Genomic DNA, 56,295 nt, shown 5'->3' on the forward strand with positions numbered 1-56,295 from the left:
TCGATCGAGAAGTCGTCGCGCGAGGCGAAGCCACCCGTGCCCGGGATGTACCAGCGGGAGGCCATGTTGACCTTGCCGGTGTTCGGGTCGGTGTAGGCGCCCTGGTAGCCCAGCCGCCGCTTGGTACCGTTGCTCGCGATGACCTCACCGAACGGGTTGTACGCGGTCGAGTCCACCAGCGCGTCGCCGGTGAAAGTGGCCACGACGTCGTCGTGCTGGTCGCTGAGCACGCCCAGCTGGACGCCGTTCTCCGCCAGGCTCACCAGCCTCCCGTCGGGGTCGCGGCCGAAGCGGGCCTTGACCGTGCCGGCCGGGTCGGTGACGGCGGCGATGTCGTTCTCGATGCCGGTGTAGACGAAGCGCTCCTCCTGCCCGCCCTGGGTGCGCGAGGCGAGGCGGCCGAGGCCGTCGTAGGTGTAGGTGGCGTCCCCGTCGGAGACCAGGTTGTCGAAGGCGTCGAACTTGAGCTGCTTGGTGACGCCGTTCGTGGTCTCGGTGGCGAGGGTGCCGCGCGGCGTGTACGTGTACTCCGTCCCGCCGCCCGACAGCAGCCGGTTGCGCTCGTCGTAGACGAAGGGCGTGTCCCCGACCTTGACCCGGTTGCCGGAGTCGTCCCACTCGTAGGTGGTCGTGGTGCCGTCGGGGGCCGTCCAGGAGGTCATCCGGTCGGCCTGGTCGTAGGTGTAGGTGTTGGTGCCCGCACCGGCCGTGCCCGCGGTGACCTTGGAGGTGAGGTTGTCGTTCTTGTCCCAGCCGTAGGTGATCTTCGCCAGCTGGCTGCCACTCGCGTTGCGCAGGGTGTGGCTGGTGATGCGGTCGAGGTCGTCGTAGCCGAACTCCTGCTTACCTCCGGGGCTGGCGGAGGTGAGCGTCCTGAGCCGGTCGGCGGCGTCGTAGTCATAGGTCAATGACCGACCACTGACCGCGTCGCTGAAGGTCTTCAGCCGATCGGCGGCGTCGTAACCGTACGTCGTGGCGCCGTTGACGTCCTGCTTCTTGGTCGCGTTGCCGTAGGCGTCGTAGGTGAAGGCCGCCGTCTGCGTGCCGCCCTTGGCGACCCTGGTGAGCAGCCCCCGGTCGTTGTAGTCGAGGGTGTAGTCACCGACGACGGTGTTGCGGCCTGCCGCGTCGTAGTCGAACGTCCACCGCGGCGTGTCCACCTCCGCGCCCGTGCCGCTCTGCTCGGTGAGGCGGCCGAGCGCGTCGTAGGCGTGGTCGACGCGCACCCCGCCGGGGTACCGCGCCGAGATCATGTTGCCGCCGGCGTCGTAGACGTAGGTCCACGTCCTGTCCGCCTCTTCCGGGTGCGCGGTGGTGGCCGGCTCGATCGTGCGCTCGGCCAGGCCGAGGCTGTTGTACGTCGTCCAGAACGCGTTGCCGCGACCATCGGTGGCCCTGGTCGGCGAGCCGGCGATGTCGTAGCCGTACGTGGTGGTGATCGACTTGTCGGCCGAGACCGGCTCGACCAGCTTGGTCAGCAGGTCCGTCGCGTCGTACGTGCTCCGGACCGTGTGGCCTTCCGGCGTGGTCTCCGAGATCTCGTTGCCCGCCGCGTCGTAGCCGTAGCTCGTCGTCCGCAGGACCTTGCCGGTGCTGTCTGCTTCCTTCAGCGCGGTGAGCCGGCCCGCGAGGTCGTACTCGCTGATCGCGGAGTTGCCCAGCGCGTCGGTGACCTTGGTGGCCCGCCCGGAGGGGTCGTAGGCGTAGGAGGTGGCGTTGCCCGCCGGGTCGGTCTCCTTGGTGATCTCGCCGGCCGCGTTCACCTGCCACGAGGTGGTCCGGTTGAGCGGGCCGACCTCCTTGGTACGGGCGCCGACGTCGTTGTAGGCCAGCTGCGTGGTGAACGCCTCGGTCGCGGGCTTGCGCTCCAGGACCGTCGTCCGCCACATGCGGCCGAGGTCGTCGTAGTCGCTCTCGACACGTGCCCCGGTCGGGTCGACGGCGGCGCGCAGCTCTCCGGCGAGGTCGTACTCGTACACCCACTGCCCGGCGGCCCGGCCTTCGACGGACGGCTCCGTCACACGCACCCGGTTGCCGAGCGCGTCGTACTCGGTCACCCAGGTCGAGCCGCGCGGGTCGGTGTAGCGCGTCACCTGGCCCGCCGGGTTGTAGGCGAAGGTCTCCTTCGGCGTCAGCGCCGGGCCGCCCGGCTGCTGGTACGGGAACCCGGTGATCGACACCAGGCGTCCCAGCCGGTCGTAGGCGGAGGTGGTGACGGCGCCGGCCTCGTCCACCTCGTGCGTACGCCGCCCGGCGCCGTCGTAGCCGAACTTCATGCTCGGCCGCGCCCGCCTGGGCTCGGCGCCGTACTCCTCCACCGCGACCTCGGGCGCCTTGACCTCGACGAGCCGGCCCGCCGCGTCGTGGCGGTAGTGGGTGGTGAAGCCGGCCTCGTCGGCGCCCGAGGCGTTGCCGCGCGGGTCGACCGACTCGACGATCAGGCCGCGCTCGTCGACCTTCCAGCGCGTGGTGACGTCCTCGTCGCCGTTCTCGACGGTACGCCGGACGAGCACGTCGTCGTCGTTGTAGGCGAACTCGACCGACTCGGCGCGGCTGGTGCCCGCGCCGGTCCTGGTCATCTTCGTGACGTTGCCGTTGGCGTCGTAGACGTAGGCGGTCTTGCGAGCCAGGTCCGCCGGGTCGAAGGTCTCGGACGTCACCCGCCCGGCCGCGTCGACCGTGTAGCTGATCTCCTCGATACGGCTCGCGCTCTGCGTGGGGGTGCCGCCGGCGGCCACGTGGACGAGGTTGCCGGCCGCGTCATAGGTGTTCTCCTCCACCACGACGTCGCGGGTGCTGGTCGAGCCGTTCAGCTTGGCTCCCTTGGCGACCACCCGGTGCAGCAGGTTGTCGCCGTGGTAGACGTACTCGGTCTTGCGGCCCTCTGGCAGCGAACGCAGGCTCAGGCGCCCGCCCGGGTCGTACGACAGCTCCTCCAGCACCACGTCCTTGGCCGGCTGGGGCGACACCGGGCTGCCGGTGTAGCCCTTGAGCGTCGTGCTGTGCAGCTCACCGCGCTGCGTGTAGGTGTACTCGAAGCGGTTGCCCAGCTCGTCCACCATGTGCGTCTGGTTGCCCATGGCGTCGTGGCCGTAGGAGACCGTGCCGCCCTCGGGGCCCGTCACCGTCGCCACCCGGCCGTAGTCGTCGTAGGTGTAGGTGATGGCGCGCTGCGGGTCACCGCCGGTGAGGTCGGAGGCGGTCTCGGTGAGCGCGTTGCCGTCCGGGTCGTAGGTGTAGGTCACCTCGGAGGTGTGGGTGGCGTCCGTGACCTCGTTCTTGATGCCGGGCCCCCGGGTGGACAGCAGCCGGCCGACGGCGTCGTAGGTGTACGTCGTCCGCACCCCGTCCGGATGCTCCTCCGTCACCTCCGTCTTTGAGGTCATCCGGCCCAGGGCGTCGTGGGTGTACCTGGTCACCAGCCCGGCGGGCAGCCGAACCTCGGCGTGGTCGCCCGCCGCCGTGTAGGCGTGGGTGGTCGTCTTGCCCCGGTAGTCCGTCTCCGTCTTCACCAGACCGGCGGGCGTGGTGCCGCCGCCGACGGCCGGCTCGGTGCCGTCGGTGTAGGTCACGGTGCGGGAGCGGCCGTTCGGGAAGTCCGACGTGGCCGGGGTCGTCTGCTTGACCTGCTCGCCGTACTCGTTGTAGTCGATCTTGGTGAGGTAGCGGTCGTCCGTCTCGCTCGACGAGCGGGCGTCCCGTACGTGGGTCAGCAGGTTGTTGCGCGGGTCGAGCGGCTTGTCCTTGTCCCACCAGTAGTCGCGGTAGACGTACTGGCAGTCGCCGGCCTTGCGGCAGGTCTTGATCCTGATGGCGTTGCCGCGCTTGTCGTGCCACTGCTGCGACACGGTGCCGTTGGGGTCGATCTGCTTGACGGCGAAGCCGCCGGTGTCGTAGTCGTACGTGGTCTTCCCGCCGGCCTGGTCGACCGTGTACGCCAGCCGCTTGTTGCGCAGCGAGTCGTAGGCGTACTGCAGGGTCTCGCCGCGCGGATCGGTGAGCGTGACCTTGTAGAGCCCTTCGAGCCAGTCGATCTCGAAGTCGCCGATCCGCCAGGTGCCGCCGTCGCCGTCGGTGTGCGTCTGGAGCGCGTCGCTCGACGGGTGGTAGGTGTTGCTGGCCCAGACCCGGCCGGAGGGCAGCGTGGTCTTGACGAGCTTGTGGCTGGCCTTGGCGCGGGCCGCGAAGTGCGCCTGCACCTCGGCCTCGGTGAGCGGCTTGCCGTACACGGCGAACTCGTCGATCGAGCCCTTGAACGCGAACGCGCCCGACGTGGTCTGGCCACCGGGGATGTCCCGCCAGGAGGTGGCGCGGTCGCCGCTGCCCAGGTAGGCGTCCGCGAGGTAATCGTCGTAGCGCGTGCCGGTCAGCTCCCCGACGAGCTGCCCGTCCAGGTACAGCTTCTGCTTTTCCCCGTCCACGGTGAGCACCACGTGGTGCCACTGGTCGTCGTTGACGGCGCCGGCGGAGGTGATCGGCGTGTAGCTGCCGTCGACGTAGCCGAGCTGGCCGCGCAGCTTGCCGTCTGTGCCCACGTACACCACGGGCTCGGTCGCGCCGAACTCGTAGCCGAACTCGCCGGCGGACAGGACGATGCCGTTCTGCGAGGTCTTGATCCAGCCCTCGATGGACACCGAGTTCTGGACCTTGTCCAGCATGTTCCAGGGCAGCATCATCGTGGACTTGGTGAACCCGGCCGCCGTGTCGGCGGTGCCCTCCAGGGCTCCCGGCTGCCCGACGGTGACGTTGTTGTAGATGCCCGCGCCGCCCTCGCTGCCCAGGTTCGCGGCCGGCTCGTTCCGGGCGTCGCCCAGCCGCCAGTACCCGAGCGGCTCGGCGTCGAGCACCAGGCCCTTGTACCGGGAGCCGTCGCCATAGGTGTAGGTGGTGCAGTTCGGCGCGGCGGCCGGTGAGCACACCGAGGTGAGGTTGCCGCCGGTGTAGGAGTAGGTCCAGGTCTGCGCCGTGCCGTCCACCGGGTCGGTGGAGACCGTGGCCACGCGGTGGCCGTCCCAGGTGAAGTGCAGAGCCCGGCCGCCGGGGCCGCTCACCGTGTCGAAGGTGCCGTCGGCATTGTAGGTGAGCGTCTGCGCCCGCCCGCGGTTGTCCTCGATCTTGGTCAGCCGGCCGTTCTCGTTGAAGACGTACGTCGTCGCGTACGTGTCCATGAGCCGCCAGCCGCCGCCCTCGACGTCGGCGAGCGTGTCCTTCCTGCCCGGCGGGGCCTGGTAGGTGCCGTCGCCCTTCGGCGCGAAGCGGACCCGGCGGCCGCTGGCGTACGTGACCAGCAGCCCGGTGATCGTCGAGCCCGAGCGCTCGGCCACGATGTTCATGTCCCAGGTGGCCGACCAGCCGGGGCCGAACATGCCGTCGGTCCGCGAGTCCAGACTGTTGTACGTGCGCACCACGGCCAGGTCGGGCCCCGCCACCTGCACCTGCGCGTCCACCACCGTGGTGGTGTAGTTGCCGGAGGCGAGCGAGAACTCCTTGCCGTCGCCGAGCTGCTCACCCAGGTGCGGGCTGTTGAACGGCTGGGGCGACTGCGTGCCGATGAGCTGCTTCTCGGACGTGGCCGTCGCACGGCTCTCCGGGTCCGTGACGCGGACCCACCACTCGTACTGCTTGCCCCATTCCAGCCAGCCGGCGGTCACCTTCCAGGTGTCGGCGCCCAGCATGTCCGAGGAGTTCCAGCAGGGCGGGTCGGGCGGCGGAGGGAAGACGACCTCGTCGGTCTCCTCCGGCTTCTCGCAGATGCTGTAGCGATAGCGCATCTCGATCCAGGGGCCGCCCAGCCGCGAGGCACGCACGGTGAGCAGCGGTGTCGTGCTGCCGACCAGCGAGCCCGCCACCGGGTAGACCGCGTCGATGAAGGGGAATGTGTCGGCCGCGGTCGCGACGTCCCGCTGTTCCGCGCGCTTGATCGCGGGAGGCAGCTCAGCTTCGGGTTCCTTGTCCGGTTTCAGCGCCGTACGCGGCCATCCGCCGGCGTCGCGGGGCAGGGCGCCCGGCACGTACGGGTCCTGCGTGTCGTCCGAGGCGGTCGCCGCGGTGGGCCGGCCCGTCATCTCGGGCAGGGCCTCGGCGCCGCGTAACGGTGCCTGCCGCGTCACGAAGCCGGTCTGCTGGACGCCCACCTCGGCGGCGACGGGCATGGCCGGTAACTGCAGCAACCCCGGCAGCCCGGCGACCAGGACGAGGGCCGCCGTCCGGGAGAAGAAGGCATGCGACAAGAATCTGCGCACGGCGCGTCACACTCCGAACCACAACGAGGGACGCCCCTGACCAGGGCGTCGGACGTCGCTCCACCCCACCGGCAGGCGCGTGCCTGACTCGTGCGGCTCTGGAGCTCTGACAGAACCGGGCAAAGCGTAACCAGAAGCCTGTCAGCGGGACAAGATCGACTTTGCTGTCGCATATGCACGGAATGTCACGTTCCGCATGGACCCCGGCGGGGGGTGAACCGGGGCCGGGGTCAGATCACGCGCTGATCAGCTCCGCCATCGTGAGGTCACGGAAGGCCGTGGCCGGCACGTCCTCCGACGGGCGCTCGAAGAGCGCGCCCGACGACCGGTGCGGCAGGTCCACCGTGCGGACGTGGCGGAAGCCGCGGCTGCGGTAGTAGTCCTGCAGCTGCGGGTTGCTCTTGGCGCAGTCGAGCCGCAGCCAGGGCAGGCCGGACGCGTACGCCATGGAGCAGGCCCAGTCCAGCAGGGCGTCACCGAGGCCGGAGCCGGCCCAGGGACGGGCGACGGCCAGCTTGTGGATGTAGAGCGCGGCCCCCGGGTCGTCGGCGGGTTGCCAGAACTCGGGGTCGGCGTGGTCGTCAAGGGCTATGGTGGCGACAGGCGGGGCCGATTCGTCGGGGTAGAGATACCTGAGCTCGTCATCGAGCAGGAAGAGCACGCGTTCGGCGATGAGCGGCTCGATCCGCTCGGGGCCGAACCCTCCCCGCGGCCACTGCCGCACTCCCCGCATATAGAGCCACTCGGCGGTGTCGGCGAGCAGCGTGAGTACGCCGGGAAGGTCCGCGGGTTCCGCTCTGCGCAGGGAGAGCGGGTGCAGGAGGGTGGTGGTGTGCATAGTACAAGCCCTTCGATGCCGTGGGTGTCCGCAGCGGCACGATGCGTGATGGCGCAATGGTGCGCTGGGGCGAAATGTGGCCATATACCCGACGTATATGGATAAATGGCGATTTAGGGGAGTATGCACGACTCCCCATGGCCAGCGAGGCGGCTAATTCTCGCTGCGCCCGGCCGGCGGGATCACCCCTTCACCCACGAGCTCTCAGCGGCGATCAAGCTCGTATCTGATCAGATGTTTGTCGGCTGGCAAAACCGACACGGCGACACGCACAGGCATGTCAGCCCGGTCGTACCCCACTCTGACGTACACCATGACCGGTGTACCGAGTTCGAGCTGGAGACGCTCTGCCTCCTCCTGGTTAGGCATGCGCGCCCAGATGTCGTCGACGACGCGCACCTGCGCATGGCCCAGCTCCTCCAGCACCCGGTTCGCCCCTCGCGCGATGTCACCGGGCCTGGCGATCTCGGAATCTGCGACTAGATCACGGGGAAAGTAGGAGTCGTTGGTGTTGTACGGCTGCCCGTCCACGAACCGCAGACGGCGTCTCACCACCGCCAGCTCCCCATCGGCCAGCTCGAGCCTGCTGGCGATCTCCTCGACCGGAGACACCGTCAGGACCTCGATGTACTGGCTGGGCGCCCGGCCTTCCTGCGCGACGGCGTAGGCGAAGGCCTCGCGAAGTTCCCCGCTGGGTTGTGGCTCCAGCTCCCGTTGCGGATAGATCAGTAACGGGCGCCGGTCTCGGACCACCGTGCCGCGCCGCGGCGTGCGCGTGACGAGCCCCTCGTTGACGAGTTCGCCGAGGGCCAGTCGCACGGTGTTCCTGCTCACCCCATGGTCTTCCATGAGCTGCGCCTCGGTCGGCAGCTGTGCCCCGGGGCCGAGGACACCCGAGTAGATGGCTCGACGCAACTCCGAAGCCACCTGCTGATACAGCACCGACCTTGCCACTTTCACCCCTTTTGTTCCAACAATTTAGACGATCTGGTTCTAGCAGGCCACAACCCCTTGACCGAACCCCCTTGACCGGCCCATCATCCATTCGTTGGTACAAATCCATCTAAAGGCCGGTGAGGGGGTGAAGGCCAGTGTTGCCGGTCCGCGCGGGTACGCCATACCTGCCCTGGCAGGACCCTCGCGAAGCAACGCGTTCACTGCGTTACGCGTCGCTCCGCCTGCGGTCAACCCACACCTACCAGAGCATGGGCGGCGGCACGCCCGCGCACACGGTGTCGGCTGAGCTGACCGCGAGATGCGCCGACGGATCCTTAGTCCGCAACGAGGAGGTTGGCGCCCCCGTCGCGCATTCCATCGATGACCCGGTCGGAGCAGCTCGACACATCGCACGTATCCGGCAGCTGGAGCCTTCGCGCTCCCCCATCGACTCCGTGTGCGGATCAACGGTTTAGGACTCCATCCCTCGCCGGAGTCCTGGGTCGTCGCACACGGGGCAGGAAGCGCGTCCTGGCGGGTCCCCCACGCCCGCCAGGGCGCGCTTTCCTCCGAGGGGACCGGCAGAACCGACGCCTCCATCTCCCGATGGGGGCCTTTCCATGTGCGGGGGGGCGGTGCGCGGGCGGGCATGCGAGCACCGCGTGACCTCCTCGCGGTCACGCGAGCCTTCGCGTACGCAACGCTCACGTCTGCCCCAAGTCCGCGCCGTCCGCGTCGACGACGCCTACTGCCTCATCATCAACCCTCAGGGCCGAACGTGGGGACACCTTTCGTGACGGTGGGACTGGTGGGATTTACGGGTACCAATCCAATTTCCGGCTCAAAGTCAGAAACCGGGAGGATTTACGGCGCCGTCCCCGCATCGGCACCCGCCCCTGGCCCGCTCCCGTCGCCGGCCGGCGCCCAGTTCAGCAGCGTCACCCCCGCCGCGACCTCGACATATTCTCCCGTCACCGGCTCCCAGGGCACGGGTGGCCGCGGCGCCCGCCAGTTCCCGTACACCAGGCAGCCCGGCACCGCCGCCAGCCGGACCATTACCACTAGGTATGGATCGCGTCTTCCCGGCACGAAGGGTTGACGGCTGACGATCCAGCTCTCCACCGTCCCCTCGGGCGCCACCTCCCGCCACTGCCACTCCTCCGTACGGCAGGCCGCGCAGAACGCGCGCGGCGGGAACCGGAGCGCGCCGCAGGAGCAGCACTCCTGCACCGCGAACCGCCCGTCCGCCAGCCGCTCCCACCAGGGCGCCGAGTCGCGGTCGGGCTGGGGCAGGTAGCCGGTCATCGGTCGCTCCTCCGCAGGTGACCGGTCAGCGAAGACTCCTCGCGAAAGCCGGTCAGCGAAGGCTCCTCGCGAAAGCCGGTCATCGGTCGCTCCTCAGGATCAGGGCGGAGGTGGCGGGCAGGACGTAGCCGGGCTGCGCCGTCGAGAGCGCCACCTCGGCCCCCGCCACCTGCCGCTCCCCCGCCTCGCCGCGCAGCTGGGAGACCGCCTCGGCGATGTGGTTGATGCCGTGCACGTATCCCTCCGACAGGAAGCCGCCGTGCGTGTTGACCGGCAGCGGGCCGCCGAGCGCGGTGGCGCCGGAGGCCACGTACGGGCCGCCCTCGCCCTTGGGGCAGAAGCCGTAGTCCTCCAGTTGCACGATCACCGAGTACGTGAAGCAGTCGTACAGCTCGGCCACGTCGATGTCGGCGGGCCCGAGGCCGGCCTGGGCGTACAGGCGGGGCGCCAGCTCGGCGGCGGCCGTCACCGTGGGGTCGGCGGCGCCGCCCGACAGGTGCGAGGTGCCGCCGCCCCAGGCCGCCGCCGAGATGAGGACGGGCGGGCGGCGCAGCGCGCGGGCGCGTTCGGCCGTGGTGACGACGACGGCGCACGCCCCGTCGGTCTCCAGGCAGCAGTCCAGCAGCCGGAACGGCTCGGCGATCCACCGGCCGGCCAGGTAGTCGTCCAGGGTGATGGGGGTGCGCATGAGGGCGCGCGGGTTCGCGGCGGCGTGGGCGCGCTGGGTGACGGCCAGGTGGCCGAAGTGCTCGGCCGTGGTGCCGTAGCGGATCATGTGGGCGCGGGCGTACATGGCGTACTGCTGGGGCGGGGCGACATAGCCGTACGGGGCCTGGTACTGCACCTCGGGGCTGACCGGCAGGGCGCGTCCTGTGCCGCCCATGCGGAACTCGGAGCGGGCGTTGATGGCGCGGTAGCAGACGACGGTCTCGGCCATCCCGGTCGCGACGGCCAGCGCGGCCTGGCCCACGACGGCGTGCGAGACGCTGCCGCCGCCGAACTGGTCGAGGTGCCAGGTGACGCCGGTCAGGCCGAGCGCCGGCGCGACGAGCGTGGGCGGGGCGGAGTCACCGACGCGGTGGGTGGCCAGGCCGTCCACGGAGTCGGGCGGCAGCCCGGCGTCCTCCAGGGCGGCGAGCACGGCGCGGCAGGCCAGAGTGAGCGTGCTGACTCCCGAGTCCTTGGAGAAGGGGGTCCAGCCGATGCCCGCGACGGCGGTGCGGTCGCGGAATTCAAGCAAGCGCTTGGGCACAATGGCACCGTAGGCAGCCGCTCTCGCCGCTGTCAACGCAGGTCGGAGGGCACGACTTGACAGCCGTTTCGGCTTCCCCCTAGCGTCCAAGCAAGCGCTTGGTAAGATTGAGCGCACAGGCGGACGAGGAGGCCCACCATGAGCACACACGCTGCCCGGCTCATCGCACCGGACGGCTGCCGCGGCCTTCCCACGCCCCATCAGCGCAGGATTCGCAACGGAGCCGCCATGGCCACGGGCCCAGCCCAGCCTGTCCAAAGCGGTCAGAACGGCCAGAGCAGCCGGCTGGACAGCCGCCGCTTCCGGCAGGTGCTGGGCAGGTTCGCGACCGGGGTGGTGGCGATCACCGCCGTCGATCCGGTGGACGGCCGGCCGTACGGGCTGGCCGCCAACTCCTTCACCTCTGTCTCGCTCGACCCGCCCCTCATCGCCTTCTGCGTGGCCCACACCAGCTCGAGCTGGCCCAAGGTGCGCGGAGCCAAGGTCGTCACCGTCAACGTGCTGGCCGAGACCCAGCAGGCCGTCTGCGTGCAGATGGCGGCCAAGGGCGGCGACAAGTTCGCCGGGCTGGCCTGGACCGGCTCCCCCGGCGGCAACCCCGTGCTCGACGGCGCGCTGGCCTGGCTGGACTGCGCGGTCGAGGCCGAACATCCGGCCGGCGACCACGTGATCGTGGTGGCGCGGGTGCTCCAGCTCGACACGCACGCCGACGGCGGCCCGCTGGTGTTCTTCCGCGGCGGCTACGGCGGATTCGCCGGGGGGTTCGTTGAGCCTGCGTGAGGAGGCGCGGGCCTTTCTGGAGGAGAGCCTGAGCGGCCCGTTCGCCCACGCGCGCGGGCTCGGCGGTCCCGGGCGCGAGCACGAGGGCCACGAGCTGCGCCAGGCGTGGGAACGCCACCTCGGCAAGCACGGCTGGACGTGCCTGGCCTGGCCCGAGCGGTACGGCGGCCGCGCCGCCTCGCTGGAGGACCAGGTCGCCTTCCACGAGGAGTACGCCAGGGCCGACGCCCCCGCCCGGGTCGGCCACATCGGCGAGGGCCTGATCGGGCCGACCATCCTGGAGTTCGGCACCGAGGAGCAGAAGGAGCGCTTCCTGCCGCCGATCCAGCGCGGCGACGAGCTGTGGTGCCAGGGCTACTCCGAGCCCGACGCCGGCTCCGACCTGGCGAACATCCGCACCAGGGCCCGCCTCGAAGGCGGTGAGTGGGTGATCACCGGGCAGAAGGTCTGGACGTCGCTGGCGCACGTGGCCGACTGGTGCTTCGTGCTGTGCAGGACGGAGGAGGGGTCGCAGCGGCATCGCGGGCTGTCGTACCTGCTGGTCCCCATGAAGCGGCCGGAAGTCGAGGTACGGCCGATCGTGCAGCTCACCGGCACCTCGGAGTTCAACGAAGTGTTCTTCGACGGCGCCCGCACGGCGGCGGGGAACATGCTCGGCGCCCCCGGCGACGGCTGGCGGGTGGCGATGGCCACGCTCGGCCACGAGCGCGGCGCCTCCACCCTCGGCCAGCAGATCGGCTTCCGCCGGGAGCTGCGGCGGGTCATCGAGACGGCGAAGCGCACCGGGGCGGCCGGCGACCCCGTGCTGCGCGACCGGCTCGTCCGGTCGTGGCTGGAGCTGGAGATCATGCGGCTCAACGCGCTCAGGATGCTGCGCTCCGACCGGCCGGGCCCCGAGGCGTCGATCGCCAAGCTCTACTGGTCGGAGTGGCACCGCAGGCTGGGCGAGCTGGCGCAGGCCGTACAGGGCCGGGCGGGGCTGGTAGGAGAGCTCGACGCGCTGCAGCGCCTCTACCTGTTCAGCAGGGCCGACACGATCTATGCCGGTTCGAGCGAGATCCAGCGCACCATCATCGCCGAGCGCACGCTGGGACTCCCCCGCTGAACGGAGCCGCATCCATGCCCACGTCCTACCCCAGAGCGCACGGCCTGCTCGACGGCCGGGTCACGCTGGTCACCGCCGCCGCGGGCGCGGGCATCGGCTACGCCACGGCCCGGCGCTGCGCGGAGGAGGGCGCCACGATCGTGCTCTCGGACCGGCACGAGCGCCGCCTGGCCGCCGCCGCCGAGGCGCTGACCGAGCTGACCGGCGTCAAGCCGCTGGCCGTGCCGTGCGACGTGACCTCGGAGGCGCAGGTGCTCGCGCTGTTCGACGCGGTGGTGGAGGCGCATGGGCGGCTGGACGTGGTGGTCAACAACGCCGGACTCGGCGGTACGGCCCCGCTCGCCGAGATGACCGACGAGCAGTGGCACGCCGTCATCGACGTCACCCTGACCGGCACCATGCGCTGCACCAGGGCGGCCCTGCGGCACATGATCCCGCAGGGCGGCGGCGTCATCGTCAACAACGCCTCCGTGATCGGCTGGCGGGCCCAGCGCGGGCAGGCGCACTACGCGGCGGCCAAGGCCGGGGTCATGGCGCTGACCAGGTGCGTCGCTCTGGAGGCCGCCGAGCACGGGATCCGGGTCAACGCCGTGGCGCCGTCGCTGGCGGTGCACCCGTTCCTCGCGAAGGTGACGAGTGAGGAGCTGCTGGCGGAGCTGGCGGCCAAGGAGGCGTTCGGGCGGTCGGCGGAGCCGTGGGAGGTCGCGAACGTGATCGTCTTCCTGGCCAGCGACTATTCCTCGTACATGACGGGCGAGGTGGTCTCGGTCTCCTCGCAGCATCCCTGACCGGCGCGACGCCTGGCGACCGACCAGTTGGTATGGCATGCTCCCAGAACATGACTCTGTTCTCCGTTGAAGGCAAGACCGTCGTCGTCACGGGCGGCTCGCGCGGCATCGGGCGCATGATCGCGGCCGGGTTCGTGGCCGCCGGCGCGGACGTGTACATCTCCGCCCGCAAGACGGCCGAGGTCGAGAAGACGGCCGCCGAGCTGGGCTGCCGGGCGGTGCCCGCCGACCTGTCCACGCCCGACGGGATCGACCGGCTGGTGTCGGCCGTGGAGGGGCCGCTGCACGTGCTGGTGAACAACGCCGGCGCCACCTGGGGCGCGCCGCTGGAGGAGTTCCCCGAGCACGCCTTCGACAAGCTCTGGAACATCAACGTCAAGGGCGTCTTCTACCTGACGCAGAAGTTCCTGCCGCAGCTGCGGCAGGCGGCCGGCGCCGACGATCCCGCGCGGGTGATCAACGTGGGCTCGGTGGACGGCATCAGGGTGCCGGCGCTGGAGAGCTACGCCTACTCCTCGACCAAGTCGGCCGTCCACATGCTGACCCGCCACCTCGCCCAGCGCCTGGCCAAGGAGCACATCACGGTGAACGCCATCGCCCCCGGGCCCTTCGACTCGAAGATGATGGCGTTCGCGCTCGACGACCCCGGCACCCGCGAGGCCATCGCGCAGAGCGTGCCGCTCGGGCGCATCGGCCGGCCCGACGACATGGCGGGCGCGGCCATCTACCTGTCGTCGCGGGCGGGGGCGTACCTCACAGGGGCGGTCATCCCCGTGGACGGCGGCATCACCTGCTAGCCCAGCAGCTCGCGCAGCGCCGCCGCGAACCGCGCCGGAGCGGCGGGGTCGAGGTCGAGGAAGAAGTACGGCTCGGTCAGCTCCAGCTCGATCAGCACCGGCTCGCCGCCGGGTAGCCGGACCAGGTCGATCCTGGCATAGAGAAGGTCATGGGGTACGGCGGTGAGCACCTTCTCGGCGAGTTCGACCTGGTCCGGGGCTGGTGTGCGCAGCTCAGCCCGCTCGTTGTCCTCGGTGGTGGCACCGGGGGCGAGCATGGGGCTGCGGCGTACGGCGTGGCTGAAGCGGCGGTTGAAGTAGAGCAGGGAGGTCTCGCCCTCCGACTCGACCATGTCGAGGTAGGGCTGGACCATCGGCGTGCGCCCCGCGGCCTCCAGCGCCGCGGCCAGCCGGGCGGCCTCGGCGCGGTCGGTGGTCCTGGTGGTGTCGCGGGCGCCGGCGGAGACGGCCGGCTTGACGACGTATTCCGGCCAGTGGGGCAGCTCTCGCGACGACCAGTGCGTGGGCACGATCGGCACGCCCAGCTCGCGCAGGTAGGTCTTGTCGGTGTTGGCGTCGATCACGGGGTACGGGTTGAGCAGCCGCGTGACCGAGGCCACGCGCCGCGCCCACCCGAGGAACTCCGCGCGCCTGTCCACGTAGTCCCAGACGCTGCGGACCACCACGGCGTCGTAGGCGCTCCAGTCGGCGTCAGGGTCGTCCCAGCGCTCGGCGCGCCCCTCGATGCCGGCCTCCCGCCAGGCCGCCAGCACTGGGGCGAGCTCGTCATCGGGCCCGTCAAACGTGGCATAAGCACAGATAGTCACGCAGGGATGCTAATACGCCGCGAGCCGGGCCATTTCCGGCCCGGCTCGCCGCGGTCGGGCCACGCCGCGGTCCGGCGGTCGCGCGGCGCGGCCCTGGCTGTGCTAGTCGACCACGTCGTCCACGACGACGTCGCTGCCGTTGGTGCCCGTCACGGCGTTGCCGTTGACGTTGTTGAAGCTGGTGGCGCCACGACCGCCGCTGACGTTGGCGTTGTAGACGTTGCCGAAGTTGTTGCCCGACTGCGAGGAGTTGGCGTTACGGCTGGAGTTGCCCGCGTTGGTGTCGGCGTAGGCGGGGGCCGACAGCAGGGTGACGCCGGCGGCGGTGGCGGCGATGACACCGGTCACGCAGAGCTTCTTCATCATGATGTGTCCTTTCGAGGTGCTGTTTTCTCGGACGTCAGCCGGTCAGTAGAAGATGTAGGTCACCGTGATCCCGCCGTTGGTCGCGGTCGGGGCGATGCCGTTGATGTTGTTGACGTTGGTCGAGAGCCCGTCGCCGTCGTTGCCGGCGAGGACGTCTCCGAAGGCGTTCCCCGACTGGGCCGAGTCGGTGTTGGCACTCCGGTTGACGGCCCAGTTGCCACCCGCCCAGGGGGCCGCCCACCGGGCCCAGTCGTCGTCAGCGTGAGCGGGGGTTGCGAGTAGCGCTCCGCCGACGGCCGTTGCGAGCACGGCCGCGACGGTCCACACCCTTCTGATCACATCTGCTCCTTCGCCATCCGAGGGGGAAGCCCGCCGGGGACGGCGGCCACCGGGCCCGATGGGCGCCGCCGGCCCCATTGGGGCTTCCTTGACCTCAGGGGATCAAGGTCAGTGCGAGCATATAACCATGCGTGGTCGAATGGTAGCGAGGAGTTATCAGAACATTGTTCGGAGCTTACGCTGACAAGGGGTGTCAGTGACCCGGGCTTACCGTCCGCGCATGATCTACGAACTGCGGCGCTACCGCATGCGCCCGGGACGGCGCGACACCCTGATCTCGCTGTTCGAGCGGGAGTTCGTCGAAGGACAGGAGACGGCGGGCATGCGGGTGCCCGGCTCCTTCCGCGAGGCCGGGGAGCCGGACACGTTCCCCTGGTTGCGGGCCTTTCCCTCCATGGAGGAGCGGCGCGCCTCGCTCGAGTCCTTCTACGGCGGGCCGGTGTGGCAGGCCCACCGCGACGCCGCCAACGCCACCCTCGACGACTCCGACGACGTGCTGCTGCTGCGGCCCGTCGGGCCCGAGCCGCCCCTGTCCGAGCGCCCGCCCGCCGGCGCCACCGACCTGCCGCCCGCCCTGTACGTCGCCACCGTCCACCACGTCGGGGCCGGCTTCGCCGGGTTCTTCGCTCGCGAGGTCGCGCCCGTGCTGGCCGAGGCGGGGGTGCCCGTGGTGGCGTGCTTCGAGAGCGAGCACGCCGAGAACACCTACCCGCGGCTGCCCGTACGGACGGGGGTGAACGTGTTCGTGTGGTTCGCCCGCTTCGACAGCCCGGAGAAGGAACAGGAGGTGGACCTCCCGATGATCACCCCCCACCTCACCGCCCCCTCACTCCGCCTAGGACTCCACCCGACGGCCCGCTCAACCATGCGCTGACCCGGCGGCCGCTCGCGCCTCCCGGCCGGGGGCAGGACGCTGGTCGGGGGGTCCAAGCGCTGGTCGGGGGTGCGGGCGCTGGTCGGGAGGCGGGAGCCGGGCGGAGGTCCGGGAGCCCGGCGGAGGTCCGGGAGCCGGGCGGGTCAGGTGGGTTGGCCGTAGACCGGTTCTGGGGGTGGGGCCATGGTCAGGAGGTCGGTGATGGCCGGGGCGACGTCCGCCGGGGCCCAGCGGGCGCCGCGGTCCACTTTCGGGCCGTGGCGCCAGCCCGTCGCCAGCGCGATCGTCCCGCCCTCCACCTCGAACACCCGTCCCGTCACGTGCGCCGACTCCTCCGAGCCGAGCCAGACGACGAGCGGTGAGACGTTCGCGGGGTCCATGGGGTCGAAGCCGGACGCGGGGCGGGCCATGGACTCCGCGAACACCTGCTCGGTCATCCTGGTACGGGCGGCGGGCGCGATGGCGTTGACCGTCACCCCGTACCTCGTCAGTTCGGCGGCGGCCACCAGGGTCAGCGCGGCGATGCCCGCCTTGGCCGCCGCGTAGTTGCCCTGCCCCACGCTGCCCATCAGGCCCGCGCCCGACGAGGTGTTGATCACCCTGCCGCTGACCCGGTCACCCGCCTTGGCCCGCTCCCGCCAGTACGCCGCCGCGTGCCGCAACGGCGCCGCGTGCCCCTTGAGGTGGACGCGTACGACGTCGTCCCACTCCTGCTCGGTCATCGAGACCAGCATCCTGTCCCGTACGAAGCCGGCGTTGTTGACGAGCACGTCCAGCCGCCCGTACGCGCTGACGGCGGTCTTCACCAGCCGTGCCGCGCCGTCCCAGTCGGCGACGTCCTCGTTGCTGGGCACCGCCTGCCCGCCGAGGTCGCGGATCTCCTCCGCCACGGCCAGCGCGGGCCCCGCCGAGCCGCCCTCGCCGCCGGGGCCGGTGCCGAGATCGTTCACCACCACGCGAGCGCCCTGCCGGGCGAACTCCAGCGCGTGCTCCCTGCCGATGCCCCGACCGGCACCCGTCACGACCACCACGCGCCCGGCACAGATACCCACACAGACCTCCCGAGAAGGATCAAGCACAAATACCAGCAAACGCCCCCAGAAACCACCCTCCGAGAGCAAGGCACGGCATGGACGCCACCCACGCGACTCCCCGCAGGCACGGCGCCGGCCCCGCCCGTACGGCTCCCCAGAGACGCGGAGCGAGCGCCTCCGGACAGCACCCATAGGCACGGAGTGACGCCCCGGTGGCTTCCCATAGGCGCGGGGTGGGCGCCCTTCGAAGTAGGCGGTCAAGGTGGGGTGGTGGTGAGGAGGTGCCAGGCGGGGACTTCGCCGCCGCCGTCCACCCGGACTTCGGCGCCGGTCACGTAGCCCGGGGCGGCCAGCCACAGGCAGGCGGCGGCGACGTCCTCCGGGGTGGCCGGGCGGCCGGCCGGGATCGCGGAGGCGTCCACGTCGCGGCCGCCGTAGTGGGCCGAAGCGTCGGGGGTGGCGGCCAGGCCGACGACGACCGTGTTCACGCGGACGTGGGGCGCCCATTCCGCGGCCAGGCAGCGGGCCAGGTGGTGCAGCCCGGCCTTGGCGGCGCCGTACGCGGCGGTGCCCGGCGACGGCCTGGCCCCGCTGGCGCTGCCGATCATCACGACGGCCCCGCCCACGGCGGCGAGCAGCGGGTACGCGCGCTGCGCCACCAGCAGCGGGGCCGTCAGGTTGAGCTCGATGACCTTGGCGTGCAGGCGCGGCGAGGTGCCCGCCAGCGGCGCGGGCGGCGACCCGCCGGCGTTGTTGACCACCACGTCGAGCCGCTCGAACCCGGAGATCAGCCGCTCCACGTCCTCAGGCACCCGCACGTCGGCCCGCACGAACCGAGGAGCCGGCAACTCTCCCCCCAGATCCGCGCAAGAAGCCCGCGGCCCTTCCCCCGGACTCACACGCGGCACCCGCGGATCTTCCCCTAGGTATGCGTGAGGAGACCATGACCCTCCCCCAGGATCCGCTCCCGCACGAGGGGGCCTCGGGTCTTCCCCCGGGTCCACGCGAGAAGCCCGCGGCTCTTCCCGCGACTCCGCACGAGGGGGCCGCCGGTCCTCCCCCGGGTCCACGCAAAGACCCCGCGACCCTCCCCGCGACTCCGCATGAGGGGGCCGCGGGTCTCCTCCTGGATCTGCGCGAAGAGGCCGCGGATCTTCCGCTGGATGCGCGGGAGGTGGTCGCGGATCTGCCCGAGGGGCCCGCGGATCTGCCTGAGGGGGTTGCGAGTCGTTTGCCGGGGGTGGGGTGCGGGCGCAGATGGTGACGGTGGCGCCGGCGGCTTGGAAGGCCCTGGCGATGCCGGCGCCGATGCCGCGGGTGCCGCCCGTCACCAGGACGTGCTTGCCCGCGTAGTCGTAAGAGACGGTCACGGGTGCTACCGTACCAAGCAAGCGTTAGGTGGAGGAGAGTGGATGGGGATCTCGCTGCTGGACGGGCCCGTCGCGGAGGTGGTCGTGGACGTGCCGCCGGTGAACGCGCTGGCCGTACGCCACTGGGAGGAGCTGGCGCGGGCCCTGCGCACGGCCGGCGACGACCCCGCGACCAGGGTGGTCGTGCTGCGGGCCGAGGGCCGCGGGTTCAACGCCGGGGTGGACATCAAGGAGATGCGCGACGCCGACGGCTTCACCGCCCTGGTCGGGGCCAACCGTGCCTGCCACGCGGCCTTCGCCGCCGTCTACGAGTGCGCCGTTCCCGTGATCGCCGCCGTGCACGGCCACTGCCTGGGCGGCGGCATCGGGCTGGCGGGCAACGCGGATGTGGTGGTGGCCAGCGAGGACGCCTACTTCGGGCTGCCCGAGGTCGACAGGGGCGCGCTCGGCGCCGCCACCCACCTGGCCAGGCTGGTGCCCGGCCATCTGATGCGGGCGATGGTCTACACGTGCAGGAACGCGACGGCGGCGCAGCTGCACGCGTTCGGGTCGGTGCTGGAGGTGGTGCCGCGCGACAAGCTGCGGGACGCCGCCATGGAGGTGGCCGGGCAGATCGCCGCCAAGGACCCGTACGTGATCCGCCGCGCCAAGGAGTCGCTCAACGGCATCGACCCGATCGACGTCAACCGCAGCTACCGCTTCGAGCAGGGCTTCACCTTCGAGCTGAACCTGATGGGCGTCGCCGACCGGCACCGGGAGCGGTTCGCGTGAGCAAGGTGATGACGGCCTCCGACGTGGCCGGCCAGGTGGAGAGCGGCATGACGGTCGGGATCGGCGGCTGGGGGTCCCGGCGCAAGCCCATGGCGCTGGTGTCGGCCCTGCTCCGCTCCCCCGTACGCGACCTCACGATCGTCTCCTGCGGCGGCCCCGACGTCGGCATGCTCTGCGCGGCGGGGAAGGTGCGCAGGGTGGTGGCCCCGTTCGTCACGCTCGACACCATCCCCCTGGAGCCGCATTTCCGGCGGGCCAGGCAGCGCGGCGAGATCGCGTTCACCGAGTACGACGAAGGCATGTTCATGTTCGGGCTGCTGGCGGGGGCGCACCGGCTGCCGTTCCTGCCGACGCGGGCGGGGCTCGGCTCCGACGTGCTGCGGGTCAACCCGGAGCTGCGGACGGTGCGGTCGCCGTACGGGGATGGAGAGGAACTTGTCGCGGTGCCCGCGCTGACCATGGACGTGGCGCTCGTCCACCTCAACAGGGCCGACGCGCGGGGCAACGCCCAGTACCTGGGGCCCGATCCGTACTTCGACGACCTCTACGCCAAGGCGGCGGCGCGGTGTTACGTCTCGTGCGAGCGGCTGGTCGACCCGGCCGACCTGCTCAAGGAGGGCCCGGTGCAGTCGTTGCTGATCAGCCGGTCGATGGTGGCGGGGGTGGTGGAGGCGCCGCGCGGTGCGGGTTTCACCTCGTGCGAGCCCGACTACGGGCGCGACGAGGCGGAGCAGCGGGTGTACGCCGAGGCTCCTTGGGAGGACTACCGTGAGCGGCTCGGCTGAGACGACGACCACGACCGTGACGCGGGCCGACGTGTGCGTGGTGGCGTGCGCGGAGGCGTTCAGGGGGGACGGGGAGATCCTGGCGGCCGGGATCGGCGGGCCCGTCACGGTGCTGGCGGCGCGGCTGGCGCGGCTGACGTTCGAGCCCGATCTGCTCACCAGCGACGGCGTCTGCCTGCTCACCGGCGACGTGCCCGCGCTGGGGGCGGAGCCCGAGGTGGTGGAGGGGTGGCTGCCGTTCCGCGACCACCTGTGGCTGGTGCTGAACGGACGCCGGCACGTCATGCTCGGCGCGAGCCAGATCGACCGGTACGGCAACACGAACATCTCCTGCGTCGGCGACTGGGCGCATCCCAAGGCGCAGCTCCTGGGGGTGCGCGGGGCGCCGGGCAACACGCGCTGCGACCCGACCAGCTATTGGATCCCCATGCACGGGCGGCGGGTGTTCGTGCCCGAGGTGGACATGGTGAGCGGCATCGGCACCGACCGGGGCGCGTACGAGCTGCGCCGCGTCGTGACGAACCTAGCCGTCCTCGACTTCTCCGGCCCGGGCGGGACGATGCGGCTGGTGTCGGTGCATCCGGGGGTGAGCGTGGCCGACGTGGTGGCGGCGACGGGGTTCGAGCTGGCCGGGGCCGACGGGGACGTTCCCCGTACGCGGGAGCCGGCCGCCGAGGAGCTGCGGGTGCTCGGGCGCCTCGACCCCGGCCGGCTGCGCGACCGAGAGGTGCCGGCGTGAGGACCGCGCTGACCTCGCTCGTCGGCTGCCGGTACCCGATCGTGCAGACCGGCATGGGGTACGTCGCGGGCGCCCGGCTCGCCGCCGCCACGTCACGGGCCGGTGGGCTCGGCGTCATCGGGGCGGCCACCATGTCGGTGCCCGAGATGACGGCGGCCGTCAGGCGGGTGAAGGAGCGTACCGACGCGCCCTTCGGGGTGAACCTGCGCGCCGACGCCGACGACGCGGCCGAACGGGTGGAGGTGCTGGTCAGGGAGGGGGTGCGGGTGGCGTCTTTCGCGCTGGCGCCGCGCCCTGAGCTGATCGCGCGGCTCAAGGACGCCGGGGTCGTCGTCATCCCGTCGGTGGGGGCGCGGCGGCACGCCGAGAAGGTGGCGGGGTGGGGGGCGGACGCGGTCATCGTGCAGGGCGGCGAGGGCGGCGGGCACACCGGGCCCCTTGCGACCACGCTGCTGCTGCCGCAGGTGGTGGACGCGGTCGACCTCCCGGTCGTCGCGGCCGGCGGGTTCTTCGACGGGCGGGGGCTGGTGGCGGCGCTCGCGTACGGGGCCTGCGGGATCGCCATGGGCACCCGCTTCCTGCTGACCAGCGACTCGCCGGTGCCCGACGAGGTGAAGCGGTTCTACCTGGCGGCCCGGGAGACCGTCGTGACCAGGAACGTGGACGGGGTCCCGCACCGGGTCCTGCACACCCCGTTCGTGGCCTCCCTTGAGCGGTCGCGGCTCGTACGGGCGGTGGTCAACGCGGCGCGCTTCAAGCGGCTCTCAGGGCTGTCGTGGGGGTCGCTGCTGCGCGAGGGGCGGCGTATGCGGCGCGGGCGGGAACTGACGTGGGCCCAGGTGCTCCAGGCCGCCAACACGCCGGTGCTGCTGCGGGCGGCCATGGTCGAGGGGCGGGCGGATCTGGGAGTGATGGCGTCCGGCCAGGTGGTCTCGGTGCTGGACGACCTGCCGTCGTGTCAGGAACTGATCGAACGCATCATGGCAGAGGCCGAAACCACCCTCGCCCGTCTCCCTTGACTAGAGGACGGTGATGCCGCGGGCGGCGAGGATGGCGGCGGCCTGGGACTGGGTGATGATGGCGCCGGAGAAGGCGCGGAGTTTGGTGTCGTCCGGTTCGCCGAGGTCGGCGCCTCTCAGGTCGGCCTTCGCGAACTTGGTGCTGAGGAGGCGGGTGCCTCGGAGGCGGCAATCCACCAAGGTCGCCTCGGTGAAGTCGCAGCCCGAGAGGTCGGCGTCGTCGAAGCGGACGCCTTCGATGGTCTCGCCGCGCAGTGAGCAGCCGCCGAGGTTGGCGAGGGTCAGGTTGCAGCGGGACAGCGTGAAGCCGGTGCCGCGCGAGCCGGTGAGCATGGCGCCGATCATGCGGCAGCCGGTGAACGACGCGTCGGTCAGCAACGCCCCGCCGAACTGCGCGGAGGACAGGTCGACGTCGGTGAAGCGGGCGTCGATGAGGTCGGCGTCGGCGAAGCGGATGCGCATGCCGCCCCCGCCGGTGAACACGGCCCCGTCGAGGTCGGCCTTGCGGAGGTCGGCGCCCTCCAGGACGCACGACTCGAAGCGGGCGCCGGCCAGCGGCGCGCCCCACAGGTCGGCCTCGGTGAGGTCGCACTCGCGGAAGACGTGGGTCTCGTCGGAGGAGAGCCGCTCGGCCAGCGCCTGGTGGGAGAGGTCGGCGCCGTCGAAGATCACCGTCAGAGGCTACCAGTCAGCACCTCGGCGGCGGCCTGTCCGCAGACCCGGGCGGACCCGTACGTGGCGATGTGCACGCCGCCCGAATCGGACCGTACGGGCAGCCCCATCTCGACCACGACGGCTTCGGGACGGACGCCGAGCAGGTGCCGCAGCGCCTCGGCCTGCCAGGGGTGCCGGTGCGCGTCCCTGACGACCACGACCAGGGGACGGTCGGCGGCGAGCGCGAGCAGGCGGTCCAGCTCGGCCCCCGTGGCCGAGCCGGCGGTGAGGCGGGTGACGGTGGTGCCGGGCCGCAGGCGGGCGAGCGGCTCCCCGACGCCCCACGGGGTGGCCTTGTCGATGGCCAGGTTCATCTCGGGGGCCAGCTCGACGACGTGCGGCGCAGGTCCGATGGGCAGCACGGTCGCGGTGGAGCGGCGGGTGACGCGGACGGCACGGCGGGCCGCCTCAAGGCCGACCCCTCCGTCGAAGTGGCGGGTCGCCTCCAGGCCCATCCTGCCGTCGGAATGGCGGGGCGCCTCAAGACCGACTCCGCCGCCGGAGTGGCCCCGGCTGCCCGAGGAGGCGGTCCAGCCGGCCAGCTCGCGGACCCTTCGAGCGGCGTCGGCCAGCCGCTCCTCGGGCAGCAGTCCGGTGGTGACGGCGGTCGCGATCGCGTCGCGGACACCGTCGGCGGTGGCCTCGTCGGCGTGCTCGCCGCCGACGCAGATGGCGTCGGCCCCGGCGGCCAGGGCTCGGGCGGAGGCGCCGCCGATCCCGTACGCCTCCGACACGGCCGCCATCTCGATGCCGTCGGTGATGATCAGCCCGTCGAACCCGAGCTCCTCGCGCAGCAGCCCGGTGAGCACCTTGGGGCTGAGCGTGGCGGGCCGCTCGGCGTCGTACGACGGCACGAGCAGATGCCCGGTCATGATCACCTTGACGCCCTCGTCGATGGCCTCGCGGAACGGGTGCAGCGCGTCCTGGATCCCGCTCTCGGCGACGACGGGCACGCCGTGGTGGGAGTCGACGGTGGTGTCGCCGTGCCCGGGGAAGTGCTTGGCGGTGGCGGCCACCCCGGCGGACTGCAGGCCGCGGACGAACGCGCGGGTGTGCCGGGCGACCAGGGACGGGTCGGCGCCGAAGGCGCGCAGGCCGATGACGGGGTTGTCGGGGTTGGAGTTGACGTCGGCCGAGGGGGCGAAGTCGATGGTGATGCCGGCCCTGGCCAGGTCGTGGCCGAGGTCGCGGGCCAGGGCCTCGGTGAGCCGTACGTCGTCCACGACGCCGAGCGCGTACCCGCCGGGCCTGCTGCTGCCGGTGGCCACCTCCAGCCTGGTGACCTCGCCCGACTCCTCGTCGGTACCGATGAGCACCGAGGGGTTCTCCGCGCGCAGCGCGGCGGTGAGCCGGGCGAGCTGGCCGGGATCGGCGATGTTGCGGGAGAACAGCGCGACGCCGGCGAGCCCGGCGCCGAGCCGGCGGCGCAGCCAGTCGGGCGGGGTGTGGCCGGTGAAGCCGGGGAAGAGCACGGCGTCGGCGAGGCGAAGCAGGTCACCGCTGAGGGACATGCAACGCAATCTAATAGGAAAGTTTCCTATTTGCTAGAGGCATTTTCTGACGTCAACCCGCTCCCGTCGATGCGAAACTCCGCCACTGTCCGTACGGGCGCGTCCCTGCGGTCCACGAAGTCCACCGCGCGGAAGGCCACCCGCAGCTCCCCTGGGTCCGCGACGCACGACAGGTAGCCGCGGCGGCCGTCGAAGAACTTGAGGTGCGGGTTCGCGGCCAGCACCGCGGGGCCGTCCGTGGCGGGCGGCCTGCTGCTGATCGACGAGCACACGAACTCCGCGCCCACCGTCGCCGAGCCGGGGTCGAGGAAGTCGGCCTTCAGCTCACCCGCCCAGGCGTTGTGCACGTCGCCGCTGACCACCACCAGGCCAGGGGCGCCCGCCGCCAGGATGCGGGCGCGCTCGGCCTGGTGGCCGTCCCACGAGTCCGTAGGCAGGTTCGGCGCCGGCCCCGGCACGAACCGGCGGGCGAAGAACAGCGGCTGCACCAGCACCCGCCACCGCGCCGGCGAGCCGCGCAGCCGGTCGAGCAGCCACGCCTCCTGCGCCGCCCCGAGCATGGTGGTGGCGTCCCGGTGCTGGCGGGTGTCGAGCACCATGAAGTCGGCGACCGTCCCGTACGTCCGCCTGCGGTACATCTGCAGCCCGCCGCCCTGCGGCCGCACCCTGATGGGCTGGTTCTCGTAGTACGCCCGATAGGCCACCTCCCGCCGGCGCAGGAACCCCGCGGACCCGTCACCCCGGCCCCGGTAGTTGTCGAGCACCTCGTGGTCGTCCCAGGTCGGCACCCAGGGCGCGGCGGCGTGGGCGGCCCGCAGGCCGGGGTCGGTGCGGTAGCGGGCGTAGCGCAGGCGGTACTCGCGCAGGGTGTTGGCCTCGCCGGGCAGCGGGCCCAGCGCGCGGACGACGGCGGCCGACTGCGGCGACTCGTAGATGTAGTCGCCGACGTGAAAGATCACGTCGGGTCGCTCGGCGGCGAGATGGCGGTAGGCGGTGTAGTGGCCGTGCTCCCAGCGCTGGCAGCAGGCGACCGCGAAGCGTACGGGACGGGTGGAGCCCGGGTCGTCGGCGGTCCTCGTGCGGCCCACGGGGCTCTGCTCGGCGCCGGCCCTGAACCGGTAGAAGTAGTCGGTGCCGGGCGCCAGCCCGGCCACCCTGACGTGCACGCTGTGCGCCCACGCCGGCAGCGCGTCGACGCGCCCTTGGCGCAGGCCCCGCGTGAAGCGCTCGTCTTCGGCGAGCTGCCAGTCCACCTCGACGGCCCTCGGCGGCATGCCGCCGGGCCGGGCGGGGTCGGTGGCGAGGGGATCGACGGCTAATCGGGTCCAGAGCAGCACGCCGTCGGGCATCGGCTCGCCGGAGGCGACGCCCAGCGTGAACGGGTCGGCCATGTCGTCATCCTGACTCCGCCAGGCGTTCGACGACGGTGACGTTCGCCTGTCCCCCGCCCTCGCACATCACCTGCAGGCCGTACCTGCCGCCGGTGCGCTCCAGCTCGTGCAGCAGCTTGACGGCCAGCACCGCGCCGGTCGCGCCGAGCGGGTGGCCGAGCGCGATGGCGCCGCCGTTGGGGTTGACGCGGGCCGGGTCGGCGCCGGTCTCCTTGGTCCAGGCCAGGACGACGGACGCGAACGCCTCGTTGATCTCGATGACGTCGAAGTCGCCGATCTCCATGCCGGTGACGCGCAGCGCGTGCGCGGTGGCCGGGATGGGAGCCGACAGCATCGTGATCGGGTCGTCGCCGCGGGCCGACAGGTGGTGGACGCGGGCGCGCGGGGTCAGGCCGTGCTCGCGTACGGCCCGGGGCGAGGCGACGAGCAGGGCGGCGGCGCCGTCGGAGATCTGCGAGGCCAGCGCGGCGGTCAGGCGGCCGCTCTCGGTCAGGGGCTTGAGCGCGGCCATCTTGTCCAGGGTGGTGTCCCTGCGCGGGCCCTCGTCGGTGGTGGCCCCCTCGTACGGGGCGATCTCGCGGCCGAAGCGACCGGCGTCGATGGCGTCCAGAGCCCTGCGGTGCGAGCCGTAGGCGTACCGCTCCATCTCCTCGCGCGACAGCTCCCAGCGCTCGGCGATCATCTCGGCGCCGGCGAACTGGGAGACCTCGCGGGTGCCGTACCGCTCGGTCCAGCCCTTGGAGCCCGAGAACGGCGTCTCGTGCCCGAGCGGCCGGCCCGCGAGCATGGCGGCGGAGATGGGCACCATGGACATGTTCTGCACGCCGCCCGTCACCACCAGGTCGGCGGTGCCGGACAGCACGGCCTGGGCGGCGAAGTGCAGCGCCTGCTGCGAGGAGCCGCACTGCCGGTCCACGGTGACCCCGGGCACCTGTTCCGGCAGGCCGGCGGCCAGCCAGCAGGTACGCGCGACGTCCCCCGCCTGCGGGCCGATCGTGTCCACGCAGCCGAAGATCACGTCGTCCACGGCCGCCGGATCGGCGTCCGTGCGGGCCATCAGCTCCTTCAGCACGTGGGCCCCGAGGTCGGCGGGGTGGGCCGCGGACAGGCCGCCGTTCCTGCGCCCGACCGGGGTGCGGACGGCGCCGACGATGTACGCCTCGCTCATCTCCGCATCGTAACAAGCGCTTGGTCTAGCCGGGAACGCCGTATGAGCTGGCACTGTTGTGTGAACAAGCGATTGTCTGAGGGCTCATAATGGTGACGTGACGACGCGAAAGAACTCCGGCACCACCACCGCCCCGGCGAAGCGCCAGCGCGCGACCTCATCGGGGTCCGCGTCAGAGCGCCGTGACCACCTCGTCAAGCTCGCCGCGGAGCTCTTCGCGCGCAAGGGCTTCCAGGCCACGACCGTACGCGAGATCGCCAACGAGGCCGGCATCCTCTCCGGCAGTCTTTACCACCACTTCGACTCCAAGGAGACGATCGTCGACGAGGTGCTGTCCACCTTCCTCGACGACCTCCTCGCCCGCTACCGCGCCGCGCTCGACTCGAGCCCCGACCCGCGCGCGGTGCTGGAGGAGATGGTCCGCATCGGCTTCGGCACGCTGGAGCCCCACCGCTCGGCCATCACCGTGATGCAGAACGACTGGAACTACCTGCGCCAGTTCGAGCGCTTCAACTACCTGGTCAAGGCCGAGGACGAGGTCGAGCAGATCTGGGTCTCGCAGATCAAGGCGGGGCAGGCGGCCGGGCTGCTGCGGGCCGACGTCGACCCCAAGCTGACCTACCGGATGATCCGCGACACGATCTGGGTGGCGGTGCGCTGGTTCCGTCCAGGCGGCAGGCTCAACACGGCCGGGCTGGCCGAGCACTACATCACCGTGCTCTTCGACGGCATCGCCACGGGCGACCGCACCACGCACAAGGGATGAGCCTCGGCAAGGCGGTGCGGCTGGCACTGCAGGAAGTGGCCGAGCCCGGCAAGGCCGAGACCATGCGGGCCTACATGAAGTCGGAGATGCCGTTCCTCGGCGTGAAGGCGGTGCCCAGGCGGTCGGTGCTGCGGGTGGTGTTCGGCGAGCACCGGCTGGAGAGCGCGCCCGAGTGGCGGCGCGCGGTGCTGTCGCTGTGGCGGGAGGCCGAATACCGCGAGGAGCGCTACGCCGCCATCGAGCTGTCCGGCCACCACCTCTACCGCGACTACCAGACCCTCTACACGGTCCCCATGTACGAGGAGATGATCGTCACCGGTGCCTGGTGGGACCTGGTCGACGAGCTGGCCACGCATCGCATCGGCCACCTGCTCGCCACCTACCCCGACTCCATGCGCCCGATGATGCTCGAGTGGGCCCACGACGCCGACCTGTGGAAGCGGCGCACGGCCATCCTGTGCCAGAACCGCTTCAAGGAACGCACCGACACGGCCCTGCTCTACGCGTGCATCGAGCCGAGCCTGTCCGACAACGAGTTCTTCGCCCGTAAGGCGATCGGCTGGGCGTTACGCGAATACGCCAAGGTCAACCCCGCCGAGGTCGTCCGCTACGTGCGGGCGAAGGGCCTGACGGGGCTCAGCAAGCGCGAGGCGCTGAAGAACGTGCCCGCCTCCTAGCGGGTCCACAGCGCGTCCTGCACGGCCTGGACGAGGGCCATCAGCTCAGGGGTGACCCGCTCCCTCGACCAGGCCAGCGCGTACGTGATGCGCAGCCCGCCCGCCTCCAGCGGCACGAACCGCACGTCGTCGCGCCGGACCGTGCGCACCAGCAGGTGCGGGATGGGCAGCAGCCCGGCGCCGGCCGCCACCAGGTCGAGCGCGGCGGCGAAGTCGTCGTCGGCCACCAGCCGCGGCCTGCCCGGCAGCCCCTGCCACGGGCGGCTCGCCGGGGTCAGCAGCACCTCGCCGCCCAGGTCGGCGGCGCTCGCCTTGGGGCGCGCGGCCAGCCGGTGCCCGGCGGGCACGGCCAGGTGGTCCACCGTGACGTGGAACCTGGCCGCCGTGACGAACTGGGCCGGCGCCGGCGTCGCCAGGATCGCGGCCGACACCTCGTGATCGGCCAGCGCCCGTGCCGCGGCCGTCCGGCCCGCCGCGCGCAGCTCGACCCCGATGGACGGGGTGCGGCTCGCGAGCCGTCTGGCGATCCTGGCCGCCAGTGCGCCGACGAGCGGTGGATAAGCCAGGTGAATGGTTGGTCTGGCCAGCCTGGCCGCTTCGTCGCCGAACGCGCGTACCGACTCGATCACCTGCTCCGCGTACGCGAGCAGCGCCTTGCCCTGGGCGGTGAGCCGCACCTCGCGGGCGCTGCGCTCGAACAGCCTGGTGCCGGTGGCGCGTTCGAGCCGGGTGACGGCCTGGCTCATCGCCGGCTGGGACATCCCCAGGTCGGCCGCCGCGGCCGAGAAGCTCAGCCGCTCGGCCACCCGCGTGAAGCACTGGATCTCCCTGAGCATAAGCAGCACCAATACATGGTGCACGACGTGGCGGCGGGTCGGCACCATGCCAGGGATCTGATCGTCCTTGCTGAGGGAGTCGAAACCCATGTCCCCAACCGCCGTCTTCCCCGCCTCCACGGTGCTCGGTCACCCGAGGATCGGGCCGCGCAGGGAGCTGAAGCGGGCGCTGGAGTCGTACTGGGCCGGGCGGTCCACCCGGGCCGAGCTCGACCGGGTGGGCGCCGAGCTGCGCGAGAGCACCTGGCGGCGGCTGGCCGAGCTGGGGCTCGACGGGCTGCCGTCCAACACCTTCTCCCTGTACGACCACGTGCTGGACACGGCGGTGCTGCTGGGGGCGGTGCCGAAGCGGTATCGCGACGCGGCCGACCCCTATTTCGCGATGGCCAGGGGCACCGAGGAGCTGGCGCCGCTCCGGATGACGAAGTGGTTCGACACGAACTACCACTACATCGTGCCGGAGATCGGGCCTGAGACGGTGTTCGAGCTGGACGCGGCCAAACCCCTCGGCGAGGTGCGCGAGGCGCGGGCCCTGGGGTACGAGACGCGGCCCGTGGTGGTGGGGCCGGTCACCTTCCTGCTGCTGGGCGGGGCGCTGGACCGGCTCGACGAGGTGCTCGGGCCCTATGAGGAGCTGCTGGCGGCGCTCGCCGCCGAAGGGGTCGCCTGGGTGCAGCTCGACGAGCCCGCGCTGGTCGGTGACCGGACGCCGGAGGAGCTCGACGCCGTGCGGCGGGCGTACGAGCGGCTGGGCGCCGCGGCGGCGCGGCCCGCACTGCTGGTGGCCGCGCCCTACGGCGACCTCGGGGAGGCGCTGCCGGTGCTGGCCGGCACGCCCGTGGAGGCCCTCGGGCTCGACCTGGTGCGCGGCGGCGTCCCCGCCGTCGATCTGACCGGCAAGACCGTGGTCGCGGGCGTGGTGTCGGGGCGCGACGTGTGGCGGACCTCGCAGGAGCGCGCGCTGGCGGCCCTCGCGGCCGTCCGCGCCTCCCGGGTCACCGTCTCCACCTCGTGCTCGCTGCTGCACGTCCCCTACACGCTGGCCGCCGAGCCCGGCCTGGACCCGGCGCTGAAGGAGCGGCTGGCCTTCGCCGAGGAGAAGGTGGCCGAGGTGGTGGCACTCGCCGCGGCGGACCGCCCCGCCGCCGGGCCCATCACTGAGGTGTCCGTCCCGCCGGCCGCTCCTGTGGCGCTGGAGGAGCGCGGGCCGTATGCCGTACGGGCCGCCGCGCAGCTCACGTTGCCGCCGCTGCCGACCACCACGATCGGCTCGTTCCCGCAGACCGGCGAGCTGCGCGCGGCCCGCGCGGCGGTGGTGGCAGGGACGCTGTCGCAGGCGGACTACGAGCGGCGGGTCGAGGCCGAGATCGAGCGGGTGATCCGGCTGCAGGAACGGCTCGGGCTCGACGTCCTCGTGCACGGCGAGCCGGAGCGCAACGACATGGTGCAGTACTTCGCCGAGCACCTCGACGGGTTCGCGGTCACCGCGAACGGCTGGGTGCAGTCCTACGGCTCTCGTTGTACGCGGCCCCCGATCCTGCACGGCGACGTCGCCAGGCCCGCCCCGATCACCGTGCGGTGGGCCACGTACGCGCAGTCGCTGACGGACCGGCCGGTCAAGGGCATGCTCACCGGGCCCGTCACGATCGTGGCCTGGTCGTTCGTCCGTGACGACCTGCCGCTGCGCGACGTGGTGTTCCAGGTGGCCGACGCGATCAGGGACGAGGTGCGCGACCTGGAGGCGGCCGGCCTGCGGATCATCCAGGTGGACGAACCGGCCCTGCGCGAGCTGCTGCCGCTGCGCCGCGCCGCCCAGTCCGACTACCTGAGGTGGGCGGTGGCGGCGTACCGGCGGGCCACGTCGGGGGCGAGCGACCGCACCCAGATCCACACCCACCTGTGCTACTCCGACGCCGACCAGATCCTCGCCGCCATCGACGGCCTGGACGCCGACGTCACCACCATCGAGTCCGCCCGCTCCGGCGGCCGCATCCTCGGCTCGGTCCCGGGGTTCGGGCGCGGGCTCGGCCCCGGCGTGTACGACATCCACTCACCCCGCGTCCCCGCCGTGGACGAGGTCGAGGCCCTCCTGCGCAGGACCGTCGAGGCTCTCCCGGTCGAGCGCGTGTGGGTCAACCCGGACTGCGGCCTGAAGACGAGGACGTACGAGGAGGTGGAGGCGTCGCTGACCAACGTGATCACCGCCACCCGCCGCCTCCGCGTGGAGCTCTAGGGGGCGGCGGTGAAGGCGGCGCGGCGGGCGGAGCTCTAGGGGCGGCGGTGGAGACGGCGCGGCGGGCGGAGCTCTAGGGGGCGGTGGTGAAGGCGGCGTGGCGGGCGGCGGCTTCGTGCTCGGTGAGCAGCGGCCGGGCGGCGAGCCAGGCCGCCGCCCCCGCGCCGTCCCTGGCCGTCGCGACCCGCTCACCGGCCAGCAGCTCCGTGACCGCGTCACGCACGGGCCCGTCGTTGGTCAGCACGCTGCCCGCGAGCACCACGGGCCCGGACACGTGCACCCGCCGCAGCGTGTCCACCAGGTGCCCGGCCGCCCGCCCGACGATCCCCTCCGCCACCGGGTCACCGGCCGCGGCGGCCTCGCTGACCAGCGCCGCCAGGGCGGCCAGCCCCATGTGGTCGGCCTGCGCCAGCCGCACGACCCGATCGGCGATCGCACGCGGGGTCTCGGGCCGTTCCTGACCGAGCACATGGGTGAGGACCAGATCGGTCAGGATGTCGCCAACGGCCGGGAGGTGGCCCCGGTCCAGGGACGCGATGACGGCCTTGGCCGCCTCGCGGCCGATCCAGAAGCCGGAGCCCAGGTCGCCGAGCAGCCAGCCCAGACCGTCCGCGATGTCGGCCACCTCGAAACCCGCCACCCGGGTGGCCACCGCGCCCGTACCCGACAGCAGCAGCGAGCCGTCGGGCTCGGCGGACCCGGCGGCGTAGGCGACGGTCACGTCACGGACGTAGCCGGGCGGCCGGGGGATGCCGTGGGCGATCCAGAGCTCGGCCAGCTCGGGCACCATCGCGGGCGTGTGCCCGGCCACACCCGCCAGCGAGGCGACGACGCGGCTCCCGTCGAGCGAGTCCAGCGCCTCCTTCAGCGCGGCGCCGATCGCGGCGACGGCCTTGGCGAGCCCGTGGGCGGTCGGGTTGCCGGCGGCGGCCCGCGCGTACCCCACCCGCCGGCCGTCGAGCGTGTGCACGGACACCCGCGTGGAGGTGGCGCCGGCATCGACACCGACCACTAGCGATTCAGTCACGGAACGAGTCTGGGGGTTGACGCGACCGGTAAGCAAGAATAATTTTCGCCAGAAGACCGGGTATTCGGAAGGAATATTCGTGACTTCAGGAGCGCTCGGGCGCGTCGAAACAGAACTACCCGGCTTGCCGGAGGCCCTACGCAGGGTCGGCGAGGTGATCCTCGGCGATCCGGCCGAGGCCGCGCGCTCGACCATCATCGCGCTGGCCGAACGTGCGGGCAGCTCGCCCGCGACCGTGACCAGGTTCTGCCGGGCCTTCGGGTTCTCCGGCTACGCCGAGCTGCGGGTCGCGCTGGCCACCGAGACCGGCCGCGCAGCGCAGGCCGGCTGGGGCGCGGGCGTCGGCCACGAGATCGGCCCAGACGACCCGCTCGACGCGGCCATCGAGGTGATGGCCGCCGCCGACACCCGGCTCATCCAGGACACCGCGGCCCAGCTCGACCTCGACGTGGTGGGCCGGGTGGCCGCAGCGATCGTGGCCGCGCCGCGCGTGCTCCTGGTCGGCGTCTCCACCAGCGGCAACGTCGCCACCATGCTCGAAGGGCGGCTGCGCCGCATCGGCATCCCCGTCTGGAGCGCGGGCGACGCCCACGTGGCGCTGTCGGAGGCGGCGCTGATGAAGGCGGGCGACGTGGCCATCGGGATCAGCCACCGCGGGCGTACCAGGGAGGTCATGGAGGCGCTCGCCGAGGCGGGCGGCCACGGCGCGCTGACCGTCGCCGTCACCTCCTTTGCCCGCTCCCCGCTCGCCGAGCTGGCCGACCTGGTGCTGACCACCGCGAGCAGGGAGACCACGTTCAGGCTGGGCGGGCTCGCGGCCGTGCACTCGCAGCTCTTCGTGCTGGACGCGGTGTACGTGGCGGTCGCGCAGCTCACGTACGAGCGGACGAACGAGGCGTTCGAACGCACGATCAGGGCCGTCGAGGGCCACCGGGTGGAGAGAGGCTGAATGACGCTCCCCGCGCGAGGCCTCCCGCGGCCGGCGTCCAGACCCACCCTCAGTCGATCGCTCAAGCCCCGTCCACCTGACGGGGCTCCACCACAGCGGACCATGAAAGGTCAGGAATAGCACCATGCCTCACACCCCCCGTATCAGCAGGCGCGAACTCCTCCGCGGCGCGGCGCTCGTGCCCGTGGCGGGCGCACTGGCCGCCTGCGCCACCCCGGCCGCCCAGCCGGCGCAGTCCAGCTCGGCCGCCCCCGCGGCGACCAGCGCGGCGAACCCGTTCGGCGTGGCCAACGACAAGCCGCTGGAGGTGTGGATCTTCGACGGCGGCTTCGGCCAGGAGTACGCCACGAACATCCACCAGCCGCTGTTCAAGTCGAAGTATCCGAGCGTGGAGATCAAGCACAACTCCACCAAGGAGATCACGAAGATCCTGCAGCCGCGCTTCGCCGGCGGCAACCCGCCCGAGGTCATCGACAACTCGGGCGCGAACTTCATGGACTTCGGCGCGCTCTCCCAGGACGGCCAGCTCCAGGACCTGACCCCGCTGCTCGACGCGCCGAGCTGGGACGACCCGAACGTCAAGGTCCGCGACACCATCGACCAGTCGGTCATCGACATCGGCATGTACGACGGCAAGTTCAGCGTGCTGGGCTACGTCAACTACATCCACGGCATCTGGTACTCGCAGAAGGTCTTCAGGGAGAACGAGTGGGAGGTGCCGAAGACCTGGGACGCGTTCCTCGCGCTGTGCGAGACCATCAAGAAGTCCGGCAAGATGGCGCCCTTCACCTATGCCGGCAAGTTCCCCCAATACCTGTACGAGCCGCTGCTCACCATGGCCGCCAAGATCGGCGGCAACGAGGTGCTGGTCAACATCGACAACCTTGAGGACGGCGCCTGGACGACGGAGGCCATGAAGACCGCCGCCGCGGCCTGGGCCGAGGTGGGTGCCAAATACCTCATGCAGGGCACGACCGGCCTCGACCACGTACAGACGCAGACCGCCCAGAACAAGTACAAGGTGGCCATGCTGCCGTCCGGCTCGTGGCTGGAGAACGAGCAGAAGACCACCACGCCGGACGACTTCGAGTACGGCATGTTCCCCATCCCCGACGTCACCGGCTCCGACAAGCTGCCGTACGGCACCCTGCACACCCAGCCGGGCGAGAACTTCATCGTCTCCTCGCGCAGCGCGCACTCGCAGGCGGGCCTGGAGTACCTGCGGGCCATGCTGTCGAAGAAGGCCGCCGGTGACTTCAGCGCGCTCGTCCGCACCATGACCGTGGTCAAGGGCGCCACCGAGGGCCGCGACATCTCCCCCGGCGTCACCAGCGCCTCCAAGGCGGTCGCGGACGCCGGCGACAACACCGTCTACTACCGCTGGTTCAACTGGTACGGCCCGCTCAAGGACGAGGCCATCGCCGCCACCGGCGAGCTGATGTCCGGCAACCTCACCGCCGACAAGTACCTCGAGCGCATCCAGAAGAAGGCCGACGAGATCAAGAACGACTCCTCGATCAAGAAGTACAAGCGCTGATGACCTTCAACAGGTATCGCCGCGGGCTGTTCATCACCTCGTTCCTGGCAGCCCCGGTGATTCTCTACCTGGTGTACGTGATTGCCCCGTACGTCCAGGCGTTCTACATCGCGATGACGGACTGGCGCGGCGTGACGGCCACGCCGCGGTTCATCGGCCTGGAGAACTTCCAGCGGCTGTTCGCCGACACCGCGTTCTGGAAGGCGGTCACCCACAACGCGGCCCTGCTCGTGCTGCTGCCGCTGATCACGATCGTGATCGCGCTGTTCTTCGCGTTCCTGCTGAACGTGGGCGGCAAGCAGGGCACGTCGGGCATTCGCGGCTCGAAGTTCTACCGGGTGGTCTTCTTCTTCCCGCAGGTGCTGGCCGTGGCCGTGGTCGCGGTGCTGTTCCAGCAGGTGTTCAGGCCCGACGGCAGCGGCATGCTGAACGGGCCGCTGATGGCGCTCGGGCTCGAACCCGTCGGCTTCCTGTCCGACCCCGACGTGGCGTTCTGGTCGGTGCTGAGCGTCATGGTGTGGCAGGCGGTCGGCTTCTACGTCGTGCTGTTCTCCGCCGGCCTCGCCGGCATCCCGAAGGACATGTTCGAGGCGGCGCAGATCGACGGGGCGAGCCGGATCAGCCTGTTCTTCCGCATCACGCTGCCGCTGCTGTGGGACACCGTGCAGGTCGCCTGGGTCTATCTCGGCATCCTCGCCCTCGACGTGTTCGCCATCGTCTGGGTGATGACCCTGCAGCACGGCGGCCCCGACCGCTCGACGACGGTCATGGCCGCCGAGATCTACCGCAACGCCTTCGAGTACTTCCGCTTCGGCTATGCCTCGGCTCTGGGCGTGGTGATGTTCTTCTTCACGGTCGGCTTCGCGATCTTGTCGCTGCGCCTGTCCCGGCGCGAACGAATCGAGTACTAGGTGACGACGATGACCTCGTGGACCGCGGCCAACTCGCGCAAGCTCGCGCGCGCCGAGCGCAGGAAGCGGTTGGGGCCGCTCGGGGTGCTGACGCACCTGGCCCTGCTGATCTGGACGCTGCTCGTGATGGTCCCGATCGTGTGGACGTTCCTCGCCTCGGTCAAGAGCGAGGACGAGATCTTCGGCGACGCCTGGTCGCTGCCCGCCTCGCTGCGCTGGGACAACTTCGCGCGGGCCTGGGAGCAGGCGCACATCGGGCAGTACATGCTCAACAGCGTCATCGTGGTGTCGTTCAGTACGTTCGGGACGATGCTCATCGGATCGATGGCGGCGTACGTGCTGGCCCGGTATCCCTTCCGCGGGAACCGGGCCATCTACCTGCTGTTCGTCTCGGGGCTGGCGTTCCCCGTCTATCTGGCGCTGACGCCGCTGTTCTTCGTCGTGCAGAACATGGGCAACCTCCCCCTGATCGGGCCGTTCATCGGCCTGAACACGCACGCGGGGGTGGTGCTGGTCTACATCGCGTACTCGATGCCTTTCACGGTCTTCTTCCTGTCGGCGTTCTTCAGGACGCTGCCGACCGCCGTGGGCGAGGCCGCGATGGTGGACGGGGCCTCGCACACCCGGGTCTTCTTCCAGATCATGCTGCCGATGGCCCGGCCAGGGATCATCAGCATCACGATCTTCAACATCCTGGGCCAGTGGAACCAGTACCAGCTCCCGCTCATCCTGCTGCAGGAGCGTGACAAGTGGGTCCTGACCATGGGCATCGCCGACATCTCCACGGCCGCCGGCTACGACCAGGACTGGTCCGCCCTCTTCGCCGCCCTGACCCTGGCCATCCTCCCGATGCTGATCGTCTACACGGCCTTCCAACGCCAAATCCAGGCCGGCCTCACCTCAGGAGCACTGAAGTAAGCGGACACGCCGCCCGGGCGGGCATCCGACGTGCAGGACACCCGCCCGGCAATGAATCGGCTTCTTGACGATCCGTGGAACAAAGCCGACTCGTGCTGAGGACGTGTCGTCACCTGGCGTCGCCGGAGCAGAGTTGCTCCCACATCGCCGTGGTGATGGCGCGGCGGCCTCGGGCGGCCTCGTCCACGAAGAAGGCGTCGCCGTGCCTGCGGGTCCTGCGGATGAAGCTCTCGCCGCCGTAGTCGCACAGCTCGTAGCTGATCGACTGGTACGGGCAGGTGAAGTCGCGTACGCGGATGGAGTGGCCCATCGGCCGGATGGGGGTCCACACCAGCTTCTTGTAGTCGGGGTTGGCGGGCGGGAGGTGCGTCGACAGACACCTGTCGTCATCTGGGATGGGGCAGATCGTCATGCCTGAACCATAGCTCTGGTCGTCTGCTCTTGTCTGGTTGCACAGGAAACTCTGTCTAGATAGACAGAGCGATATGGGCACTCTTGCCCGCGTTGGCCTATGTTGCCTACGTGCTCGACTACGAAGGCGACACGCACGTCTACATCCAGATCGCCAACATCCTCAGAGAGCGGCTGAAGAATCTGTCGGCGGGCGACCCGGTGCCGAGCGAGGCGGACATCCAGTACGAGTTCGGCGTCGCCAGGACGACGGCCCGGCGCGCGATCCACGTACTGCGTGAGGAAGGGCTCATCTACACCGTCCAAGGGGAGGGCGCCTTCGTCGGGCCGCCGGCGGGCGGGCCGCGCAAGAAGCGCAAAGTGCCGCTCTACCAGCAGATCGCCACGGAGATAGCGGGCGACATCAAAGCGGGGAAATACCGTCCAAGGCGGCCCATCCCCGGCGAGACGGCGCTCGTGAAGGAGCACGACGTGGCCCGCGAGACCGTCCGCAGGGCGATGGCGCTGTTGCGCGAGCAGGGCTGGATCTACACGGTGCCGCAGCGGGGCAGCTATGTGTCGCCCGAGGAGAAGTGGCCGAAGGACTGATCATGCCTGTCCGGCCGTAGGCAGACGTCTACGATACGAGCATGCTCGACCGTGACGGTCCCGTCCCCCTCTACGTCCAGGTGGCCGAGGTGCTGCGCGAGCGGATCGCGGGCGGGGAGTTCGGGGTCGGCGACGCGCTGCCGAGCGAGGCGGCGCTGGAGGAGGAGTTCGGCATCGGGCGCACGACCGCCCGCAACGCGGCCCGCGAGCTGCGCAGGCGCGGCCTGGCCCACACCGTACGCGGCGAGGGCACGTTCGTCGGTCCTGCGGGGGTGCCCAGGGTGAAGCCGAGCAGGGCGCTGTACGTGCCGATCGCAGCGGCGGTCGCGGCCCGCATCACCCGCGGCGAGCTGCGGCCGGGCCGCGCGGTCCCCGACGCCGGCACGCTGTCGCGGCACTACGGCGTCGCCAGGGTCACCGCCCGCCAGGCCGTCGCCCTCCTGGTACGCCAGGGCTGGGCGGTCGAGACTCCCCCGCGCGGCGTCCGCGTGGCCGACCCGTCCACCTGGCCCCGCGAACCCGAGCCCGCGCCGTCTAGCCTTTGACGGCGCCCGCTGTCATGCCTGTGCCGACGTTGCGTTGCAGGAACAGGAAGAGCAGCAGGGCGGGTAAGGCGAACAGGCTGGCGGCGGCCATGGTGGCGCCCCAGTCGGTGCCGAAGACGTCCCTGAAGGACGAGAGCCACACCGGCAGGGTGCGCTTGTCCTGGGCCTTGATGATGAGCACGTTCACGAACGCGAACTCGTTCCACGCGGTGATGAAGCCGAACAGGGAGGTCGCCATCAGGCCGGGTGCCAGCAGCGGGAAGACCACGCGGCGGAAGGCCGTCATGCGGCTGCACCCGTCCACCTGGGCGGCCTCCTCCAGCTCCGGCGGGATCGCGGCGAGGAAGCCGCGCAGCGTCACGATCGTGAAAGGCAAGGTGAACATGAAGTAGACGCCGGTCAGCATGGCGAGCGAGTCGAGCAGGTCGGTGTCGCGGGCGATGACGAACACCGGCACCAGCAGCGCCTCCCACGGCGCCATCTGCGCGGCGAAGACCGCCACCACGAACGGCCCGCGCCCACGCCAGCGCATCCGCGCCACCGCGAAGGCCGCGAGCAGCGCCACCACGAGCGCGATCAGCACCGCGCCCACGGTCACCAGGAGGCTGTTGCGCCAGTACGTCCAGAACCCCGGCGCGTTGACCGCCGTGACGAAGTGGTCGAGCGTCGGGTTCGCGGGCCAGAAGATGGGTGTGGCCGCCTGGATGTCGCGGGTGGGCTTGAAGGCCGTCAGGAACATCCAGTAGACGGGGAAGATCGTGGTCAGGAGCACGGCGACGGCCGTGGTGTTGAGCAGGACTCTTCTCATGAGCGGACCATCCGGCGCAGGTTGCTGATCAGGGCGGCGGCGAGCACGAGCACCAGCAGGATGGCCACCGCGGAGCCGAGGTCGTAGCGGTGCAGCACGCGGGCGACCTTGAACGCGTAGACGGGCAGGGTGGTCGTGGCGTCGCCGGGGCCGCCCTGGCTGAGCACCCAGATCTGCGGGAAGCACTTGGCCACCCAGATGATCTCCAGTGAGGTGATGAGCGCGAACAACGACCTGAGCATGGGGAAGGTGACGTGGCGGAACACCTGCCGGCCGGTGCCGCCGTCGATCCTGGCCGACTCGAACAGCTCACTGGGGATCGTGGTGAGGCCGGCGTACAGGGTGAGCGCGGCGAACGGCACCGACTGCCACACCACGAGCGCCACGAGCACGGCGAACGTGGCGGTGCCGTTCGCGAACCAGGTGTAGCCGGCGAACGAGTCGAAGCCGAGCGTGACCAGCAGCCAGTTGACGATGCCCAGCTCCGACTGGAACAACCACTGGAACACGGTGGTCGCCGCGATGATCGGCATGGCCCAGGCGAGGGCGAGCGCGCTCATCAGGGCGAGGCGCAGGCCGCGGCGCAGGTGCTGGAGCATGAGCGCGACGCCGGTGGCCAGGCCCACGATGAGCACCACGTTGATCACCGTCCACACCAGCGTGCGCAGCAGCACCTGCCAGAACTGCTCGCCGCCGAGCAGCTCGGCGTAGTTGTCCAGGCCGACGAACGCGGCCCCGCCCCTGATCAGCTCCCCCATGCGGAAGTGCTGCAGGGAGATCAGCAGCGCTTTGAGCAGCGGGTAGAGCAAGAGGAAGGCCCCGCCCGCCACCGTGGGCGCGATGAGCAGGTAGGGCCAGTACGAGCGGCTCCTCGACCACATTCAGGATCCGCTGTTCAGGGTCGTGGTGATCGACTCGGAGACCTTCTTCGCCTCGGCCGCCGGGTCGCCGCCGGTGAGCACGGCGGTCATGTACTGCTTGATCACGGAGGTGGCCTCGACGGCGGCCCAGTTGGGGGTGTTGGGGGTGGCGCGGCCGTTGGCGGCCGCCTTGGCCATGGCGGCGGTGCCCTCGTCGCCGTCGAGCACGCCGGCCAGCGAGGTACGGTTCGGGACGAAGCTCATGGTCTTGGCCAGCTCGGTCTGGAACTGCTCCCCCGCCAGCGCCTTGACCACCTCGTACGCCTGCTCCTGATGCTGGGAGGCGGCCGGGATGACGAGGTCGGAGCCGCCGGTGAAGACGGTGCCCGGCTTGTCGGCCGTCTTGCCGGGGACGGTGAAGAAGCCGATCTTGTCCTTGAGCCCGGCGTCCACCTCCAGCACGCGGGCGGCGATGCCGGGCACGGCGATGATCTGGGCGACCTTGCCCTGCGCGAACACCTCGTGCTGCGGCGGGTTGGCCTCGTCGGCGTCCTTGGGTCCCTTGCCGAGCGCCTGGAGCCGCTTGTAGAAGTCCATGGCGGCGAGCGCCTGCGGGGTGTCGAGCGCGCCCTTCCACCGGCCGCCCTCCTGGACGGCGAGGTCGCCGCCCTCGTCCCAGACGAAGCCGGCGAGGGCGTACCAGGTCTGGCCGGTCAGATAAATGCCCTGATTTCCGTCTTTGTTGAGCTTTGAGGTGATGTCCAGCCACTCGTCGCGAGTGGCGGGCGGCTCCTTGATCCCGGCCTTCTCGAACAGCTCCTTGTTGTAGACGACCACACGGTTGGCGGCGTACCACGGGATGCCGTACTGCTTGCCGTCCACGTTGCCCGGCTGCGCGAGGCCCGGCAGCCAGTCCTCGCCCTTGAGGTCGGCCACCTTCGCGGTCAGGTCGGTCACGCCGCCGCTGGCGCTGTACTGGGCGACCTGGGTGTTGCCGACCTCGATCACGTCGGGGGCGTCGGTGCTGGCCAGGGCCGCGGTGACGCGCTCGCCGATGCCGTCCCACTGCTGGATCTGGATGTCGAGGTCCACGTCCTGGTGCGCGGTCTCGTACTCGGTCTCGAACTTCTTCAGCAGCTCCTGCGTGACGCTGCCGTCCATGATCCAGACGGTCAGCTCGGCGGGGGCGTCCGGCGTGGCCGCCTGCGGCTCCTGGGCCGTGCCGCACGCCCCGAGCGCGAACACGGCCGCTAGGGCCAGGATGCGGTTCTTCATCGAAGACCTCCGAGGAAACCCCCGCCTTCAGGGGAGGGAGGAATCGGACCCCTGCAATGCAGGACAGGGGCAGGCGTTTCGCCGCCAGGAGAAACGCAGTTTCGAACAAACACACGATTCTTGGCTGATCGTTCGGTACGCTGCGAGGTGTGGCGCAGGTCGTGAAGCGGGCCTACAAGTACCGCTTCTATCCGACGTCCGGGCAGGCCGAGGAGCTCGCCCGGACGTTCGGCTGCGTCCGCCTCGTCTACAACAAGGCCCTGCAGGAGCGCACCCGCGCCTACGCGCTGGAAGGCCGCGTCTCCTACGCGGAGTCCTCGGCGCAGCTGACGGCGTGGAAGCGTAGCGGCGAGTTCGACTTCCTGTCCGAGGTGTCCTCGGTCCCCCTTCAGCAGGCGCTTCGCCACCTTCAAGCGGCCTTCGCGAACTTCTTCGCCAAGCGGGCCGGGTATCCGACGTTCAAGTCCCGCAAGAGGTCGCGGGCCGCGGCCGAGTACACCCGATCGGCGTTCCGCTGGCGCGGCGGCGCACTGACGCTGGCGAAAATCGACGCCCCGCTCGACATCCGCTGGTCGCGCCCGCTTCCCGAGGGGGCGGAGCCGTCCACGGTGACCGTGTCCCGCGACGCGGCTGGGCGCTGGTTCGTGTCGATCCTGGTGGAGGAGGAGATCGTCCCGCTTGCGCCGGTGGAGCGGTCGGTGGGGGTCGACGCGGGGGTCACGGCCCTGGTGACGCTGTCGTCCGGCGAGAAGATCGCCAATCCCCGGCACGAGCGTCGCGACCGCCGCACACTGGCCAAGGCCCAGCGGAACCTCGCCCGCAAGGACAAGGGGTCGAACAACCGGGCCAAGGCCCGCCTGAAGGTGGCGCGGGTGCATGCCCGCATCGCCGATCGCAGGAGGGACTTCCTGCACAAGGTCACCACTCGGCTCGTCCGTGAGAACCAAACGGTCGTGATCGAGGACCTGAACGTTCGCAACATGGTCCGCAACCGCCGCCTGGCTCGCGCCATCTCGGACGCGAGCTGGCGCGAGCTGCGGTCGATGCTGGAGTACAAGGCCGCCTGGTACGGGCGCACCCTGGTGGCGGTGGGCCGCTGGTTCCCCTCCTCCAAGCTGTGCTCGTCCTGCGGCGCCTTGCGGGAGAAGATGCCGCTGACCATCCGCGCATGGGCATGCGCCTGCGGCGTGGTCCACGACCGGGACGTGAACGCGGCCAAGAATGTGCTCGCCGCCGGGCTGGCGGAGAGCTGAAACGCCTGTGGAGCTGGTATAAGACCTCAACGAGAGTCCTCTCGGGCGGGCAATCGGCGGTGAAGCAGGAAGGCCCACGGGCGACCGTGGGAATCCCCCTCCTAAGGGAGGGGAGGGATGTCAAGATGTTCCTTTTCCGCTGGGGGGCGCCCCGCGCCCGCACCGGGCGGGCGCGGGGGTGTCGGTCACGGGTTGGGGACGGTGTCCTTGAAGGCGGTGCCCGCCGTCCGCAGCGCGGCGATGCGGGAGGTCACGGTGGCGGGCGCGACGACCTCGTTCGCGCTGAAGTAGACGTAGTCCGCCTGCTGCCGGTACGTCCGCGTCCCGCTCGCGCCCTGAAGATCGATGAACCACTGGTTGAACATGATCCACATGGGCGTCTCGGGGTAGTGGTCGCCGCCGTGGTCGGCGAACAGGCGGCCGTCCACGTAGTACTTGATCCGGCCGCCCGAGACCTGGATGACCAGGTCGTGCCAGCCGGCGAAGCTCGTGCGCTCCTCGGTGTGGGTGTTCACGGCCAGCCAGGGGTCGTTCCTGTAGGTCTCCCAGCTGGTGGCGTAGAGGATGTTCGACGGCTCGCCCCAGCCGCCGTTCGGCAGGTACTCGAAGTCCAGCTCGCCGTAGTCGGGGTCGAGGTCGTAGCGCAGCGGGGTGATGGTGAAGAACGTCTGCACCACGTGCTCGCCGTCGGGGCCGCTGGTGGGGGCGTCGCTGAAGCGCACGCGGGCGGCGTAGGTGCCCTCGCGGAACTTGCGCTGGGCGGTGGACAGCTCGGTCTGTACGGTGCCGCCGGCGGTGCCGTTCGTGGAGGAGTCGAGCGTCAGCAGGCCGCCGGGGAACGAGACGGCCGAGGGCGACCAGGTCGCGCCGGGCACGCCGGGGCCGCCCGACGCCGAGCGCACGGTCCAGCCGCGCTGGGCCAGCCGGGGGTCGGTCGAGCTCGTGTAGGTGAAGTCGTCGAACAGCTCACCGGTGGCGCCCGGGTCGGGGTCGGGATCCGGGTCTGGGTCGGGCTCGGTGCCGGTCGGGGTGCCCCAGGCGAGCCGGCCGTCCACGTGGACGGTGACCTTGTCCCAGTCGGCGTAGGAGGTGTTCGGCCCGTAGGAGTAGTCGTCGCTCTGCTGGAACGACTGCCAGTCCGCGCGGTAGAAGCGCAGCTGCATGTCGCTGGTGTTCTGGCCGGGGCTCAGGCTGCCGGAGGTGAAGCCGACCTCCAGGTACTGCTTGCCGCCCTCCTGCGGGGCGAACCTGCCGGTGATCGTGGAGCAGCCGGCCACGGCCCACGAGCAGGCGAAGCGGTAGGTCTCCGTACCGGTGAGGTAGTAGCGGATCTTGACCTGGCTGAGCGGGATCGTCGTGGTGCCGGTGTTGAACAGGCGCAGCCACGGCTCGGCCTGGGCGGTCGTGGCGCCGGGGGCGCTGGTGCGGTACTGGAGGCGGACGGCTTGGGCGGCGGCTGCGGGTGAGGCGATCAGGGTGACCGCGATGAGGACGGCGGGGAGGGCTAAGGAGACAAGACGTTTACCGAAATTTCGGGACATGGGGGGTGGGCTCCTTGCGGTTGTGCGGCTCCCGAGAGACGTGCGGGCATGCTGAAGACAGGTCGTGGCGCCGAGCCGGCGCCCGGAGTGGTGGGGGTCAGGCGCCGCGACGGGTCGGGGTCGGTCGGGTCAGGCGCCGGGGCGGGTGGGAGGGTCGGTCGGGGGTCAGGCGCCGCGGCGGATGCGGCCCGCGTACAACGCCTCCAGGCGGAGGTTGTGCTCGTCGCCTTCGGGGACGTTCGCCGACAGGTAGACGGGCGGCACCTCGCCGGCTTCGAGCAGGTTGCGTACGGTCTGCGTGACCACGAGCTGGGCCAGCAGCGCGGAGGTGATCGTGGAGACGGCGCCGGTGGCGCCTCCGTCGGGCAGGGGCAGCACGGCGTCGCCGTAGGGCGCGTGGTTGTCCAGGACGACGTCGGCCAGGTCGGCGAGCTTGCGGCCCGAGGGGTGACGGGACGCGACGGCTTCGCCGTGGGTGCGCGAGGTGATCGCGATCAGGTCGTGACCGCGCTCCTTGACGAGGGTGGCGAGCTCGACGACGACGCCGTTCACGCCGGAGTTGGAGATGATGACGAACAGGTCCTGCTGCTGGACGGGGGCCAGGTCGAGGATCTGGCGGGCGACGGCGGGGTCGCGTTCGAGGTCGTAGCGGTCCAGCTCGGAGGCGGGGGCGTCGCCGTAACGGACGATGTCTCTGAGCGCGAGCCGGTTGGTGGGCACGAGGCCGCCCGCGCGCCCGGCGATCTCCATGGCCACGGCCTCGGAGTGGCCCGAGCCGAACGCCTGGATGACGCCGCCGCCGGTCAGCGCCTTGGTGAACAGGTCTGCGGCGCGGGAGATCTCGGGGTCTTCGGGGATCGTCCGTACGAGGCGGGCGATGTGCTCCACGAAGTCCTGCGGATTGACAGTCATATATCCCCTTCTGGCAGACGATGTCCGGCGACCGCGCGGACGGTCACGTCGAACGCCTGCTTCGTCCGTTCATAGGTGCGCTGCGCCACCGACACGTACACGACGTCCAGCACCAGCAGCTGCGAGTGGATCGCGGCGAACCCCTCGGAGCGGAAGCTGGTCGCCCTGCTGGCCGTGGTGAGCACCAGCTCGGCCACCTCGGCGAGCGGCGAGCGCGGCTGCGAGGTGACGGCGACGGTGATGGCACCGTGGCTGCCCGCCTCCGCCAGCACCTCGATGACCTCGCGCGTCCTGCCGCTGTGGGAGATGCCGATCGCCACGTCGCCCTGCCCGAGCAGCGCCGCGTCCGTCAGCGCGGCGTGCGCGTCGGACCTGCTCCAGGTCGGTACGCGCATCCGCTGCAGCCGGTACTCCATCTCGCTGGCCACCGCCGCGCTGCTCGACACCCCGAACAGCAGCACCCGCCCCGCCCTGGCCACAGCCTGCGCGACCTTCTCGACCACGGCCAGGTCGAGCTGGTCGCGGGTCTCCTGGATGAGGCGGATGTCGTTGCCGGAGACCACGCCGAGCACGCGTTCGAGGCTGTCGTCGGGCAGGATCTCCTGGCCGATGTCGGTCTCCCACGTCTGCTGCGCGACCCGGCCCGACTCGGTGGCGATGGCCACCCGCAGCTCGGCGTACCCGGCGAAGCCGAGCGCCCGGCAGAAGCGGGTGATCGTGGCGGTGGACGTCCCGCTGCGCTCGGCGAGGTCGACGATGGTCAGCCGGACGGTCTCGCCCGGCGCCTCGAGGATGGCGTCCGCCACCTTGCGCAGCGCCTCGGGCAGGTCGGGCCGGTCGGCTCTGATGCGGTTCAGGAGGTCCACGCGGTGATAATTATGCTCAGCACCCGCCTCCGTCAAGGCCATCGGGTGATAATTCTTGTCACCAGGCGAGCACTGCGGCGCTTCCGTAGCTGCCGCCGAAACCGGTCACGAGCGCGGTCCCGGCGCCCGCGCGCAGCTCCCTGACAGCCTGGGCGACGTTGTTGAGGCCGTGCACGTAGCCCTCCGACAGCAGGCCGCCGTGCGGATTCACCCAGGCGTGCCGGCGCTCCAGCAGGTACGCCCCCAAGTCCCCCCGTTCGGCCAGCCCGAAGTCCTCAAGCTGGCGGGGCACCAGCCACGAGTACGCGTCGTAGGGCAACAGCGCGTCCACGTCGCGCGGCTTCATGCCGGACGCCTCCCACAGCATGGGGGCCACGTACGCGGAGAAGATCGCCGTCACGTCGGGGGCCCGGTCCATCCCGGAGCAGCCCGGCCCTCCCCCGCGCACCACGGCCCGCACCCTGGGCCCGCCGAGCGCGCCGCTGACCAGCAGGGCGCAGGCGCCGTCGGTCTCCTGGCAGCAGTCGGCCGTGCGCAGAGGCGTGCAGACGTACGGGCGGGCGAGGTAGTCGTCGAGGGTGAGCGGTTCGCGGCGCAGCGCCCTGGGGTTGCCCGCGGCGTTCCGCCTGGACTGGTCGACGACGGCGTGCAGGTGCTCGGCGGTCAGGCCGGTGTCGTGCAGGTAGCGGGTGGCGGCCAGGGCGAACATCGGGATCGGGCCGGCCATCCCGTACGTGAACTCCTCCTGCGGCCCGGTGCTGACCGCGTTCATGCGCCTGCCCGAGCGGCCGTTGAGCGCCCGGTAGACGAGCACGTGACGGGCCAGGCCCGCCTCGATGAGCAGCGCCGCGTCCCCCAGGATCGAGGCCGCCTGCGTACCGCCGCCGGCGATGTCGTTGTGCCAGCCGAGCCGCTCGATCCCGAGCGCCTTGGCGACCTGGACGACGGGCGCGGAGTCGTTCATGTGGTAGCTGAGCAGCGCGTCCACCTCGCGCGGCGCGATGCCCGCGTCCGCGCAGGCCGCCCGGCACGCCGCCGCGGCCAGCTCGCGCTCGCTCCGCCCGGACCGCCTGCTCAGCGCCGTCATCCCGACGCCGGCCACGGCCGCACGTCCCGCGAAGGGCCGCATCCACCCTCCTCCGCTCCGACCTAAGCCAGGCTAGCGCTTGCTTGGGACAGCGAAAAGAGATGACTGCGGAACTTCACGAAAGCTGTCCGGTCTTGTAATACGGAGGTGCGATCTACCGATAGCTCATCATCATCACGCCGAGGTGAGCGATGGATCTACGCTATGTCCGGTACGCCATGGCGATCGCGCGGGCGGGCAGTCTCCGACGGGCCGCCGCCGCCCTGCACATCGCTCAACCCACGCTGTCCGAGCAGCTCAGGGCGCTGGAGAAGGAGATCGGGGTCGAGCTGTTCAGCCGCTCGTCGAGCGGGGTACAGCTGACCGAGGCGGGCGAGGCGTTCCTGGCGCAGGCCACGGTCGCCCTCGACGCCTTCGAGCGCGCGGTCGTCGCCGCGCGCGGCAAGGGCACGACGGCCCGTCTGGGCGTCGCCGACGGGCTCGCCGACGTCGTCGCCCGGCTGCTGTCCCAGCTGCACACCGGCCGCTTACGCGTCGCGCCGATGGGCACCGCCGAGCAGATCGTCTCCATCGCCGACGGCACCCTGCAGGCCGGGCTCGGGTACGCGCCCGGCTCGCTGCCCCGGGGCGTGGCGCGCATGCTGGTCCACCGCTTCCCCGTACGCGCCCTGCTGCCCCGCGAGCACCACCTGGCCGGGTACGACGCCGTGTCGCTGGCCGACCTCGCCGGTGAGCCGCTGCTGATGCCGGAGTCGGACGCGGTGGCCGGAGCCCGCCGCTTCCTGGAGGGCTTCGTCCGCCACGGCCTGCATCCCCGCCTGGGTCCCGCCGCCGCCACCCACGACCTGGTGATCACGATGGTCGGGGAGGGCGCCGGTTACGCGCTCTGCGTCCACGAGGGCACCACCGTGCCGGACTCGGTGAGGTTCGTCCCGGTCAAGGAGGACACGCCGCCCATCGAGGTGGTCTTCCTCTGGAACCGCCAAGCCGACGTGCACGAGCTGGTGAGCGCCGCACGGCATCTCGCACGATCTGGATAGTACTATTATCCAATAATGCGCATCTCCGAACTCAGCGCCAAGTCCGGCGTGGCGATCCCGACGATCAAGTACTACCTGCGCGAGGGCATGCTGCACCAGGGCGAGCAGACCGCCGCGACCAGGGCCGAGTACGACGAGACGCACCTGCGCAGGCTCCGCATGATCCGCGCCCTCCTCGAGGTCGGCCGGCTCTCCGTCGCCTCCATCAAGCAGGTCATCGCCGCCGTCGAGGACGAGTCCCTGCCCACCCACCGCGTCCTCGGCACCGCCCACTACGCCCTCAGCCCCGCCGTGGACCCTGAGCAGACCGAGGAGTGGCGCTCGGCCCGCGCCCTGGTGGACGACCTGATCACGGAGCTCGGCTGGGACATCACGGAGGAGGCCCCCACCCGCGACGAACTGGCCCAGACCATCGTCAGGATGCGCCAGCTCGGCCTGTCCATCGACCTGGCCCCGTACGTGGAGGCGGCCCGCGGCCTGGTGTCGGAGGTGGAGATGGACCTGATTCCCTTCGACGGCCCCCGCGACGCCGCCGTGGAGGCCATGGTGCTCGGCACGGTCCTGTACGGCAGAGCCCTCGACACCCTGCGCCGCATGGCCCACGAATCAGAATCGGCCCGCCGACTCACCCCCTAGCAAGGACCGCCCCTCTTACACCGCTCCGGGCGGTGCCGCGGCTTCTGGCTGGACAGGTCGGAGCACGTGATCGGTTAGATCAGCTCATTGGCGCGCAGCACCTGGACGGCGTGCACGGTGGCCGCGCCGCGCCACTCCATGGAGCCGGCGGGTGAGAAGCGGGCGTAGTCGACCACCCAGCCGCCGTCGTCCTGCTGCTCGCCGGCCAGCCTGACCAGATCGGCGGCGATCACGGCGGGGTCGAATAGGGCGCGGGCCGCGCTGCCCGGGTAGGGGGCGAAGTCGAGGGGGCGCAGGGCCTCGTTCTCGGTGCCGCCTTCGACGGGCACCCTGCCGTCCTCCGGGATGTACGCGCCGAGCCGTTTGAGCAGGTCGGCGGCTGCGGGATGGCGGTCGTGGACGGCGTCGAGGAAGCGGACGGCGAAGGACAGCACGTACGCGTGCGGGCGCTCCTCCATGGCGCGGATGGCGTCGACGCAGTAGCGGGTGGCCCGCTCCAGCCAGGGGTGCTCGGCCACCGCCCGGTCGTGGGCGGCCACGCGGTGGGCGACGGCGGCGGTGACGGCGGTGATCTGCAGCGACGAGGAGGTGGGGTCGGCGCTCGCCCACCACGTCGCGGTGGCGGTGGAGACCCCGACCGGCAGGGCGAAGGGCAGGCCGCCGTCGGGCAGCGTCACGGACTCCAGCCAGTCGCACAGGGCCGCGGCGTGCGGCGAGGTGACGGGACCGGCCTCCTCGAAGACCTCGAAGGCGTGCAGGGCCGCGCCCGGCTGGCTCTCCGGCGAGCGCAGGTCGGGCTCGAGGCCCCAGCCGTAGCCGCCGTCGGGGTTGCGGTAGGCGTCGAGTGCGGCGAGTGCGCCCGTCGCGTCCTCCTCACCCATGAGCAGGCCGTAGCGGCGGCGGTCGAGGACGCGGGCGTGCCCGGCCAGGAAGCCGGGCACCGCGGACAGGTTCACGTTCATGCCTGTCATCGTGCCCAGTCCGCCGCCGCCCGGTCTTGTAGGTATCGGACACGCCGCCGGTGCGAGCATGGGGGCATGCGGGAAGAGCGGGCGCGGGAGATGTTCGCGGGGCAGCCGGTGGCCAGGATGGCGCGGCTGGCGGAAGACGGGACGCCGCGGATCGTGCCCATCACGTTCGCGCTGCTCGACGGCGCCATCGTGACGGCCGTCGATCACAAGCCCAAGACGACCATGCGGCTCGGCCGGCTGCGCGACATCGCCCGCGACCCCGCCGTCAGCGTGCTCGCCGATCACTACGAGGACGACTGGGCGCGGCTGTGGTGGGTGCGCGCCGACGGCACGGCAGAAGAAACAGCCGATCCGGGGATCCGCGAAACGGCTTTGGCCGTCCTCGCCGCCAAGTACGCCCAATACCGGGAGCGCCCGCCCGCCGGCGCCGTCATCCGCATAGAGGTGACGCGCTGGAGCGCGTGGGCGGCTAGTCCCTGACCGTGACCGGGCGTTTCAGCAGCCACAGCGCGGCGCGCTGGAGCAGTGTCCTGTGCACCTCGTTGTCGTACGACCTGGTGTCGTGGCCGAGCGCGTCGTACAGGACCCGCCCCCTGCGCACCGGCCTGGCCCACACCAGGGGCTGGCCGCTCGCCGACGAGGCCAGCGGCCGGACGTCGGGCAGCACGTCGAGGTCGCTGTAGACCTCGTCCACCACGTCGAAGTCGCGCAGGCCGTCCACGACCGGATGCCCGCCGTGCACCCGTACGCCCGTCCAGCCGAGCGGCGGGTGGTGCGACTTGGGCCAGACCCAGCAGCCGCCGAGCACGCGCGGCCAGCCCTGCCAGTCGTCGAAGCAGATCGCCGCCGAGTGCATGCACAGCAGCCCGCCGCCCTGGTCGAGGTGGTCGAGCAGGGTGGCCCGCGCGCCGGCGGGCAGGGTGAAGCGCCACTGGTCGCGCAGGCCGGAGAAGCGGTCCTGGGTCATCTGCCAGCGCAGCGCGTTGACCGTGATGAGCTGGAACTCCGACGGCTCGCTGAGCGCTCCCGCGATGTCCTCGGTGATCTCCGACTCGACCCCCACCTCGGCGAGCACCTCCGCGAGCGCGGCCGATGTGGCGGCGAAGTCGTGAAACAGGCCTCCAGAAAGGATGAGATTTCTCGCCACCCGCCCAGCCCATCATGCCTGCCGCGCCATTACCACCCGTACCGGCACAGCCGTACGAGCGGCCGGGCCCGCACGATCTATAGTCGGCCGTATGGATCTCGGCATCTCGGGCAAGGTCGCCCTCGTCACCGGTGGCAGCGCGGGCCTCGGCCTCGCGGCGGCCAAGAGCCTCGCGCGGGAGGGCTGCGACGTGTGCGTCAGCGCCCGCGACCCGGAGAAGCTCGCGGACGCGGTGGTGGAGCTGCAGGAGTTCGGCAAGGTCGTGCACGCGGTGCTGGCCGACGTGGAGGATCCGGCCGCCGCCCGGCGGGTGGTCGAGGAGACGCGCGACGTGCTCGGTCCCGTCGACATCCTGGTGGCCAACGCGGGCGGGCCGAAGCCGGGCCGCTTCGACGAGGTCGGGCTGGAGGACTGGGACGCCGCCGTGCAGCGCAACCTGCTCGGCATGGTCCGGCTGATGCACGCGGTGCTGCCGGAGATGCGCTCGCGCGGCTGGGGCCGGATCGTCACCATCACCGGCAGGTCGGCCCGCGAGGCGATCGACGGGCTCGCGCTGTCCAACGCCATGCGTACGGCCGTCGCGGGCGTGGTGCGCACCCTGGCCCGCGAGGTGGGCGGCGAGGGGGTGCTGGTCAACAACGTGATGCCGGGGCCCATCGAGACCGAGCGGCTGCGTCAGCTCGCCGGCGACGATGCGGCGCTGCGCGAGCGCGGCGCGGGCGTGCCGGTGGGGCGGGTCGGACGGCCCGAGGAGGTGGGCGACGTGGTGGCGTTCCTGGCCAGCGAGCGGGCGTCGTACGTGAACGGGGTGTCGCTGCTGGTGGACGGCGGCGAGGCCAGGGTCATCGCCTGAGCAGGGTGCCGACGACGGCGGCGGCCCACTCCTCGTCGCCGTGGCCGGGCAGGTCCACGAAGCGGGCCAGGTTGGCCCGGTGGAAGCAGGCGCCCATGAGCATCGACGCCGCCGCGTCCGGGTCGAGACCGGCGTCGACGCGGCCGGCGCGCTGCTCGTCCCGCAGGACGCCGGCCAGCACCTGGATCGGCACGTGCGGCCCGGAGCCCCGCTCGGCCAGCATGGCGCGGAACCCGGTGATCAGCGCCGGGTCGCCGAGCAGGCCGCCGGCGATGCCCTGAGCGCGGGTGTAGAAGCCCAGCGCGGCCAGCGTGAACGTGACGAGGTTCGCGCGCAGGTCGCCCCGGCCGACGGCGGCGCGCAGCTCCTCCAGCGCCGGGCCCAGCGCCGGCATGCGCTCGATCACCACGGCGAGGAACAACTCCTCCTTGCCGGCGAAGTGCTTGTAGAGCAGCGCCTCGGAGCACGCCGCCTGTCTCGCGATGCGCTTGGTGGTGGCGCCCGAGATGCCGAACTCCTGAATCGCCTGCTCAGCGGCGTCGATGATGCGATCGCGGGTGCCCATCCGCCCATGATATGAGCGGTGTCTCGCCCATACCCGAGCACATGACATCCTTCCTAGTAGGAGCGCAGGAAAGGGCGAATCGCATGGACAAGCCGGTCATCGTGACGGTGGATGACGATCCAGGCGTCTCGCGGGCGGTCGCCCGTGACCTGAGACGCCGTTACGGGCAGGAATACCGGATCGTCCGCGCCGAGACGGCGAGGGACGGCATCGACGCCGTACGCGAGATGCGGCTGCGCGGCGACGAGATCGCGGCGATCCTGGCCGACTACCGCATGCCCCAGATGAACGGCGTGCAGTTCCTCGAAGCCGCCATGGACCTCTACCCCTACGCGCGCCGCGTGCTGCTGACCGCCTACGCCGACACCGACGCGGCCATCCAGGCGATCAACGTGGTCGACCTCGACCACTATCTGCTCAAGCCGTGGGACCCGCCGGAGGAGAAGTTCTACCCGGTGATCGACGGCCAGCTCGACGCCTGGCTGCGCACCGACCGGATCGAGCGCTCCGAGCTGCGGGTGGTGGGCGACCGGTGGTCGGCGCCGTCGTACAAGGTGCGCGACTTCCTGGCCCGCAACCACGTGCCGTACCAGTGGCTGCTGGCCGATGACCCGGAGGGCGCGCAGCTGGTGAAGGCGGCGGGCGACGACTGCCATCTGCCGCTGGTCGTGACGTCCGACGGCACCACGCTGGAGTCGCCCGACCAGGCGACGCTGGCCGCGGCGGTCGGGTTGTCCACGACGCCGGCGACCGACTTCTACGACCTGATCGTGGTGGGCGGCGGGCCTGCCGGGCTCGGGGCGGCCGTCTACGGCGCCTCGGAGGGGCTCAACACCGTGCTGGTGGAGGCGTACTCGTCGGGCGGGCAGGCGGGCCAGAGCTCCCGCATCGAGAACTACCTGGGCTTCCCCGACGGCGTCTCAGGGCAGCAGCTGGCCGACCGGGCGCGCAGGCAGGCGCTGAAGTTCGGGGCCGAGCTGCTGACCCCGCGCAAGGTGAGCAGCCTGGAGGCGCGCGGGCAGGCACGGGTGGTCGGGTTCAAGGACGGCGGGGAGATCGCGGCGCACGCGGTGATCCTCGCGACCGGCGTCACCTACCGGCGGCTGGAGGCGCCCGGCCTGGAGGACTTCGTGGGCCGCGGCGTCTACTACGGCGCCGCGCTGACCGAGGCTCCGTCGTGCAAGGACACCGAGGTGTTCATCGTCGGCGCGGCCAACTCGGCCGGGCAGGCCGCCGTCTACTTGTCGGGATTCGCGAGCAAGGTCCACTTGTTGGTGCGGGGTGACGGTCTGGAGAAGTCCATGTCCCACTACCTCATCGAGCAGATCGCCGCGCTCCCCAACGTCGAGGTGCATCTGCAGACGCAGGTCGCCGGCGCGGCCGGTGACGGGCACCTGGAGCGGCTCACACTGTCCACCAAGGGCGAGGAGCGCACGGTGGACGCTCAGTGGTTGTTCGTGTTCATCGGGGCCCGGCCGTACACCGACTGGCTGGGCGAGACGATCGAGCGGGACGCGCGCGGGTTCGTGCTGACGGGGCCCGACCTGGTGCAGGGCGGCAAGCGGCCGCGAAACTGGCCGCTGCGGCGGGAGCCGTACTACCTGGAGACCAACGTGCCCGGGGTGCTGGCCGCGGGCGACGTGCGCGCCGAGTCGATCAAGAGAGTGGCCTCCGCCGTCGGCGAGGGCGCCATGGCCGTCGCGCTCGTGCACCGCTACCTGGAGAAGCAATGATCGACATCGACGAGCTCCGCAAGCTGTTCCTGTTCGAGCGCCTCAGCGACGAGCAGCTCTCCAAGCTCGCGGCCAGCGGCCGCGTGCAGACCTACGCCCAGGACGAGGACGTCGTCCGGCAGGGCGAGCCCGCCGAGTGCTTCGCGGTGCTGCTGGAGGGCGAGATCCAGATGATCAGCGAGACGGTCAGCGCCGGCACCGTCGCGATGCCCCGCACCTCCCAGCCCGGCGTGTACGGCGGCGCCACCGCCGCCTACCTCGGCGACCGCGCCCCGCTCACCTACCAGCACACTCTGCGCGCCACGGCGCCGTCGCGGATGTTCATGCTGCCGGCCAAGAAGTTCGCCTACATCGTGGCCGAGTGGTTTCCGATGGCGATGCACCTGCTCGACGGGCTGATGTCGGGCGGGCGGATGCAGCGGGAGATCATCGACAGGCGGCAGCGGCTGACCGCGCTCGGCACGATCACCGCCGGGCTCACCCACGAGCTGAACAACCCGGCCGCGGCGGCCGTGCGGGCGGTGGGCGAGCTGCGCTCGCTGATCGCCGGATCGCGGCTGCAGCTGGCCCAGCTCGCCGAGGACGGCATCCCGCCGGAGAAGCTGCGGGCGCTGATCGAGGCGCAGGAGGCGTGCACGAGCAGGCTGGGCGAGCAGCCGCAGCGCTCACCGCTGGAGATCTCCGACGCCGAGGACGAGCTGGGCGAGGCCCTTGAGGAGATCGGCGTCGACGACGCGTGGGACCTCGCGCCCGCCCTGGTCAGCGCCGGTTTCTCCGGCGATGACCTGCAGAAGGTGCGCACGAAGGTCGGCGAGGAGCACACGCCGAAGGCGCTGCACTGGCTGTCGGAGGCCGTCGAGATCGCGCAGATGCTCAACGAGGTGGCCGAGGCGACCGAGCGCATCACCACGCTCATCCGCTCGGCCAAGCAGTACTCCCAGATGGACCGGGCCCCGTTCCAGCAGGCCGACGTGCACGAGCTGCTCGACAGCACGATCGCGATCTTCCGCGGCAAGATCCCGCCCGGCATCACCGTGGTCACCGACTACGACCGTACGCTGCCGCCCATCCCCTGCTACGCGGGTGAGCTCAACCAGGTCTGGACGAACCTCATGCACAACGCGCTGGACGCGATGGGCGAGGAGGGCACGCTGACCATCCGCACGGCGTACGACGAGGACGAGGCCATCGTGGAGATCGGCGACACCGGTCACGGCGTGGCCGAGGCGATCAAGGACCGCATCTTCGACCCGTTCTTCACGACCAAGACCGTGGGCGAGGGCACGGGACTGGGGCTGGACATCTCGTACCGGATCGTGGCGGGGCGGCACGGCGGCGAGATCAAGGTCCGCTCGACGCCGGGCGACACGTGGTTCGAGGTACGCCTGCCGCTGCGTGAGCCCGCCGCCACTGGCTGAGTTTTTACTCCGACTTGTCAGGACGTCTTCTGACCGCATGTAATGGGTGACCGAAATGCGGAAAGGAGATGACCCGGTGGCGACCCCCGAGACGATGACGGGATCGCGTTCGCTGAACGCGCTGCTCACGATGCTCGGGGGGATCGAGCGGCTGGGGAACCGGCTGCCGCATCCGTTCTGGCTGTTCGTCATCCTGAGCGTGCTGCTGTCGCTGCTGAGCTGGGCGCTCGCGGCGGCCGGGGTTTCGGCCGTCAACCCGGCCACCGGCGAGACCGTCGCGGCCAAGAACCTGCTGTCCGTCGAGGGCGTACGGATGATGGTCGGCGACGCGATCGAGAACTACACCTCGTTCCCGCCGCTCGGCACGATCCTCGTCGTCATGCTCGGCGTCGCGGTCGCGGAGCGGTCGGGCCTGCTGGCCGCGGTGCTCCGCTCCGGCGTGTCGCGGGTGTCGCCGCGGTGGGTGACGTTCGCGCTGTCGTTCACCGGGATGGTCGCGCACGTGGCCTCCGACGCCGCGTACGTGGTGCTCATCCCGCTCGGCGCGCTGGCCTTCCGGGCGGTCGGCCGCAGCCCGATCCTCGGCATCGTGGTGGCGTTCGTGTCGATCTCGGCCGGTTACGACGCCAGCCCCGTCGTCACCCCCGTGGACGCCATCCTGTCCGGCCTGACCACCGCCGCCGCCCACACGATCGACCCCGGCTACACGGTCACGCCGCTGGCGAACTACTTCTTCTCGCTCGTGTCGTCCCTCGTGCTGGCCGCCGTCATCACGCTGGTGACCGAGCGAGTGCTGGCCCGCCGCGTCGAGTCGATCCCCGTGGACCCCGACGCCGACGAGGACGACCTCGGCTCGCTCAAGCTGACCCCCGAGGAGCGGCGGGGGCTGCGGGCCGCGCTGATCACGCTCGTGGTGTTCGCCGCCGCGCTGACGGCCGCCGTCCTGCCCTCCGGGTCGCCGCTGCGCGGCGAGGGCGGCAGCATCGTGCAGTCGCCGCTGCT

53 protein-coding genes (1 of these 53 only partly in view) are annotated in these 56,295 nt (G+C 71.2%); 26 read left to right on the top strand and 27 right to left on the bottom strand.

Annotated features, from left to right (window positions below):
* From AB0K18_RS39200 to AB0K18_RS39220, 5 genes are all read right to left on the bottom strand, one after another.
* The coding region (locus AB0K18_RS39200; protein ID WP_364925369.1) for a LamG-like jellyroll fold domain-containing protein at window positions 1-6,242 on the bottom strand (6,242 nt) is incomplete at its 3' end.
* Window positions 6,243-6,477: 235 nt separating this feature from the next.
* Window positions 6,478-7,080, bottom strand: a complete 603-nt coding sequence (locus tag AB0K18_RS39205) for a GNAT family N-acetyltransferase (RefSeq protein ID WP_364925372.1) — start codon at window positions 7,078-7,080, stop codon at window positions 6,478-6,480.
* Between the two features lie 204 nt (window positions 7,081-7,284).
* Complete coding sequence (locus AB0K18_RS39210) at window positions 7,285-8,022, bottom strand: GntR family transcriptional regulator (protein WP_355423420.1); 738 nt, start codon at window positions 8,020-8,022, stop codon at window positions 7,285-7,287.
* A gap of 858 nt (window positions 8,023-8,880) precedes the next feature.
* On the bottom strand, window positions 8,881-9,321 hold the full coding sequence (locus tag AB0K18_RS39215) for a zinc ribbon domain-containing protein (RefSeq protein ID WP_364925374.1): 441 nt from the start codon (window positions 9,319-9,321) through the stop codon (window positions 8,881-8,883).
* 79 nt (window positions 9,322-9,400) lie between these two features.
* Entirely contained in the window at window positions 9,401-10,573 is a 1,173-nt protein-coding gene (locus tag AB0K18_RS39220) for an acetyl-CoA acetyltransferase (RefSeq protein WP_364925376.1), read from the bottom strand.
* A gap of 138 nt (window positions 10,574-10,711) precedes the next feature.
* On the opposite strand from AB0K18_RS39220, the gene AB0K18_RS39225 reads away from it, so the two are divergent.
* From AB0K18_RS39225 to AB0K18_RS39240, 4 genes are read left to right on the top strand one after another with little or no spacing between them, the layout of a single operon-like run.
* Complete coding sequence (locus AB0K18_RS39225; protein ID WP_364925379.1) at window positions 10,712-11,353, top strand: flavin reductase family protein; 642 nt, start codon at window positions 10,712-10,714, stop codon at window positions 11,351-11,353.
* Entirely contained in the window at window positions 11,340-12,458 is a 1,119-nt protein-coding gene (locus tag AB0K18_RS39230) for an acyl-CoA dehydrogenase family protein (RefSeq protein WP_364925382.1), read from the top strand. Before AB0K18_RS39225 ends, AB0K18_RS39230 begins: the two co-directional genes overlap by 14 nt.
* A gap of 14 nt (window positions 12,459-12,472) precedes the next feature.
* Window positions 12,473-13,246, top strand: coding sequence for an SDR family oxidoreductase (locus tag AB0K18_RS39235; RefSeq protein WP_364925384.1), 774 nt, complete (start codon window positions 12,473-12,475; stop codon window positions 13,244-13,246).
* 50 nt (window positions 13,247-13,296) lie between these two features.
* Entirely contained in the window at window positions 13,297-14,043 is a 747-nt protein-coding gene (locus AB0K18_RS39240; RefSeq protein WP_355423436.1) for an SDR family oxidoreductase, read from the top strand.
* Here AB0K18_RS39240 and AB0K18_RS39245 read toward each other — a convergent pair.
* From AB0K18_RS39245 to AB0K18_RS39255, 3 genes are all read right to left on the bottom strand, one after another.
* Window positions 14,040-14,849: a hypothetical protein gene (locus AB0K18_RS39245; RefSeq protein WP_364925389.1), complete on the bottom strand. Its 810-nt coding sequence runs from the start codon at window positions 14,847-14,849 to the stop codon at window positions 14,040-14,042. The two genes, AB0K18_RS39240 and AB0K18_RS39245, sit on opposite strands and share 4 nt — an antisense overlap.
* Before the next feature lie 102 nt (window positions 14,850-14,951).
* On the bottom strand, window positions 14,952-15,215 hold the full coding sequence (locus AB0K18_RS39250; RefSeq protein ID WP_355423442.1) for a hypothetical protein: 264 nt from the start codon (window positions 15,213-15,215) through the stop codon (window positions 14,952-14,954).
* Window positions 15,216-15,257: 42 nt separating this feature from the next.
* A complete protein-coding gene (locus AB0K18_RS39255) occupies window positions 15,258-15,554 on the bottom strand; it encodes a hypothetical protein (RefSeq protein ID WP_364925391.1) in 297 nt (98 codons plus the stop codon).
* A 220-nt stretch (window positions 15,555-15,774) separates the two neighbouring features.
* Here AB0K18_RS39255 and AB0K18_RS39260 point away from each other — a divergent pair, with 220 nt between their 5' ends.
* A complete protein-coding gene (locus AB0K18_RS39260; protein WP_364925394.1) occupies window positions 15,775-16,428 on the top strand; it encodes an NIPSNAP family protein in 654 nt (217 codons plus the stop codon).
* A gap of 143 nt (window positions 16,429-16,571) precedes the next feature.
* Here AB0K18_RS39260 and AB0K18_RS39265 read toward each other — a convergent pair whose 3' ends face one another.
* Both AB0K18_RS39265 and AB0K18_RS39270 read right to left on the bottom strand, forming a co-directional pair.
* Window positions 16,572-17,480, bottom strand: coding sequence for an SDR family oxidoreductase (locus tag AB0K18_RS39265; RefSeq protein WP_364925396.1), 909 nt, complete (start codon window positions 17,478-17,480; stop codon window positions 16,572-16,574).
* A gap of 239 nt (window positions 17,481-17,719) precedes the next feature.
* The gene (locus tag AB0K18_RS39270; RefSeq protein ID WP_364925398.1) at window positions 17,720-18,832 is read right to left on the bottom strand and encodes an SDR family oxidoreductase; all 1,113 of its coding nucleotides are present in this window, start codon (window positions 18,830-18,832) and stop codon (window positions 17,720-17,722) included.
* Window positions 18,833-18,874: 42 nt separating this feature from the next.
* Here AB0K18_RS39270 and AB0K18_RS39275 point away from each other — a divergent pair, with 42 nt between their 5' ends.
* Genes AB0K18_RS39275 through AB0K18_RS39290 form a run of 4 tightly spaced genes read left to right on the top strand, consistent with a single transcriptional unit; the run spans window position 18,875 to window position 22,146 of the window.
* A complete protein-coding gene (locus tag AB0K18_RS39275) occupies window positions 18,875-19,603 on the top strand; it encodes an enoyl-CoA hydratase family protein (RefSeq protein WP_364925401.1) in 729 nt (242 codons plus the stop codon).
* 8 nt (window positions 19,604-19,611) lie between these two features.
* A complete protein-coding gene (locus AB0K18_RS39280) occupies window positions 19,612-20,388 on the top strand; it encodes a CoA-transferase (RefSeq protein WP_364925673.1) in 777 nt (258 codons plus the stop codon).
* Entirely contained in the window at window positions 20,372-21,127 is a 756-nt protein-coding gene (locus AB0K18_RS39285; protein WP_364925404.1) for a CoA-transferase, read from the top strand. The genes AB0K18_RS39280 and AB0K18_RS39285 overlap by 17 nt, the downstream gene beginning before the upstream one ends.
* Entirely contained in the window at window positions 21,124-22,146 is a 1,023-nt protein-coding gene (locus AB0K18_RS39290; RefSeq protein ID WP_364925407.1) for a nitronate monooxygenase, read from the top strand. The genes AB0K18_RS39285 and AB0K18_RS39290 overlap by 4 nt, the downstream gene beginning before the upstream one ends.
* On the opposite strand, the gene AB0K18_RS39295 is transcribed toward AB0K18_RS39290, so the two are convergent.
* From AB0K18_RS39295 to AB0K18_RS39310, 4 genes are read right to left on the bottom strand one after another with little or no spacing between them, the layout of a single operon-like run.
* Window positions 22,147-22,818, bottom strand: a complete 672-nt coding sequence (locus AB0K18_RS39295; protein WP_364925410.1) for a pentapeptide repeat-containing protein — start codon at window positions 22,816-22,818, stop codon at window positions 22,147-22,149.
* A 2-nt stretch (window positions 22,819-22,820) separates the two neighbouring features.
* A complete protein-coding gene (locus AB0K18_RS39300) occupies window positions 22,821-24,371 on the bottom strand; it encodes a glycoside hydrolase family 3 N-terminal domain-containing protein (RefSeq protein ID WP_364925413.1) in 1,551 nt (516 codons plus the stop codon).
* A gap of 26 nt (window positions 24,372-24,397) precedes the next feature.
* A complete protein-coding gene (locus tag AB0K18_RS39305; RefSeq protein WP_364925416.1) occupies window positions 24,398-25,762 on the bottom strand; it encodes an alkaline phosphatase D family protein in 1,365 nt (454 codons plus the stop codon).
* A gap of 4 nt (window positions 25,763-25,766) precedes the next feature.
* Window positions 25,767-26,930, bottom strand: a complete 1,164-nt coding sequence (locus AB0K18_RS39310) for an acetyl-CoA C-acetyltransferase (RefSeq protein WP_364925418.1) — start codon at window positions 26,928-26,930, stop codon at window positions 25,767-25,769.
* Between the two features lie 97 nt (window positions 26,931-27,027).
* On the opposite strand from AB0K18_RS39310, the gene AB0K18_RS39315 reads away from it, so the two are divergent.
* Both AB0K18_RS39315 and AB0K18_RS39320 read left to right on the top strand, forming a co-directional pair.
* Entirely contained in the window at window positions 27,028-27,696 is a 669-nt protein-coding gene (locus tag AB0K18_RS39315; RefSeq protein ID WP_355423472.1) for a TetR/AcrR family transcriptional regulator, read from the top strand.
* Complete coding sequence (locus AB0K18_RS39320) at window positions 27,693-28,373, top strand: DNA alkylation repair protein (RefSeq protein ID WP_364925422.1); 681 nt, start codon at window positions 27,693-27,695, stop codon at window positions 28,371-28,373. Before AB0K18_RS39315 ends, AB0K18_RS39320 begins: the two co-directional genes overlap by 4 nt.
* Here the strand turns inward: AB0K18_RS39320 and AB0K18_RS39325 are convergent.
* Entirely contained in the window at window positions 28,370-29,299 is a 930-nt protein-coding gene (locus AB0K18_RS39325) for a LysR family transcriptional regulator (RefSeq protein ID WP_364925425.1), read from the bottom strand. The two genes, AB0K18_RS39320 and AB0K18_RS39325, sit on opposite strands and share 4 nt — an antisense overlap.
* Between AB0K18_RS39325 and metE the strand changes: the two genes are divergently transcribed.
* Window positions 29,298-31,442: a 5-methyltetrahydropteroyltriglutamate--homocysteine S-methyltransferase gene (gene metE, locus AB0K18_RS39330; RefSeq protein WP_364925428.1), complete on the top strand. Its 2,145-nt coding sequence runs from the start codon at window positions 29,298-29,300 to the stop codon at window positions 31,440-31,442. The genes AB0K18_RS39325 and metE overlap by 2 nt on opposite strands.
* Window positions 31,443-31,515: 73 nt before the next feature.
* Here metE and AB0K18_RS39335 read toward each other — a convergent pair whose 3' ends face one another.
* Entirely contained in the window at window positions 31,516-32,469 is a 954-nt protein-coding gene (locus tag AB0K18_RS39335; RefSeq protein ID WP_364925431.1) for a BadF/BadG/BcrA/BcrD ATPase family protein, read from the bottom strand.
* 79 nt (window positions 32,470-32,548) lie between these two features.
* On the opposite strand from AB0K18_RS39335, the gene AB0K18_RS39340 reads away from it, so the two are divergent.
* From AB0K18_RS39340 to AB0K18_RS39355, 4 genes are all read left to right on the top strand, one after another.
* Window positions 32,549-33,418 (top strand): MurR/RpiR family transcriptional regulator, encoded by an 870-nt coding sequence (locus tag AB0K18_RS39340; RefSeq protein ID WP_364380518.1) that lies wholly within the window; start codon window positions 32,549-32,551, stop codon window positions 33,416-33,418.
* Between the two features lie 124 nt (window positions 33,419-33,542).
* Window positions 33,543-34,955, top strand: coding sequence for an N-acetylglucosamine/diacetylchitobiose ABC transporter substrate-binding protein (ngcE, locus tag AB0K18_RS39345; RefSeq protein WP_364925435.1), 1,413 nt, complete (start codon window positions 33,543-33,545; stop codon window positions 34,953-34,955).
* The gene (locus AB0K18_RS39350; protein ID WP_364925437.1) at window positions 34,955-35,866 is read left to right on the top strand and encodes a sugar ABC transporter permease; all 912 of its coding nucleotides are present in this window, start codon (window positions 34,955-34,957) and stop codon (window positions 35,864-35,866) included. The genes ngcE and AB0K18_RS39350 overlap by 1 nt, the downstream gene beginning before the upstream one ends.
* Before the next feature lie 9 nt (window positions 35,867-35,875).
* Window positions 35,876-36,784, top strand: coding sequence for a carbohydrate ABC transporter permease (locus AB0K18_RS39355; protein WP_364925440.1), 909 nt, complete (start codon window positions 35,876-35,878; stop codon window positions 36,782-36,784).
* A 109-nt stretch (window positions 36,785-36,893) separates the two neighbouring features.
* Here the strand turns inward: AB0K18_RS39355 and AB0K18_RS39360 are convergent, their stop codons facing one another.
* On the bottom strand, window positions 36,894-37,196 hold the full coding sequence (locus tag AB0K18_RS39360) for a hypothetical protein (protein ID WP_364925443.1): 303 nt from the start codon (window positions 37,194-37,196) through the stop codon (window positions 36,894-36,896).
* A 110-nt stretch (window positions 37,197-37,306) separates the two neighbouring features.
* Between AB0K18_RS39360 and AB0K18_RS39365 the strand changes: the two genes are divergently transcribed.
* Both AB0K18_RS39365 and AB0K18_RS39370 read left to right on the top strand, forming a co-directional pair.
* A complete protein-coding gene (locus AB0K18_RS39365; RefSeq protein ID WP_355423501.1) occupies window positions 37,307-37,783 on the top strand; it encodes a winged helix-turn-helix domain-containing protein in 477 nt (158 codons plus the stop codon).
* A 41-nt stretch (window positions 37,784-37,824) separates the two neighbouring features.
* A complete protein-coding gene (locus tag AB0K18_RS39370; RefSeq protein ID WP_364925446.1) occupies window positions 37,825-38,328 on the top strand; it encodes a GntR family transcriptional regulator in 504 nt (167 codons plus the stop codon).
* Here AB0K18_RS39370 and AB0K18_RS39375 read toward each other — a convergent pair.
* The 3 genes from AB0K18_RS39375 to AB0K18_RS39385 are packed head-to-tail and all read right to left on the bottom strand — an operon-like array spanning window position 38,318 to window position 41,271.
* A complete protein-coding gene (locus AB0K18_RS39375; RefSeq protein WP_364925449.1) occupies window positions 38,318-39,136 on the bottom strand; it encodes a carbohydrate ABC transporter permease in 819 nt (272 codons plus the stop codon). The genes AB0K18_RS39370 and AB0K18_RS39375 overlap by 11 nt on opposite strands.
* A complete protein-coding gene (locus tag AB0K18_RS39380) occupies window positions 39,133-40,017 on the bottom strand; it encodes a sugar ABC transporter permease (protein WP_355423510.1) in 885 nt (294 codons plus the stop codon). Before AB0K18_RS39380 ends, AB0K18_RS39375 begins: the two co-directional genes overlap by 4 nt.
* The gene (locus AB0K18_RS39385; protein ID WP_364925453.1) at window positions 40,018-41,271 is read right to left on the bottom strand and encodes an extracellular solute-binding protein; all 1,254 of its coding nucleotides are present in this window, start codon (window positions 41,269-41,271) and stop codon (window positions 40,018-40,020) included.
* 149 nt (window positions 41,272-41,420) lie between these two features.
* Between AB0K18_RS39385 and AB0K18_RS39390 the strand changes: the two genes are divergently transcribed.
* The gene (locus tag AB0K18_RS39390; protein WP_364925456.1) at window positions 41,421-42,524 is read left to right on the top strand and encodes an RNA-guided endonuclease TnpB family protein; all 1,104 of its coding nucleotides are present in this window, start codon (window positions 41,421-41,423) and stop codon (window positions 42,522-42,524) included.
* A gap of 185 nt (window positions 42,525-42,709) precedes the next feature.
* Here AB0K18_RS39390 and AB0K18_RS39395 read toward each other — a convergent pair whose 3' ends face one another.
* The 4 genes from AB0K18_RS39395 to AB0K18_RS39410 form a co-directional block, all read right to left on the bottom strand.
* Entirely contained in the window at window positions 42,710-44,065 is a 1,356-nt protein-coding gene (locus AB0K18_RS39395) for a cellulose binding domain-containing protein (RefSeq protein ID WP_364925459.1), read from the bottom strand.
* Between the two features lie 165 nt (window positions 44,066-44,230).
* On the bottom strand, window positions 44,231-44,977 hold the full coding sequence (locus AB0K18_RS39400) for an SIS domain-containing protein (RefSeq protein WP_364925462.1): 747 nt from the start codon (window positions 44,975-44,977) through the stop codon (window positions 44,231-44,233).
* On the bottom strand, window positions 44,974-45,843 hold the full coding sequence (locus tag AB0K18_RS39405) for a MurR/RpiR family transcriptional regulator (RefSeq protein ID WP_345398446.1): 870 nt from the start codon (window positions 45,841-45,843) through the stop codon (window positions 44,974-44,976). Before AB0K18_RS39405 ends, AB0K18_RS39400 begins: the two co-directional genes overlap by 4 nt.
* A 58-nt stretch (window positions 45,844-45,901) precedes the next feature.
* The gene (locus tag AB0K18_RS39410) at window positions 45,902-46,972 is read right to left on the bottom strand and encodes an acetyl-CoA acetyltransferase (protein ID WP_364925464.1); all 1,071 of its coding nucleotides are present in this window, start codon (window positions 46,970-46,972) and stop codon (window positions 45,902-45,904) included.
* A gap of 149 nt (window positions 46,973-47,121) precedes the next feature.
* Here AB0K18_RS39410 and AB0K18_RS39415 point away from each other — a divergent pair, with 149 nt between their 5' ends.
* Both AB0K18_RS39415 and AB0K18_RS39420 read left to right on the top strand, forming a co-directional pair.
* Window positions 47,122-47,970, top strand: a complete 849-nt coding sequence (locus AB0K18_RS39415; RefSeq protein WP_364925466.1) for a LysR family transcriptional regulator — start codon at window positions 47,122-47,124, stop codon at window positions 47,968-47,970.
* A 15-nt stretch (window positions 47,971-47,985) separates the two neighbouring features.
* On the top strand, window positions 47,986-48,606 hold the full coding sequence (locus AB0K18_RS39420; protein WP_364925469.1) for a MerR family transcriptional regulator: 621 nt from the start codon (window positions 47,986-47,988) through the stop codon (window positions 48,604-48,606).
* Window positions 48,607-48,680: 74 nt separating this feature from the next.
* On the opposite strand, the gene AB0K18_RS39425 is transcribed toward AB0K18_RS39420, so the two are convergent.
* A complete protein-coding gene (locus AB0K18_RS39425; protein WP_364925472.1) occupies window positions 48,681-49,568 on the bottom strand; it encodes a hypothetical protein in 888 nt (295 codons plus the stop codon).
* A 75-nt stretch (window positions 49,569-49,643) separates the two neighbouring features.
* Between AB0K18_RS39425 and AB0K18_RS39430 the strand changes: the two genes are divergently transcribed.
* Window positions 49,644-50,057 carry a TIGR03668 family PPOX class F420-dependent oxidoreductase gene (locus AB0K18_RS39430; RefSeq protein ID WP_364925475.1) on the top strand — a complete coding sequence of 138 codons (414 nt, stop codon included), beginning with the start codon at window positions 49,644-49,646 and terminating at the stop codon, window positions 50,055-50,057.
* On the opposite strand, the gene AB0K18_RS39435 is transcribed toward AB0K18_RS39430, so the two are convergent.
* Complete coding sequence (locus AB0K18_RS39435; protein WP_364925478.1) at window positions 50,047-50,724, bottom strand: ThuA domain-containing protein; 678 nt, start codon at window positions 50,722-50,724, stop codon at window positions 50,047-50,049. The two genes, AB0K18_RS39430 and AB0K18_RS39435, sit on opposite strands and share 11 nt — an antisense overlap.
* 91 nt (window positions 50,725-50,815) lie before the next feature.
* On the opposite strand from AB0K18_RS39435, the gene AB0K18_RS39440 reads away from it, so the two are divergent.
* Window positions 50,816-51,577, top strand: coding sequence for an SDR family oxidoreductase (locus AB0K18_RS39440; protein WP_364925481.1), 762 nt, complete (start codon window positions 50,816-50,818; stop codon window positions 51,575-51,577).
* Here AB0K18_RS39440 and AB0K18_RS39445 read toward each other — a convergent pair.
* Complete coding sequence (locus AB0K18_RS39445) at window positions 51,567-52,142, bottom strand: TetR/AcrR family transcriptional regulator (protein WP_364925483.1); 576 nt, start codon at window positions 52,140-52,142, stop codon at window positions 51,567-51,569. The genes AB0K18_RS39440 and AB0K18_RS39445 overlap by 11 nt on opposite strands.
* An 83-nt stretch (window positions 52,143-52,225) precedes the next feature.
* On the opposite strand from AB0K18_RS39445, the gene AB0K18_RS39450 reads away from it, so the two are divergent.
* The 3 genes from AB0K18_RS39450 to AB0K18_RS39460 all read left to right on the top strand — a co-directional run.
* On the top strand, window positions 52,226-53,875 hold the full coding sequence (locus tag AB0K18_RS39450) for an FAD-dependent oxidoreductase (protein WP_364925486.1): 1,650 nt from the start codon (window positions 52,226-52,228) through the stop codon (window positions 53,873-53,875).
* Complete coding sequence (locus AB0K18_RS39455; RefSeq protein ID WP_364925489.1) at window positions 53,872-55,293, top strand: ATP-binding protein; 1,422 nt, start codon at window positions 53,872-53,874, stop codon at window positions 55,291-55,293. The genes AB0K18_RS39450 and AB0K18_RS39455 overlap by 4 nt, the downstream gene beginning before the upstream one ends.
* A gap of 94 nt (window positions 55,294-55,387) precedes the next feature.
* Window positions 55,388-56,295, top strand: the 5' portion of a protein-coding gene (locus AB0K18_RS39460; RefSeq protein ID WP_364925675.1) for an AbgT family transporter. The gene runs 619 nt beyond the window's last position; only the first 908 of its 1,527 coding nucleotides appear in the window; its start codon is at window positions 55,388-55,390; its stop codon lies beyond the right edge, outside the window.

This window comes from Nonomuraea sp. NPDC049421 (assembly GCF_040677005.1).
In the GTDB taxonomy this organism is placed as follows: Bacteria; Actinomycetota; Actinomycetes; order Streptosporangiales; family Streptosporangiaceae; genus Nonomuraea; species Nonomuraea salmonea.

Coding starts and splice junctions, on each gene's coding strand:
- AB0K18_RS39205 (WP_364925372.1), bottom strand. CDS start 7,080: ATGCACACCACCACCCTCCTGCACCCGCTCTCCCTGCGCAGAGCGGAA.
- AB0K18_RS39215 (WP_364925374.1), bottom strand. CDS start 9,321: ATGACCGGCTACCTGCCCCAGCCCGACCGCGACTCGGCGCCCTGGTGG.
- AB0K18_RS39225 (WP_364925379.1), top strand. CDS start 10,712: ATGAGCACACACGCTGCCCGGCTCATCGCACCGGACGGCTGCCGCGGC.
- AB0K18_RS39235 (WP_364925384.1), top strand. CDS start 12,473: ATGCCCACGTCCTACCCCAGAGCGCACGGCCTGCTCGACGGCCGGGTC.
- AB0K18_RS39240 (WP_355423436.1), top strand. CDS start 13,297: ATGACTCTGTTCTCCGTTGAAGGCAAGACCGTCGTCGTCACGGGCGGC.
- AB0K18_RS39250 (WP_355423442.1), bottom strand. CDS start 15,215: ATGATGAAGAAGCTCTGCGTGACCGGTGTCATCGCCGCCACCGCCGCC.
- AB0K18_RS39260 (WP_364925394.1), top strand. CDS start 15,775: ATGATCTACGAACTGCGGCGCTACCGCATGCGCCCGGGACGGCGCGAC.
- AB0K18_RS39275 (WP_364925401.1), top strand. CDS start 18,875: ATGGGGATCTCGCTGCTGGACGGGCCCGTCGCGGAGGTGGTCGTGGAC.
- AB0K18_RS39280 (WP_364925673.1), top strand. CDS start 19,612: ATGACGGCCTCCGACGTGGCCGGCCAGGTGGAGAGCGGCATGACGGTC.
- AB0K18_RS39300 (WP_364925413.1), bottom strand. CDS start 24,371: ATGTCCCTCAGCGGTGACCTGCTTCGCCTCGCCGACGCCGTGCTCTTC.
- AB0K18_RS39305 (WP_364925416.1), bottom strand. CDS start 25,762: ATGGCCGACCCGTTCACGCTGGGCGTCGCCTCCGGCGAGCCGATGCCC.
- AB0K18_RS39310 (WP_364925418.1), bottom strand. CDS start 26,930: ATGAGCGAGGCGTACATCGTCGGCGCCGTCCGCACCCCGGTCGGGCGC.
- AB0K18_RS39320 (WP_364925422.1), top strand. CDS start 27,693: ATGAGCCTCGGCAAGGCGGTGCGGCTGGCACTGCAGGAAGTGGCCGAG.
- metE (WP_364925428.1), top strand. CDS start 29,298: ATGTCCCCAACCGCCGTCTTCCCCGCCTCCACGGTGCTCGGTCACCCG.
- AB0K18_RS39325 (WP_364925425.1), bottom strand. CDS start 29,299: ATGGGTTTCGACTCCCTCAGCAAGGACGATCAGATCCCTGGCATGGTG.
- ngcE (WP_364925435.1), top strand. CDS start 33,543: ATGCCTCACACCCCCCGTATCAGCAGGCGCGAACTCCTCCGCGGCGCG.
- AB0K18_RS39350 (WP_364925437.1), top strand. CDS start 34,955: ATGACCTTCAACAGGTATCGCCGCGGGCTGTTCATCACCTCGTTCCTG.
- AB0K18_RS39355 (WP_364925440.1), top strand. CDS start 35,876: ATGACCTCGTGGACCGCGGCCAACTCGCGCAAGCTCGCGCGCGCCGAG.
- AB0K18_RS39360 (WP_364925443.1), bottom strand. CDS start 37,196: ATGACGATCTGCCCCATCCCAGATGACGACAGGTGTCTGTCGACGCAC.
- AB0K18_RS39370 (WP_364925446.1), top strand. CDS start 37,825: ATGCTCGACCGTGACGGTCCCGTCCCCCTCTACGTCCAGGTGGCCGAG.
- AB0K18_RS39375 (WP_364925449.1), bottom strand. CDS start 39,136: ATGAGAAGAGTCCTGCTCAACACCACGGCCGTCGCCGTGCTCCTGACC.
- AB0K18_RS39380 (WP_355423510.1), bottom strand. CDS start 40,017: ATGTGGTCGAGGAGCCGCTCGTACTGGCCCTACCTGCTCATCGCGCCC.
- AB0K18_RS39385 (WP_364925453.1), bottom strand. CDS start 41,271: ATGAAGAACCGCATCCTGGCCCTAGCGGCCGTGTTCGCGCTCGGGGCG.
- AB0K18_RS39395 (WP_364925459.1), bottom strand. CDS start 44,065: ATGTCCCGAAATTTCGGTAAACGTCTTGTCTCCTTAGCCCTCCCCGCC.
- AB0K18_RS39400 (WP_364925462.1), bottom strand. CDS start 44,977: ATGACTGTCAATCCGCAGGACTTCGTGGAGCACATCGCCCGCCTCGTA.
- AB0K18_RS39410 (WP_364925464.1), bottom strand. CDS start 46,972: ATGCGGCCCTTCGCGGGACGTGCGGCCGTGGCCGGCGTCGGGATGACG.
- AB0K18_RS39415 (WP_364925466.1), top strand. CDS start 47,122: ATGGATCTACGCTATGTCCGGTACGCCATGGCGATCGCGCGGGCGGGC.
- AB0K18_RS39420 (WP_364925469.1), top strand. CDS start 47,986: ATGCGCATCTCCGAACTCAGCGCCAAGTCCGGCGTGGCGATCCCGACG.
- AB0K18_RS39425 (WP_364925472.1), bottom strand. CDS start 49,568: ATGAACGTGAACCTGTCCGCGGTGCCCGGCTTCCTGGCCGGGCACGCC.
- AB0K18_RS39430 (WP_364925475.1), top strand. CDS start 49,644: ATGCGGGAAGAGCGGGCGCGGGAGATGTTCGCGGGGCAGCCGGTGGCC.
- AB0K18_RS39440 (WP_364925481.1), top strand. CDS start 50,816: ATGGATCTCGGCATCTCGGGCAAGGTCGCCCTCGTCACCGGTGGCAGC.
- AB0K18_RS39445 (WP_364925483.1), bottom strand. CDS start 52,142: ATGGGCACCCGCGATCGCATCATCGACGCCGCTGAGCAGGCGATTCAG.
- AB0K18_RS39450 (WP_364925486.1), top strand. CDS start 52,226: ATGGACAAGCCGGTCATCGTGACGGTGGATGACGATCCAGGCGTCTCG.
- AB0K18_RS39455 (WP_364925489.1), top strand. CDS start 53,872: ATGATCGACATCGACGAGCTCCGCAAGCTGTTCCTGTTCGAGCGCCTC.